Origin of the sequence: Micromonospora sp. NPDC005291, from assembly GCF_040607415.1 — a bacterium.
GTDB lineage: Bacteria > Actinomycetota > Actinomycetes > Mycobacteriales > Micromonosporaceae > Micromonospora.
Genome location: NZ_JBEXGR010000030.1, coordinates 1 through 57,671, shown reverse-complemented (window position 1 = coordinate 57,671; position 57,671 = coordinate 1). Strand labels below are relative to the sequence as shown.

General features: G+C 70.6%; 46 protein-coding genes (1 of these 46 running past the window's edge). 33 read left to right on the top strand and 13 right to left on the bottom strand.

From position 1 onward, the window contains the following. Positions 1-388, top strand: partial view of a diiron oxygenase gene (locus tag ABZT18_RS28975; protein WP_354991958.1) — the final stretch only. It extends 509 nt beyond the left edge of the window; the window shows 388 of its 897 coding nt (coding positions 510-897); its start codon lies off the left edge, out of view; its stop codon occupies positions 386-388. Positions 389-435: 47 nt separating this feature from the next. Here ABZT18_RS28975 and ABZT18_RS28970 read toward each other — a convergent pair whose 3' ends face one another. Continuing rightward, on the bottom strand, positions 436-1,020 hold the full coding sequence (locus ABZT18_RS28970; protein WP_354991957.1) for a winged helix-turn-helix domain-containing protein: 585 nt from the start codon (positions 1,018-1,020) through the stop codon (positions 436-438). A gap of 284 nt (positions 1,021-1,304) precedes the next feature. Between ABZT18_RS28970 and ABZT18_RS28965 the strand changes: the two genes are divergently transcribed. Further along, complete coding sequence (locus ABZT18_RS28965; RefSeq protein WP_354991956.1) at positions 1,305-5,678, top strand: S8 family serine peptidase; 4,374 nt, start codon at positions 1,305-1,307, stop codon at positions 5,676-5,678. 71 nt (positions 5,679-5,749) lie between these two features. On the opposite strand, the gene ABZT18_RS28960 is transcribed toward ABZT18_RS28965, so the two are convergent. Next, complete coding sequence (locus ABZT18_RS28960; protein ID WP_354991955.1) at positions 5,750-6,256, bottom strand: winged helix-turn-helix domain-containing protein; 507 nt, start codon at positions 6,254-6,256, stop codon at positions 5,750-5,752. Positions 6,257-6,525: 269 nt separating this feature from the next. On the opposite strand from ABZT18_RS28960, the gene ABZT18_RS28955 reads away from it, so the two are divergent. From ABZT18_RS28955 to ABZT18_RS28940, 4 genes are read left to right on the top strand one after another with little or no spacing between them, the layout of a single operon-like run. Then, entirely contained in the window at positions 6,526-7,476 is a 951-nt protein-coding gene (locus tag ABZT18_RS28955; RefSeq protein ID WP_354991954.1) for a phosphatase PAP2 family protein, read from the top strand. 16 nt (positions 7,477-7,492) lie between these two features. After that, positions 7,493-8,188, top strand: coding sequence for a response regulator transcription factor (locus ABZT18_RS28950; RefSeq protein ID WP_354991953.1), 696 nt, complete (start codon positions 7,493-7,495; stop codon positions 8,186-8,188). Beyond that, positions 8,185-9,642: a HAMP domain-containing sensor histidine kinase gene (locus ABZT18_RS28945; protein WP_354991952.1), complete on the top strand. Its 1,458-nt coding sequence runs from the start codon at positions 8,185-8,187 to the stop codon at positions 9,640-9,642. Before ABZT18_RS28950 ends, ABZT18_RS28945 begins: the two co-directional genes overlap by 4 nt. After that, positions 9,639-10,145 (top strand): hypothetical protein, encoded by a 507-nt coding sequence (locus ABZT18_RS28940; protein ID WP_354991951.1) that lies wholly within the window; start codon positions 9,639-9,641, stop codon positions 10,143-10,145. The genes ABZT18_RS28945 and ABZT18_RS28940 overlap by 4 nt, the downstream gene beginning before the upstream one ends. A gap of 64 nt (positions 10,146-10,209) precedes the next feature. On the opposite strand, the gene ABZT18_RS28935 is transcribed toward ABZT18_RS28940, so the two are convergent. Genes ABZT18_RS28935 through ABZT18_RS28925 form a run of 3 tightly spaced genes read right to left on the bottom strand, consistent with a single transcriptional unit; the run spans position 10,210 to position 13,393 of the window. Next, a complete protein-coding gene (locus ABZT18_RS28935) occupies positions 10,210-11,232 on the bottom strand; it encodes a D-alanine--D-alanine ligase family protein (protein ID WP_354991950.1) in 1,023 nt (340 codons plus the stop codon). Further along, complete coding sequence (gene alr / locus ABZT18_RS28930; RefSeq protein WP_354991949.1) at positions 11,229-12,371, bottom strand: alanine racemase; 1,143 nt, start codon at positions 12,369-12,371, stop codon at positions 11,229-11,231. The genes ABZT18_RS28935 and alr overlap by 4 nt, the downstream gene beginning before the upstream one ends. Continuing rightward, the gene (locus tag ABZT18_RS28925) at positions 12,368-13,393 is read right to left on the bottom strand and encodes an acyltransferase (RefSeq protein ID WP_354991948.1); all 1,026 of its coding nucleotides are present in this window, start codon (positions 13,391-13,393) and stop codon (positions 12,368-12,370) included. The genes alr and ABZT18_RS28925 overlap by 4 nt, the downstream gene beginning before the upstream one ends. Before the next feature lie 273 nt (positions 13,394-13,666). Between ABZT18_RS28925 and ABZT18_RS28920 the strand changes: the two genes are divergently transcribed. Beyond that, entirely contained in the window at positions 13,667-14,542 is an 876-nt protein-coding gene (locus ABZT18_RS28920) for an LLM class F420-dependent oxidoreductase (protein ID WP_354991947.1), read from the top strand. Between the two features lie 68 nt (positions 14,543-14,610). On the opposite strand, the gene ABZT18_RS28915 is transcribed toward ABZT18_RS28920, so the two are convergent. Beyond that, positions 14,611-16,872, bottom strand: a complete 2,262-nt coding sequence (locus tag ABZT18_RS28915; protein WP_354991946.1) for a catalase — start codon at positions 16,870-16,872, stop codon at positions 14,611-14,613. A gap of 184 nt (positions 16,873-17,056) precedes the next feature. Between ABZT18_RS28915 and ABZT18_RS28910 the strand changes: the two genes are divergently transcribed. The 12 genes from ABZT18_RS28910 (at position 17,057) to ABZT18_RS28855 (ending at position 30,917) form a co-directional block, all read left to right on the top strand. Next, positions 17,057-17,956, top strand: coding sequence for an alpha/beta hydrolase (locus ABZT18_RS28910; protein WP_354991945.1), 900 nt, complete (start codon positions 17,057-17,059; stop codon positions 17,954-17,956). Positions 17,957-18,093: 137 nt separating this feature from the next. Continuing rightward, positions 18,094-18,876 carry an ATP-binding cassette domain-containing protein gene (locus ABZT18_RS28905; protein ID WP_354991944.1) on the top strand — a complete coding sequence of 261 codons (783 nt, stop codon included), beginning with the start codon at positions 18,094-18,096 and terminating at the stop codon, positions 18,874-18,876. Beyond that, the gene (locus ABZT18_RS28900) at positions 18,873-19,595 is read left to right on the top strand and encodes an ABC transporter ATP-binding protein (RefSeq protein WP_354991943.1); all 723 of its coding nucleotides are present in this window, start codon (positions 18,873-18,875) and stop codon (positions 19,593-19,595) included. Before ABZT18_RS28905 ends, ABZT18_RS28900 begins: the two co-directional genes overlap by 4 nt. Positions 19,596-19,624: 29 nt before the next feature. Beyond that, positions 19,625-20,503, top strand: a complete 879-nt coding sequence (locus ABZT18_RS28895) for a branched-chain amino acid ABC transporter permease (protein WP_354991942.1) — start codon at positions 19,625-19,627, stop codon at positions 20,501-20,503. Then, complete coding sequence (locus tag ABZT18_RS28890; RefSeq protein WP_355252938.1) at positions 20,500-21,612, top strand: branched-chain amino acid ABC transporter permease; 1,113 nt, start codon at positions 20,500-20,502, stop codon at positions 21,610-21,612. The genes ABZT18_RS28895 and ABZT18_RS28890 overlap by 4 nt, the downstream gene beginning before the upstream one ends. Positions 21,613-21,697: 85 nt before the next feature. Beyond that, positions 21,698-22,984, top strand: coding sequence for an ABC transporter substrate-binding protein (locus tag ABZT18_RS28885; protein ID WP_354991940.1), 1,287 nt, complete (start codon positions 21,698-21,700; stop codon positions 22,982-22,984). A gap of 178 nt (positions 22,985-23,162) precedes the next feature. Further along, on the top strand, positions 23,163-23,906 hold the full coding sequence (locus ABZT18_RS28880) for an SDR family oxidoreductase (protein ID WP_354991939.1): 744 nt from the start codon (positions 23,163-23,165) through the stop codon (positions 23,904-23,906). Positions 23,907-24,000: 94 nt separating this feature from the next. Next, positions 24,001-24,612, top strand: a complete 612-nt coding sequence (locus ABZT18_RS28875) for a TetR/AcrR family transcriptional regulator (protein WP_354991938.1) — start codon at positions 24,001-24,003, stop codon at positions 24,610-24,612. Positions 24,613-24,693: 81 nt separating this feature from the next. After that, complete coding sequence (locus ABZT18_RS28870) at positions 24,694-27,462, top strand: AAA family ATPase (protein WP_354991937.1); 2,769 nt, start codon at positions 24,694-24,696, stop codon at positions 27,460-27,462. A 46-nt stretch (positions 27,463-27,508) separates the two neighbouring features. Next, positions 27,509-28,657: an acyl-CoA dehydrogenase family protein gene (locus tag ABZT18_RS28865; protein ID WP_354991936.1), complete on the top strand. Its 1,149-nt coding sequence runs from the start codon at positions 27,509-27,511 to the stop codon at positions 28,655-28,657. Between the two features lie 17 nt (positions 28,658-28,674). Continuing rightward, on the top strand, positions 28,675-29,139 hold the full coding sequence (locus ABZT18_RS28860) for a MaoC family dehydratase (RefSeq protein WP_354991935.1): 465 nt from the start codon (positions 28,675-28,677) through the stop codon (positions 29,137-29,139). A 380-nt stretch (positions 29,140-29,519) separates the two neighbouring features. Beyond that, positions 29,520-30,917 (top strand): endo-1,4-beta-xylanase, encoded by a 1,398-nt coding sequence (locus tag ABZT18_RS28855; protein ID WP_354991934.1) that lies wholly within the window; start codon positions 29,520-29,522, stop codon positions 30,915-30,917. Between the two features lie 116 nt (positions 30,918-31,033). On the opposite strand, the gene ABZT18_RS28850 is transcribed toward ABZT18_RS28855, so the two are convergent. Beyond that, positions 31,034-32,158, bottom strand: coding sequence for an NAD(P)/FAD-dependent oxidoreductase (locus ABZT18_RS28850; RefSeq protein WP_355252935.1), 1,125 nt, complete (start codon positions 32,156-32,158; stop codon positions 31,034-31,036). Positions 32,159-32,258: 100 nt separating this feature from the next. Between ABZT18_RS28850 and ABZT18_RS28845 the strand changes: the two genes are divergently transcribed. After that, entirely contained in the window at positions 32,259-32,912 is a 654-nt protein-coding gene (locus ABZT18_RS28845; RefSeq protein WP_354992500.1) for a TetR/AcrR family transcriptional regulator, read from the top strand. 87 nt (positions 32,913-32,999) lie between these two features. Here the strand turns inward: ABZT18_RS28845 and ABZT18_RS28840 are convergent, their stop codons facing one another. Beyond that, positions 33,000-34,169 (bottom strand): cellulose binding domain-containing protein, encoded by a 1,170-nt coding sequence (locus ABZT18_RS28840; RefSeq protein WP_354991932.1) that lies wholly within the window; start codon positions 34,167-34,169, stop codon positions 33,000-33,002. A gap of 61 nt (positions 34,170-34,230) precedes the next feature. Between ABZT18_RS28840 and ABZT18_RS28835 the strand changes: the two genes are divergently transcribed. Next, positions 34,231-34,383, top strand: a complete 153-nt coding sequence (locus tag ABZT18_RS28835) for a hypothetical protein (protein WP_354991931.1) — start codon at positions 34,231-34,233, stop codon at positions 34,381-34,383. 108 nt (positions 34,384-34,491) lie between these two features. Here ABZT18_RS28835 and ABZT18_RS28830 read toward each other — a convergent pair whose 3' ends face one another. Both ABZT18_RS28830 and ABZT18_RS28825 read right to left on the bottom strand, forming a co-directional pair. Then, a complete protein-coding gene (locus tag ABZT18_RS28830) occupies positions 34,492-35,499 on the bottom strand; it encodes an acetylxylan esterase (protein ID WP_354991930.1) in 1,008 nt (335 codons plus the stop codon). Positions 35,500-35,520: 21 nt separating this feature from the next. After that, on the bottom strand, positions 35,521-36,558 hold the full coding sequence (locus tag ABZT18_RS28825) for a LacI family DNA-binding transcriptional regulator (protein ID WP_354991929.1): 1,038 nt from the start codon (positions 36,556-36,558) through the stop codon (positions 35,521-35,523). A 248-nt stretch (positions 36,559-36,806) separates the two neighbouring features. Here ABZT18_RS28825 and ABZT18_RS28820 point away from each other — a divergent pair, with 248 nt between their 5' ends. The 10 genes from ABZT18_RS28820 (at position 36,807) to ABZT18_RS28775 (ending at position 50,749) form a co-directional block, all read left to right on the top strand. Continuing rightward, positions 36,807-39,191 carry a glycoside hydrolase family 3 N-terminal domain-containing protein gene (locus ABZT18_RS28820; protein ID WP_355252932.1) on the top strand — a complete coding sequence of 795 codons (2,385 nt, stop codon included), beginning with the start codon at positions 36,807-36,809 and terminating at the stop codon, positions 39,189-39,191. A gap of 121 nt (positions 39,192-39,312) precedes the next feature. Next, entirely contained in the window at positions 39,313-40,194 is an 882-nt protein-coding gene (locus ABZT18_RS28815; RefSeq protein WP_355252929.1) for an ABC transporter permease subunit, read from the top strand. After that, complete coding sequence (locus ABZT18_RS28810) at positions 40,191-41,102, top strand: carbohydrate ABC transporter permease (RefSeq protein WP_355252926.1); 912 nt, start codon at positions 40,191-40,193, stop codon at positions 41,100-41,102. The genes ABZT18_RS28815 and ABZT18_RS28810 overlap by 4 nt, the downstream gene beginning before the upstream one ends. Before the next feature lie 43 nt (positions 41,103-41,145). Then, positions 41,146-42,783, top strand: coding sequence for an extracellular solute-binding protein (locus ABZT18_RS28805; RefSeq protein WP_354991925.1), 1,638 nt, complete (start codon positions 41,146-41,148; stop codon positions 42,781-42,783). A gap of 117 nt (positions 42,784-42,900) precedes the next feature. Next, positions 42,901-44,442 (top strand): xylan 1,4-beta-xylosidase, encoded by a 1,542-nt coding sequence (locus ABZT18_RS28800; RefSeq protein ID WP_354991924.1) that lies wholly within the window; start codon positions 42,901-42,903, stop codon positions 44,440-44,442. After that, a complete protein-coding gene (locus tag ABZT18_RS28795; protein WP_355252923.1) occupies positions 44,439-45,125 on the top strand; it encodes a DUF624 domain-containing protein in 687 nt (228 codons plus the stop codon). The genes ABZT18_RS28800 and ABZT18_RS28795 overlap by 4 nt, the downstream gene beginning before the upstream one ends. Further along, positions 45,122-47,290 (top strand): alpha-glucuronidase, encoded by a 2,169-nt coding sequence (locus ABZT18_RS28790; RefSeq protein WP_355252920.1) that lies wholly within the window; start codon positions 45,122-45,124, stop codon positions 47,288-47,290. Before ABZT18_RS28795 ends, ABZT18_RS28790 begins: the two co-directional genes overlap by 4 nt. A 328-nt stretch (positions 47,291-47,618) precedes the next feature. Beyond that, a complete protein-coding gene (locus ABZT18_RS28785) occupies positions 47,619-48,977 on the top strand; it encodes a PHB depolymerase family esterase (protein ID WP_354991921.1) in 1,359 nt (452 codons plus the stop codon). Between the two features lie 39 nt (positions 48,978-49,016). Next, the gene (locus tag ABZT18_RS28780) at positions 49,017-50,426 is read left to right on the top strand and encodes an endo-1,4-beta-xylanase (protein WP_354991920.1); all 1,410 of its coding nucleotides are present in this window, start codon (positions 49,017-49,019) and stop codon (positions 50,424-50,426) included. Between the two features lie 152 nt (positions 50,427-50,578). Beyond that, positions 50,579-50,749, top strand: a complete 171-nt coding sequence (locus ABZT18_RS28775; RefSeq protein WP_354991919.1) for a hypothetical protein — start codon at positions 50,579-50,581, stop codon at positions 50,747-50,749. 5 nt (positions 50,750-50,754) lie between these two features. Here the strand turns inward: ABZT18_RS28775 and sthA are convergent, their stop codons facing one another. The 3 genes from sthA to ABZT18_RS28760 form a co-directional block, all read right to left on the bottom strand. Next, entirely contained in the window at positions 50,755-52,158 is a 1,404-nt protein-coding gene (sthA, locus tag ABZT18_RS28770) for a Si-specific NAD(P)(+) transhydrogenase (RefSeq protein WP_354991918.1), read from the bottom strand. A gap of 188 nt (positions 52,159-52,346) precedes the next feature. Then, on the bottom strand, positions 52,347-52,985 hold the full coding sequence (locus tag ABZT18_RS28765) for a response regulator transcription factor (RefSeq protein WP_354991917.1): 639 nt from the start codon (positions 52,983-52,985) through the stop codon (positions 52,347-52,349). Then, positions 52,982-54,184 carry a histidine kinase gene (locus tag ABZT18_RS28760; RefSeq protein ID WP_354991916.1) on the bottom strand — a complete coding sequence of 401 codons (1,203 nt, stop codon included), beginning with the start codon at positions 54,182-54,184 and terminating at the stop codon, positions 52,982-52,984. Before ABZT18_RS28760 ends, ABZT18_RS28765 begins: the two co-directional genes overlap by 4 nt. A gap of 146 nt (positions 54,185-54,330) precedes the next feature. Between ABZT18_RS28760 and ABZT18_RS28755 the strand changes: the two genes are divergently transcribed. Together ABZT18_RS28755 and ABZT18_RS28750 are read left to right on the top strand one after the other, a co-directional pair. Continuing rightward, positions 54,331-55,089: an ABC transporter ATP-binding protein gene (locus tag ABZT18_RS28755; RefSeq protein ID WP_354991915.1), complete on the top strand. Its 759-nt coding sequence runs from the start codon at positions 54,331-54,333 to the stop codon at positions 55,087-55,089. After that, the coding region (locus ABZT18_RS28750; RefSeq protein ID WP_355252917.1) for an ABC transporter permease at positions 55,086-57,671 on the top strand (2,586 nt) is incomplete at its 3' end. The genes ABZT18_RS28755 and ABZT18_RS28750, both read left to right, overlap by 4 nt.

The following is a 57,671-nucleotide window of genomic DNA, read 5'->3' as shown; positions in this document are numbered from 1 at the left end:
GTTCCAGCGGGAGATCATGGCAGACGAGTCGCTCCAGCCGCTCATTCGGATGGTCTCCCGCATCCACGTGGTGGAGGAGGCGCGACACGTCCGGTTCGCCCGCGAGGAGTTGGCCGCCGCGGTCGCGGCCACCGGCCCGGTCACCATGGCGTACGCCCGACTGTTGGTCGGTCGTTCCGCCTACACGATCGCCAACCGCCTGGTCCATCCCAACGTGTACGCGGCGGTGGGTATCCCGCCGGCGGTTGGCCGGGCCGCTGCCCGCGCCAACCCGCACTGGCGTGCCACCCTGCGCTGGTCGGCGACGCGGGTGCACGCCAACCTGGCGGGCGTTGGCCTGGTGTCCGGGCCGGGGCGGCTGCTGTGGGCCCGGGCCGGATTGATCTGATCTGTCATCCCCGGCCGAGTCCGGGAACTGCCCACATCGGTCAGCGGTCAGGCCCGGCCGATGCGGGGCTCCTGGCGGTCGGTCAGCCGCAACCCGACACCCCGCACCGCTTCGATCGAGGCACCGGTGCCGAGGTCCTGCAGCTTGCGCCGCAGCCGCTTCACCAGCGACTGCACGTCCGCCTTGCGTTCCCGCCCCTCGTCACCCCAGACCGACCGGTGCAACTCGGCGTAGCTCCAGACCCGGACCGGCGCGGTGGTCAGGCAGGTCAGCAGGTCGTGTTCCAATCGGGTGAGGTCGATCTCGCGGGCCCCGCAGCGGGCGGTGGACCGGGCCGAGTCGATGACCAGTGCGTCGGTCGCGGGGGCGGGTGCTGGCTCGGACGGCGCCCCGGCCAGCTGCTGCGGGGCGGCGATCAGCCGGCGCAGCTCGTCGAGGTCGGCCACCAGCAGCAGCGGTGCGATGCCGTCGAGGCGCTCCGCGAGTCGGATGCGCTCGGTCGGCGACGGAGTCACCGCGATCAGCAGCGGGAAAGGTTCGTCGGCCGGATCAGCCCCATCCGCCGTCGCTTCGTCGTCCTCGGCCACAGCACCGCCCGGGATCGATGGGCATCCCTGCCCAGCTATCGTCATGGTCCTGACAATGTTTGGCAAGCGCGCCGCTAGCAGGGCAACTCTTAGCGACAAGTTGCTCACGGCAAGTTCTTGATCGTCCGTTCTTCTCGATCATAGTGTCCACTCGGGCAACCGGCGTGACCCGCGCGGTGCATGGGGAGGCATGGAGGGTTCATTCGCCCGGTTCCATCGAGGCGAACCTTCCGCACCTTCACCATGGCTCGTTTTCACCCTGGGTCGTTCTGAGGGAGGCAGCACCAATGTTCAGACGTCCACAATGGCGGCGCACAGCCAGATCACTGGTGAGTGCCGGTGCGGCGACGATCCTCGCCGCGACATGTTTGGCCACCATCGGCTCAGGCGCGCAGGCCGCGCCGGGCGGCGGGATGGGGGCGGGCGCCCCCACGGGGGACAAGATCCGCCCGGAGCTCGCCAAGCAGTTCCAGGCCAAGAGTGAAGGGGACTTCTGGATCCGGTTCAAGGACCGGGCGGACTTCAGCAAGGCCAGTGCCATCAAGGACTGGTCGAAGCGCGGCACGGCGGTTGCGGACGCTCTGCGCACGACCGCCGCGGCGAGCCAGGGCAAGATCCGGGCCGACCTCGACAGCTCGGGCGCGAAGTACCAGACCTTCTGGGCCACCAATGCGATCAAGGTGAGCAGCGGCTCCCTGGCGATGGCGCAGAAGTTCGCCGGCCACGCCGAGGTCGAGGGCCTCTACGCCCCGGTTGCCTACAAGGTGCCCGAGACCACCAAGGGCACCGACGAGAAGACCGTGAACGCCCTCGAGTGGGGCATCGCCAACATCAACGCCGACGACGTCTGGTCCCAGTACGGCGTCAAGGGCGAGGGCATCACCATCGCGAACATCGACACCGGGGTCCAGTTCGACCACCCGGCGCTGGTGAACTCCTACCGGGGCAACAACGGCGACGGGACGTTCGACCACAACTACAACTGGTTCAACGCCGCCGGTACCTGCGCGGCCGCGCCCTGTGACGACGATGGCCACGGTACGCACACGATGGGCACCATGGCCGGCTCCGACGGCGCGAACCAGATCGGTGTCGCCCCCGGGGTCAAGTGGATCGCGGCGAACGGTTGCTGCCCCAGCGACGCCGCTCTGATCGAGTCCGGTCAGTGGATGCTCGAGCCGTTGGACCTCAACGGCCAGAACGCGGACGCGAGCAAGCGACCGAACGTCATCAACAACTCGTGGGGCACCCGGGACCCGTCCAACGAGCCCTTCATGGAGGACGTGACGCTGGCCTGGGCCGCGTCCGGGATCTTCGGCGTCTGGTCCAACGGCAACAGCGGACCGGCATGCCAGACCAGTGGCTCGCCGGGCAGCCTCGTCAGCAACTACTCGACCGGCGCGTACGACATCAACAACAACGTCGCCGGCTTCTCCGCCCGGGGCGCCGGGCAGAACGGCGAGATCAAGCCCAACATCTCAGCGCCGGGCGTGAACGTCCGGTCGAGCATTCCGGGCAGCACCTACGCCAGCATCAGCGGCACCTCGATGGCCGCACCGCACCTCGCGGGTGCGATCGCGCTGCTGTACTCGGCGGCTCCGTCGCTGGTCGGTGACGTCAACGCGACCCGTGCGCTGCTCAACGGCGCCGCGATCGACAAGACCGACGGCCAGTGTGGGGGCACCACGGCCGACAACAACGTCTACGGCGAAGGCCTGCTGGACGCCCTCGCGTTGCTCAACGCCGCCCCGACCGGCGACATCGGCACCCTGGCCGGCACCGTCACCGACGCGGCCACCGGTGCCCCGATCGCCGGCGCGACCCTCACGCTCTCCGGCCCGACCGCGCGTGAGCTGACCACCGGTGCCGAGGGCAAGTACTCGACCCAACTCCCCACCGGTGACTACCAGGTCGCCGTGGCGGCGTTCGGTTACGGCAGCACCACGAAGCCGGCGACGGTCGCCAAGGGTGCGACCACGACGCTCAACGTCGTGCTGGCGCCGGTGCCGAGTGTCAACGTCACCGGAGCGGTCACCGACGGCTCCGGCCACGGCTGGCCGTTGTACGCGAAGGTGACCGTGACGGGCCTGTCCGGTGTCTACGACTACACCACGCCGTCGAACGGCCGCTACAGCATCAAGCTGCCGGCCGGGCAGACGTACACCCTGAAGTACGAGTCGCAGTACCCGGGCTACCAGACCGTCACCAAGGAGGTCGTGGTCGGCTCGGGCAATGCCACCGCCAACGTCGCCGTGCCGGTGGACACCACCACCTGCACCGCCGCGCCCGGGTACACGTTCGGCTCCGACGGTGAGTACGAGACCTTCGACGGCACGACCACGCCGGCCGGCTGGACTGTCGTGGACAACGCGGGCAGCGGGCAGGTCTGGAAGTTCACCGACGACGGCAGCCGGGGCAACCTGACCGGTGCCAGCGGCAACTTCGCGATGATCGACAGTGACGACTACGGAGCGGGCGGCAGCCAGGACACCTCCCTGGTCAGCCCGGTGGTCAACCTGACCAGCGTCACGACCCCGGTCATCCGGTTCAACCAGGACTTCAACCAGCTGGCCGACGACACCGCCGACGTCGATCTGAGCATCGACGGTGGCACCACCTGGACCAACGTGCTCCGGCAGGAGACGGACGTCCGGGGCCCGAAGGTCACCGAGATCCCGATCCCGCAGGCGGCCGGTAAGGCGCAGGTGCAGGTCCGGTTCCGCTACTACGACGCCTCGTACGAGTGGTGGTGGGAGGTCGACAGCGTCCTGATCGGCAGCCAGGTCACCTGCGTGCCGGTCGACGGCGGTCTGGTCGTCGGTAACGTCCGCGACAAGAACGACAACAGCTACGTCAACGGCGCGACCGTCACCAGCAAGGACCGGCCCGCCGAGAAGGCCGTCACCGTGGCGACGCCGGACGACCCGGGGCTCGCCGACGGCTTCTACTGGATCTACTCGACGCTGACCGGCACGCACCCGTTCACCGCGACCGCCGGCAACTACGTCAGCCAGACCAAGCAGGTCGACGTCGAAGCCGACTGGGCCACCGCCGCGAACTTCCAGCTCGCGGCCGGCCGAGTGTCGGTGACGCCGGCGGCGCTCAGTGCGACGCTCCAGATGCCCAACGGCAAGACCAGCAAGACCTTCACGGTGACCAACACCGGCGGCGCGCCGGTCGAGGTCAAGTTCAGTGAGCGTGACAACGGGTTCGAACTCCTCCGGGCGGACGGGTCCAAGGTCACCAGGCAGCAGATGCTCGGGGCCAGCGGCGCGCCGGAGCAGCGACTCACCGTCGCGACGTCGTTCGCCGCCAAGGCGTCCGGCAAGGAGGCCAAGGGGGTCGCCGCCGCGGTCGGCCCGCAGGCCGCGCCGTGGACCGACATCACCAACTACCCGTCGGCCATCATGGACAACCGGGTGGTGAACCTGGACGGCAAGGTGTACTCGCTCGGCGGTGGCGACGGTAACGCCTCCACCACCAAGAACTACGCCTACGACCCGACCGCGCAGACGTGGGCGGCGATCGCCGACCTTCCCGAAGCCCGCAACGCCCTGACGGCGGGCGTCGTGGACGGAAAGATCATCGTGACCGGTGGCTGGGGTGACGCCGGTCCGGACTCGGCCACCTGGTCGTACGACCCGGCGGCCAACACCTGGACGGAGCTGGCCAACAACCCGGCGCCGCGAGCTGCGGCCGGTCAGGCGGTCGTCGACGGCAAGCTGTACGCCATCGGTGGCTGCACGACGGCCAACTGCACGCCGATGTCGAACAGTGTCGTCCGGTACGACCCGGCCACCGACACCTGGGAGACCCTGGCCAACTACCCGAAGTCGGTGGCCTTCGCCTCCTGCGGTGGGATCGACGGCACGGTCTACTGCACCGGTGGCAATGACGGGACCGCCGCGCAGAAGGCCAGCTACGCCTTCGACCCGGGTGCCAACACCTGGACCGCGATCGCCGACGCACCGGCCGACAACTGGGCCAGCTCGTTCGCTGTCGCGAGCGGCAAGCTCCTCGTCGTCGGTGGTTCGCAGGGTGGAGCCATCAGCAACGCCGGCTTCGCCTACGACCCGGCCACCAGCTCGTGGTCGAACCTGCCGAACGCCAACACCGCGCGCTATCGCGGTGGCGCGGCGTGCGGCTTCTACAAGATCGGTGGCTCGTCCGGCAGCTTCGACGCGGCTCCGGACAGCGAGGTGCTCCCGGGCTTCGAAGGATGCGCCGAGGCGGGCGCTGACGTCAGCTGGATGACCATCGACAAGTCGGCGGCCACCCTGGCGCCGGGTGCGAAGGTCACCGTCACCGTCGGAATGACGGCGAACGTCGACCAGCCGGGCACCTACTCCGGCTCGGTCGGGATCACGGAGAACACGCCGTACTCGGTGGCGCCGGTAGCGGTGACCATGACCGCGAACCCCCCGAAGACCTGGGGCAAGCTCATGGGAACGGTCACCGGCACCAGCTGCCAGGGTGCGACCTCGCCGCTCACCGGCGCGGTCGTCCAGGTCGACTCGTGGGCGGCGTCGTGGACCTTCGCCACCGACGCCGAGGGCAAGTACGCCTACTGGGTGGACCGCCGCAACAACCCGCTCACGATGATCGTCGCCAAGGACGGCTGGAAGCCGCAGACCCGTCAGACGAGGATCGACACCGCCACTCCCACCGTGGAGAACTTCGGGTTGGCGCCCATCCGGTGCTGACGCCTGAGCGGTAGTGAAAAAGTCCGGCCCGCCTGGTCTGAGACCAGGCGGGCCGGACCATGTCCGGCGGATCAGACGGGGGCGAGCCGGAAGCCGACCCCGCGTACCGAGTGGATCGTCGCCGCGGCGTTCAGACTGGCGAGCTTGCCGCGCACCCGACGGACCACCGAGTGCATGTCGGAGCCGCGGCCGAGGTGCCGGTTGCCCCAGACCTCAAGGTGCAGTCGCTCGTAGGTCCAGACCTGCCCGGGTGCGTGCACCAGGCAGAGCAGGACGTCGTGTTCCAACCGGGTCAGGTCGATCTCCTGGTCGCGCCACCGCAGCACCCGGCGGTCGGAGTCGACGGCCAGGTCGGGTGGCGGCGGCTGGGGGCCCGGCGCCACCTCGGCGCGCATGGCCGTGGTCTGGGGAGCCGCGACGGGAGGCGTCTCGACCACCCCGAGAAACTCTCGTGCCTGGTCGACGTTCGAGACGATCAGGAACGCGTCGCTCCCGCCGAGCAGCCGGGCCAGATGCCGGCGTTCTGCCGGCGAGGACGCGATGCCGATGACCAGGCTGACGACTGGAACTCCCTGCATTCCCCAACCCCTTCCGGTTCCCCACATCACTCCGGATGGATTTTCGCTCCGTCGATGAGAAACATCGATCGGTGTCCTGACCCTAGTGGTGGCTGATCTCGGCAGCGTAAAACATAGTTGCATGTAAGCATGTGAATCCCACCTGCTCCGTCGAGGCTCACCCCGCCCCTCGCCGACGATCCGCTTTTCGGACGCAGCGGGGGGAGTTGTGACAGAACCAAGACAATCCGTGTACGTCGTACGGACCTGTCGGGGCGAGCATGGTCGCCATGTCCATCGGATGCCCGCAGCCGGCGCGACCACTGCCACATGCCCGCGCCGGGGTGCCTCTGGGTCTTCGGCTGCTGGCGGCGGCTCTGTGCTGTCTGCTCGCCCTGACTCTCACCGCCACCGTCTTCGTGCGGACGTACCCCGGTCAGTGGCTCGACGGTGTGCTCCTGCCGCGCGCAGAGCGGGGCGGAGGGTACGAGCAGCAGACCGTCCTGGTGGGTCCGGCCAAGGCCGTGCTGGCCACCTTTGGCAACCCGATGCTCCTCGCCGCCCTGCTCGGCGTGGTGCTGCTGGTGGGCGTGCTCCGCCGACGGCTGGTTGCGGGAGTCGTCGGCGTGGGCATGGTCCTCAGCGCGGTGGTGGCGGCCGGCGCGGTGAAGTCGGCGCTGCCCCGCGCGGATCTCCAGATCGAGAGTTCGACCACCCACAACAGTTTCCCGAGCGGTCACGTCGCGGCGGCGACAGCCCTGCTGTTGGCGTTCATGCTGGTCCTGCCCGGGTGGGCCCGGCGTTGGCTGGCGATGCCGGGCGCGGCAGGTGTCTCGGTGGTCGCCGCGGCCACGATGATCGCGGGCTGGCACCGGTTCAGCGACGCGCTCGGCGGCGTACTGCTGGGTGTGGCGTTGTTCTGCCTGGCCGCGACCGCGCTGGCGGGTTGGCGTGGCGACCACGACACGGTCGGCGGGTTCGACGGCGGCAGCCTGTGGCGCAGGCTGGCCGAGGCGACCGTCGGGCTGGTCGTGCTGGGCTGGGCGTTTGTGGTTATCGTGCCCGGTCTGGCCGCGTCGGTGCAGCGTGGCGCGCTCGTCGCCATCGTGGCGGCGGCGGGGATGACGATGTTCCTCGTGGGTTCGGTGGTGTTCCTGGTGCGTTCGGCGGACTTCGCCGTGCCGATGGCCGCGCGACCCCGTGAGCAGCAGCCATCGACCGAACCCCAAAAGATCTCATGATGGGATACTGGACGACATGTCCCAGGTGCTGCTGATCGAAGACCACCAGACGGTCCGCGACGGGCTGCAGTTGGCACTCACCCGACAGGGGCACACGGTGCACGCCGTGGAGACCGGTGAGCAGGGGTTGGAGCGGCTGCGCACGACCTCGTCCGACGTCGTGGTCCTCGACCTCATGCTGCCCGGGATGGACGGGTTCGAGGTGTGTCGACGGATCCGGCAGCTCGGCGACCTGCCGATCATCATGCTCACCGCCCGCAACGACGACATGGACGTGGTGGCGGGCCTGGAGGCCGGCGCCGACGACTACGTGGTCAAGCCCGTACAGGCCCGGGTGCTTGAGGCGCGCATCCGTGCGGTGCTCCGACGGACCGCTGGCGAGTCCCGGCGTAACGGCGGCGAGCGGGCCGGCCTGGAACAGCACGGCGCACTGACCATCGACCGGGCCGCGCTGGTGGTCAGCAAGGACGGGACGCCGGTCAGCCTCGCCCCGACGGAGCTGCGCCTGCTGCTTGAGCTCTCGCACACACCGGGCCAGGTGCTGAGCCGCCAGCAACTGCTGGAGGCCGTGTGGGAGCACGGGTATCTCGGCGACTCGCGACTCGTGGACGCGTGCGTCCAACGGGTGCGCGCCAAGATCGAGGCCGACTCGTCGGCGCCGGTCTTCATCCAGACCGTGCGTGGTTTCGGGTACCGGTTCGGGCCGCTGTGACCCTGTGGCGCTGGGCCGGCGCCCGGGTCTCGGGCCTGCGGGTCCGGCTGCTCCTGGCGTTCGCGGTGCTGGGTGTGACCACCACGGCGGTCGTGGCCAGCGGCAGCTACTTCCAGGCCCGGACCGTCATCCTCCAGCAGGCGCAGGACGCCGCGGTGGCGTCGCTGACCGATCAGCTCACGAAGGTCTACCCGATAGCGCAGCTCCCGCCGACCCAGGACGAGCTCGACCTGTTGGCCCAGCGCCTCTCCGACCGGGAAACAGACGCGGTGGTCGTGTACCGGGACATGTGGTCGCAGCCCTTCCTGGTACCCGACCTGCTCACCTCCGAGCTGCGCCGCGAGGTCGCTGACGGACGCATCGCCTGGCAACGTGTCTCGCTCGACGGAGAACCCATGCTGCTCATCGGCACTCAGCTGGAGCTCGACCGGCCCGACGGCACGTCCCGAGCGTCCGGGCTGGAGGTCTACTCGGTGCGCAGTCTGGCGGCAGAGCAGCAGAGCATCGACCGGCTCGCCACCTGGGCATGGCTGACCGGCGGGCTGTCCCTGATCCTCGCCGTCCTGCTGGCCCTGCTGGCCGCCCGTGGTGTGCTGCGACCAGTCCGCGAGCTGGGCCGGGCCGCACGCCGCCTCGGCGAGGGTGACCTGAGCACCCGGCTGACGGTCCGGGGCGCCGACGAGCTGGCCGATGTGGCGCGGACCTTCAACGACACCGCCGGGACGCTGGAGCGGCAGGTCGGTGAGCTGCGGCGGATGGAATCCGACGCCCGCCGCTTCGTGGCCGACGTCTCGCACGAACTCCGTACGCCGTTGGCCGCGATGACGGCGGTCACCGACGTGCTGGACGAGGAGGCGGACCACCTGCCCGGGGACGCGGGCCGGGCCGCCCGGCTGGTCAGCCAGGAGACGCAGAACCTCACCCAGTTGGTCAACGACCTCATCGAGGTCAGCAGGTTCGACTCCGGCACAGCGCGGCTCGCGCTCGATGCGGTGGACGTGGCCGCGGCGGTGACCGCGACCCTGCGGATCCGGGGCTGGACCGACCGGGTACGGACGGAGCTACCGCCCGGAATCCTGGCCCGACTCGATCCCCGTCGACTGGACGTCATCGTCGCCAACCTGGTCGGCAACGCCTTCCGGCACGGCGCCGAGCCGGTGTCCGTGCGCCTGAGCGCCGAGCCGGACTGGGTCACCATCGAGGTCAGCGACCAGGGGCCGGGACTGGATCCGGAGGTGCTGCCGCACGTCTTCGACCGCTTCTACAAGGCGGACACCGCGCGGACCCGCTCCGAGGGCAGCGGCCTCGGCCTCGCCATCTCCTGGGAGAACGCGCGCCTGCACCGCCACGGCGCGCGACGGGGAAGTCTCGTCGCCGGCAACGGCCCCAACGGCGGCGCGGTGTTCACGCTCCGCCTGCCCCGCGACACGGCGGACGCCGGAGGTGCCCGGTGACCGGCCGGCGGACGGGCCGCGCGCTGCTCGCCAGCGGACTGCTTCTCACGCTGCTCATAACGGGCTGCGGGGTACGGCCCAGCGGCGTCATCACCGGTCGCCCCGCGGTCAGCGGCCCCTCGTCGCGGGGCGTCGTCGTGCTCTACCTGCTCGCACAGGGCGAACTCATGCTGACTCTCCGCCCGGCAAAGGTGGATCCCTCGCCCGCCGAGGCTCTCGCCCTGCTCTCGGCCGGTCCGGACGAGAACGAGCGCGGCAACGGTTTCACCAGCGAGGTGCCGGCCGGGTTCGTACCGGTCAAGGTGGCGCCAGGGGTCGATCGAGCCGGACTCACGGTGACGACGAGCGGTGCGGCGCAGCCGTTGTCGGCGAACGCGGTTGACCAGATCGTCTGCACCGTGGCCGACGCCGCGGCACGCGCCGATCTCGTGGGGAGTTTCGTACCGGTCACCATCGTCGGGCCCGACGGTGCCCGGCAGCCCCGGCGCTGCCCGCTCCAGTGACCCGGCCACGGCCGACTCCGCTCGGCTGATCGGAGCGACGGGCGAACCCGACCGGGGCCGACCGTCAGACCAGGTCGACCACTCGTGCCTGCCGGGGCAGCCCGCTGTGGCGGATCCGGTCCTGGTCGGCCAGCGCGCCGGAGATCAGGATGTCGATCAGGGTGGCGAACCCGAGGCCGGCCTTCTGCCAGATCTGGGGGAACTGCGACGCGGCGGTGAAACCGGGGAACGTGTTGACCTCGTTCACGATGGGCTCGGGCGACCCCTCGGCGGGCAGGAAGAAGTCGACCCGGAGCAGCCCGCGGCAGTCGAGGGCGTGGAAGGCGCGGATCGCGCGGTCCTGAAGCACCTCGGTGGTAGCCGGGTCGAGCGGGGCGGGGATCTGGAAGACCGCCCCACCGTCGTACTTCGCGTCGTAGTCGAAGAAACCCACACCGGTCACCCGGATCTCCAGCGGCGGGCCGGCCTGCACCCGGCCGTCCGGGTGCTGGAGGACGGCCACGTCGATCTCGCGTCCCCGCGCCCCCTGCTCGACCAGCACCTTCGGGTCGACCGCGCGGGCCTGCTCCAGCGCGACGGGAAGCTCCGCCCAGTCGTTCACCTTGACGACGCCCAGGCTGGAGCCGGCCCGAGCCGGCTTGACGAAGACCGGCAGGGCCAGCCGTCGCCGGTCGGCGGCTGACAGGTCCTCTTCCGGACGCAGAGTCACCCCCGGGCTGACCCGCAGGCCCTCCGCGGCCAGGAGCCGCTTGGTGACGCCCTTGTCCATGCCGGCCGCGCTGGCGAAGACACCGTTGCCGACGTACGGCACCCCGAGCCACTCCAGCAGCGACGCCACGGTGCCGTCCTCGCCGTACGGGCCGTGCAGGGCCGGGAACACGACATCCTGGGCGCGCAGTACGCGCAGTGCCTGGGGGAGTGGCGTCGACCGACCGTCGACGTGCCACCCGCCGTCGCGATCGATGAGCACCTCGGTGACCTGGTACCGCTCACGGTCCAGGTTGGCGAGGATGCTCGCCGCCGAGCGGCAGGAGACGTCGTGCTCGCCGCTCTGCCCGCCGTACAGCACTGCCATTCGGGTAGTCATGAAATGTGTGCCCTTTCGTGGAGGTGGACGCGGGCCACCCGGGCCCCGATGCCGGTCAAGATCTCGTGCGGGTTGGTGTCGGCCCAGCGGGCCCACTCGACGACCGTCGGTGGGGTCTCGTCGCCCTCGGTGCGGCCGAACACCACCACCGGGTCGCCGATCATCACGGGAAGGTCCCCGGCGTCGACCACGCACTGGTCCATGGCGATACGCCCGACGATCGGGCACCGTCGGCCGCCGAGCCACACCGCGGCGCGGCCTGCGGCGGCCCGGGGCAGCCCGTCGGCGTAGCCGAGCGGCAGCAGCGCCAGCGTGGTCGGCGCACCGGTCACGTGCTCGCGCCCGTAGGAGACGCCCGTGCCGGCCGGTACCCGCTTCACGTTGACCACGCTCGTGCGCAGGGTCATCGCGGCGTGCAGCCCGAACTCGCCCGGGCCGGTCGCGCCGAACGGATCCACGCCGTACAGCGCGATCCCGATCCGGCAGAGGTCGAAGCGGGTCCGAGGTGCGGACAGCGCGCCCGCCGAGTTGGCGAGGTGGACCAGGTCGGGGTCGAGGCCGGCCAACCGGGCGACCCGCAGCGACTCCTCGAAGATCGCCACCTGCCGGTCCAGTTCGGGGGCGCCCGGCAGGTCCGCGTCGATGAGGTGGGACCACACGCCGCGCACCCGGATCCCGCCCTCCCGTTCGTACTTGCGGGCCCAACCGACCAACTCGGGCCAGTCGTCCCCGGTGGCCCCGTTGCGCGACAACCCGGTGTCCGCCTTGAGCTGCACCATCGCCGGTACGCCGAGCAGGTGGGCCGCGTCGGCGACGGCGTGCAGGTGCGTCGTCGTCGACACGCCGACGTCGACGCCGGCGATGATCAACGTACCGAAGTCGTCATTCGGGCCGTGCAGCCAGCTCAACGTGGGCGCGGTCACGCCCGCGTCGCGGAGGGCCAGCGCCTCGGCCGCCGAGGTCACCCCCAGCCAGGCGGCGCCTGCGCGCAGCGCGGCGCGGGCGACCCGCACCGCGCCGTGGCCGAACCCGTCCGCCTTCACCACGGCCATCAGATCGGTGCCGGTGACCGCCGCGATCGTCCGCACGTTGCCGGCGATCGCCGCGAGGTCGACCATCGCCTCGGCCAGGGTGCTCATCTGGCCGCCTCCACCCGGCGGGAGCCGGGGAGTGCGAACAGCCACCGTGCGCGCACCGCCAACAGCGCGCGGTGGATGGCCAGGCTCAGGGCGGTCACCAGCCCGGTCACCACAATCGGGTAACCGAGGACGATCAGGCCCTGAGCGGGCTGGTCCAGCCCGGAAACCGGTACGAGCAACAGCCGGTGCAGCAGGGCCAGGACCGGCATGTGGATGACGTAGATCGGCAGCGTGACGCGGCCGAGCCTGGACAGCGGATCGCTGACGGCCGGCCACCGGGCCAGCCGGGCGGCAGCGGTGATGCCGAAGGCGACCGCCACGACCGAGACCACCATCCATACGCCGAACAACTGCTGTGCGCCGGCCACCGCCATCGCGGCGAGGGCGAGGACGTAGGCGCCCGAGACCAGCACGAGGCGGCGCCGGCTGGCGGTGGCCGCCCATTGTTGGATCTGGGGCCGCAGGTACAGGCCGGCGAGGAAGAAGACGAGGTTCTGGTAGAGGCCAGCGCGGTTGCCCGGAGTGTCGAGCAGGCCGGCGGCGGCGACGGCGGACAGCACCGCGGCGGGTACGAGGACCAGCGCCCGGGGCACCCGACGGGTCGCCTTGGCGATCGTGAAGTACAGCGCCAGGGCGTACAGGTACCAGAGGTTGGACGGCGTGATGGTGAGCTGCTCCAGGAGGCCGAGGGCCGAGGTGGCGCGGTCGGTCGGCAACTCCGGAGCGGCGGCGAGGATCGCGGTGTGGATCAGCAGCCAGACGACGTACAGGTAGAGGAACCTGGCGATCCGGCTGCGGGCGACGACCCGCCAGGGCCGCTGGGCGGCGTTCGCCGCGAAGACGCCCGAGATGGTGAAGAACAGCGGCATTCGCAGTGGGAGGAACTGCTCACCGAGCGTTCCCCACAGGCCGGACACCGGTACGCCCAGGTGCCAGTCGATCTGCTGGTAGTCCTTCACGATGACGTGCCACAGGACGACGAGGACGATGCAGACACCTTTCGCGGCGTCGGCCCACTCCACCCGGTGTGACCGCGCCGAGGCCGGGGCGGTCCCGGTTCGATACCTGTGCCGAAACCGGATGCGCGTCGTACCGGCCTCGTTGTCGAGGGGCCGCGACTCGATGGGAGACAGCTGTTGGATCACTCACCAGAAGCTGCCAGCCGGATATCCGCGCGTGATCCACGAATTGTCATGAACCGGTAATGGATGCCGCCGGGCCCGACTCGCAGGCAGCACTGAGCGGGCACGCCGTTGACACCGAGGAACACTAGGCTGGTTGTGGAGGTGCCGAACATGAAGCTCGGGCTGCACTACTGGAACTACTCGACCCCGGCCGACCCGGCCGCAATCGCACCGACCCTGGCGGAGGCGGCCACCACTGCCGAGCAGGCCGGCGTCGCTTCCTTCACGGTGATGGACCATTTCTTCCAGATGGATGCGATGGCCCCGGCCGAGGAGCCCATGCTGGAGGCGTACACCACGCTGGGCTACGTCGCGGCGAAGACTCAGCGGATGACGTTGGGCGTGCTGGTCACCGGCGTGATGTACCGCTACCCGGGGTTGCTCGCCAAGACCGTGACGACCCTCGACGTGCTCTCCGGGGGCCGGGCCCGCCTCGGCATCGGCGCTTCCTGGTACGAGCGGGAGCAGCGTGGCCTCGGTGTGCCGGTGGTGCCGGTGGCCGAGCGGTTCGAGCGGCTGGAGGAGACGCTGCGCATCTGCCTGCAGATGTGGGGCGACGACAACGGGCCGTTCGAGGGGCGGCACTACCAGCTCACCGAGACAATCAACTCGCCGCAGGCGTTGAGCCGTCCACGCCCGCCCATCATGATCGGCGGCGGCGGCGAGAAGAAGACCCTGCTGCTGGTCGCCCGGTACGCCGACGCCTGCAACCTCTTCGGCACCGCCGATGGCGCGAAGGAGGTGGCGCGCAAGCTGGACGTGTTGCGCGGGCACTGCGACGCCGAGGGCCGCGACTACGACACCATCGAGAAGACGGTGGTGGCCGCCCGAGGGCCCCTGGAGGATCGCGACGGGTTCCTCGCCGAGGTGGCCGACTACGCCGCGCTCGGTGTGACCGAGGTGCAGGTCATGCCGGATCGGCATCCGGTGGAGTTCGCCCAGCGGCTCGGCGACGAGGTGCTGCCCCGGCTGGCCGATATCGGCTGAGCATGACAAGTGCCGAGGGCTGCCCTCCCGGCGAAGCGGAGAGCAGCCCTCGGCAATGATCGGCGGTGTCAGGCCACCGAGGCCGGGAACCGTTCCCACACCCGGTGCGCGGCCATCAGCTGCTGCACCGCCGTCAGAGCCTCGGCACCGGAGCCCGCCGTCACGATGCCGGGAGTACCGGCCACCCCGGCCTGCTCCAGCACGGTGACGCCGGCACCCCAGGCGCCGACGGCCTTGGCGTGGCGCCAGCACTCCTCGACGAGGAGCAGCACGCGGGGATCCACGGCTGCCGGGCCCGGCCTACCCGCCTTGTCGTCGCGGGCGGGCATGGCATCCGGCGCGGGTGCCGGCGCTCCGGCCAGCAGCACCGCGTCGAACTCGACCGACCGGCCGGTGGCGAAGGTGCGCTGCACCGGCAGGTCCGCCACCATGCCGCCGTGCGGGGCGATCAGCAGCGGCACCATGCCGGCCTCGAACACGGCCCGGCGGACCTCGTCGACGCCGTCCAGGTCACCGTCGGGGTCGACGACGATCCCGATCGTGCGACCGTCGCTCGGCCACTCCCGGCCGACCTGCGACAACGCCGGGCTTGGCGTTACCTCGGTGAACGGCACGGTGGGCTGCGGGGCGGGCAGGCCCAGACCGGTGGCGACCTCCGCGCACAGCACCGGGTCGATGTTGGCGAGGCACTGCAGCTGGCGCTCCTTGATCGCCTGGTGGTAGCACTTGCCGAGCTCGAAGGTGTACGCCCGGATGATGTGCTCCTTCTCGACCGGCGACATGCTCAGCCAGAACAGGCGTACCTGGCTGTAGTGGTCGTCGAACGAGACCGGGTTCGCGCGCACCTTGGGCGCCTGTGCCACCGTCACCGGCACGTCGAGGAACGCGTGCTCCTTGTCACCGGCGGGGAAGGGGTTGCCGCCGTCGAGCGAGTTCGGTCGGTACGGCGCGACGCCCGCGTGTACGGCGTGCTGGTGGAAGCCGTCGCGCAGCATGTCGTTCACCGCGGCGTGCGGGCGGTTGATCGGGATCTGCGAGAAGTTGGGCCCGCCCAACCGGGTGAGCTGCGTGTCGACGTACGAGAAGAGCCGGCCCTGCAACAGCGGGTCGTTCGTGACGTCGATGCCCGGCGGGAGGTGACCGAGGTGGAAGGCGACCTGCTCGGTCTCGGCGAAGAAGTTCGTCGGCGTCCGGTTGAGGATCAGCTTCCCGATGGCCTGCACCGGTGCCAGCTCCTCGGGCACGATCTTCGTCGGGTCCAGCAGGTCGATCTCGGCGAAGGTCTCCTCGGGGGTGTCGGGGAAGACCTGGATGCCGAGCTCCCACTCGGGGTACGCGCCGGCCTCAATGGCGTCGTAGAGGTCCCGGCGGTGGAAGTCCGGGTCCATGCCGCTCAGCATCTGGGCTTCCTCCCAGGTGAGGGAGTGCACGCCCAGCTTCGGCTTCCAGTGGAACTTGGCCAGCGCCGTCTCCCCGGCCTCGTTGACGAGGCGGAAGGTGTGGACGCCGAAGCCCTCCATGGTCCGGTACGACCGCGGAATGCCCCGGTCGGACATGTTCCAGAGGGCGTGGTGCTGCGCCTCGGTGTGCAGCGAGACGAAGTCCCAGAAGGTGTCGTGAGCGCTCTGCGCCTGCGGGATCTCGCGGTCCGGGTGCGGCTTGGCGGCGTGGATGATGTCGGGGAACTTGATCGCGTCCTGGATGAAGAAGACCGGCATGTTGTTGCCGACCAGGTCGAAGGTGCCCTCGTCGGTGTAGAACTTCGTCGCGAAGCCGCGGGTGTCGCGAACCGTGTCGGCCGAACCGCGCGAACCGAGCACGGTGGAGAACCGCACGAAGACCTCGGTCTCCCGACCCTTCTTGAGGAAGCCGGCCCTCGTGACCGCCTCAGCGGTGCCGTACGCGGTGAACACACCGTGCGCACCGGCGCCACGGGCGTGCACGACGCGCTCCGGAATGCGTTCGTGATCGAAATGCGTGATCTTCTCGCGCAGATGGTGGTCCTGGAGCAGCACCGGGCCTCGCGGACCGGCCTTGAGCGAGTGGTCGGTGTCGCGCAGCCGCGCCCCCTGCGCGGTCGTGAGGTAGGCGCCCTGCTGACCGTTCGCGATCGTCGGCGCGCCGGTTTCCGCGCCGGTCGGCGTACGGGTCTGCGGTGCCCCCTGTTCCGGCTTCGGCGGCAGCGGGTCGTGCGGCGTCGTCGGTTCCTCGACGGTCGGTGGCGCGCTTCCCGGTGCGCCGGGGACCTCCGGGGTCAGGGCATCGGCGATCTTTCCTGAGGCTGTCTTCACGGCGTTCTTGACCGCCTCGGCGGGCTTGCTTGAATCCACTGGACGAACCTCTCCATGGTGCGTGTGCGGGCGGGCGCTTGCCCTGCTACCCCTGGTCAGGGGGTCGAAACCCAACCGATCCCGGCATCCGTCGCCGGGACTGGTGATTTCACCGATGCGTGGATCGGCGGAGAGGCTAAAACTGACGCACGTCGATATCCCTCGACTTTAGGGAGTGCCCGACGTGTCGTCACCAACCACCACCCGTCCCCGTTCCATCGCTGCCCGAGCAGCCCGGTTCGCGCTGGCTGCCACCCTGGTCGCCGGCGGCGTCCTGACCGGCTCGACCGGCGCCGCACAGGCCGCGGGTCCGTACGAGCGCGGCCCCGCCCCGACCACCGCGATCCTGGAGGCCAGTCGCGGTCCGTTCGCCACGTCCTCACAGAACGTGTCGTCGCTCAGCGTCACCGGCTTCGGCGGCGGCGTCATCTACTACCCGACCAGCACCAGCGAGGGCACCTTCGGCGCCATCGCCATCTCGCCCGGCTACACCGCCGCCTGGTCCAGCATCAGCTGGCTCGGGCCGAGGCTCGCCTCGCATGGGTTCGTGGTGATCGGCATCGAGACCAACAGTCGGCTGGACCAGCCGGACAGTCGGGGCCGGCAGTTGCTCGCCGCGCTGGACTACCTCACCCAGCGCAGCTCGGTGCGCACCCGGATCGACAGCAGCCGCCTCGCGGTGGCGGGCCACTCCATGGGTGGCGGGGGCAGCCTGGAGGCGGCCTCGTCGCGGCCGTCGTTGCAGGCCGCGGTGCCGCTCGCGCCCTGGAACACGGACAAGAGCTGGTCCGAGCTGCGGGTGCCCACACTGATCATCGGTGGCGAGAGCGACACCGTCGCGCCGGTCTCGTCGCACTCGGTGCCGTTCTACAACAGCATCCCGGCCTCCGCCGAGAAGGCGTACCTGGAGCTGAACGGTGCTAGCCACTTCTTCCCGCAGACGACGAACACGCCGACCGCGCGGCAGATGGTCGCCTGGCTGAAGCGGTTCGTCGACGACGACACCCGCTACGAGCAGTTCCTCTGCCCGGGCCCGAGCGGCTCGCAGATCCAGGAGTACCGCAACACCTGCCCCAGCGCCTGACCGTGGTCCCGGGGCGGTCGCCAGTGGCGGCCGCCCCGTCCGCCTGCGGGAGACGAGGCATTGAAGGTCTTGACGCGGTACCCGAGAAACGTACACTGCGAGTGTAAATAACACCCGCCACGACAGAGGGATGGGTGATGGAGCGCGGCCTCGAACTGCACCACATCGGCGTCCGTTTCGGCGGCCTCACCGCCCTCGACGACGTCTCACTGCAGGTGCCACCCAACCGGGTGGTGGGCGTGATCGGGCCCAACGGCGCCGGCAAGACCACACTGTTCAACGTGATCTGCGGCTTCGTCGCGCCGGAAACGGGTTCGCTCACCCTCGACGGCCAACCGCTGCGACCACGGCCGCACCGGCTGACCCGGCTCGGCATCGCCCGAACCCTGCAGGGCACCGGGCTCTTCGCCGGGCTGACCGTGCTGGAGAACGTGATGACCGGCGCCTCGCACTCCGCCCGTGCGGGCTTCCTCCCGGCGCTGCTCGGGCTGCCAGCCAGCGACCGCGACGAGCGCCGGCTTCGCCGGCACGCCCTGGACATCCTGGACGATCTGGGGATCGCCGGGCACGCCGAGGCCGCGCCGACCACGCTGCCGTTCGCCGTACGCCAACGGGTCGCCCTGGCCCGCGCGCTCGCCGCCCGACCCCGGCTGCTCCTGCTCGACGAACCCGCCGGTGGCCTCGGCGGCGACGACATCGCCGAGCTGGCCGAGCTGGTCCGGCAACTGCCCCGGCGGGACGCCGACCCCTGTGCGGTGCTCCTGGTCGAGCACCACATGGACCTGGTGATGGCCGTCTGCGACGAGCTCGTGGTGCTCGACTTCGGCCGGGTCATCGCCGCCGGCACGCCGGACGAGATCCGCGACAACCCGGCGGTCACCGACGCCTACCTCGGCACCGCGGTCGAGGAGGCCGCGTGAGCGGGGCGGACCTGCTCGTCGTGCGCGGGTTGGTGGCTGGTTACGGCGCCGCGCCCGTGCTGCAGGCCATCGACCTCACCGTCCCGGCGGGCACGATCGCCGCGGTCGTCGGTGCCAACGGCGCCGGCAAGACCACCCTGCTGCGTGCGCTCTCCGGCATGATCCGCCCGACGGCGGGCCAGGTGCTCCTCGGCGGGGAGGACCTCCGCGGTACGCCCGTGGAGAAGCTCGTCCGGCGCGGCATGGCGCACGTGCCGGAGGGGCGGGGCGTGATCAGCGAGCTGACGGTCGACGAGAACCTGCGGCTCGGCGGGTTGTGGCGGCGCGACCGGGCCGACGCCGGTCGTGCCCTCGACGAGGTCTACCAGCTCTTCGAGCCGCTCGCCCGGCGTCGCCGGCACCTCGGGCACCAGCTCTCCGGCGGTGAGCGGCAGATGCTCGCGCTCGGCCGGGCCCTGGTCGGCCGACCTCGCCTGCTGCTGCTCGACGAGCCGTCGCTCGGCCTGGCGCCGCGGGTCGTCGCCCGGACCATGGCCCTCATTCGCCAACTGCGCGACCGTACCGGCCTGACCGTGTTGCTGGTCGAGCAGAACGTCCGCAGCGCACTCGCCGTCGCCGACCAGGGCGTCGTGATGTCCCTCGGCCGGGTGGTGATCGCCGCCCCGGCGACGAAGCTGCGTGACGACGACGACCTGCGCCACGCGTACCTCGGTTTCTGACCACACCTCGTCCCCCGGAGGGAGGACTGTTGGACCGCTTCGTCTTCCTCACCATCGACGGCCTGTCCCGGGGCGCGGTGTACGCCGCGTTCGCGCTGGCCCTGGTGCTCATCTGGCGGGCGGCGCGGGTCGTCAACTTCGCCCAGGGGGCGATGGCCGTCGCCGCCGCGTACGTCGCGTTCACCGTGTCTGCCGCGACCGGCTCGTACTGGCTGGGCTTCGTGGTCGCGATCGTCGCCGGCCTGCTGCTCGGTGCGCTGGTGGACCGTGTCGTGATGCGGCACGTCGACCACGCCTCACCGCTCAACCCCGTGATCGTCGCGCTCGGGTTGGTGCTGTTGATCCAGGCCGTGCTGGGCATGGTGTACGGCAACGAGTTCCGCCCCGCCGAGGCGCCGTTCAGTCGGTCCGCCCTCACCGTGGGCGGGGTCGCCGTGCTGTCGCCGTACGACCTGTTCGTCTTCGCCACGATCGGGGTGGTGGTCAGTGGTCTGGCCTGGCTGTTCGCTCGTACCGCGGTCGGGCTGCGGATGCGCGCGGCGGCCTTCGCCCCCGAGGTCTCGCGGCTGCTCGGGGTCAACGTCGGAGGCATGTTGACTCTCGGTTGGGCGCTGGCCTCCGGTGTGGGTGCGTTGGCCGCCATGCTGGTCATTCCGACCGAGCTGGGCCTGCACCCGCACGCGATGGACCTGGTGTTCGTCTCGGCGTTCACCGCGGCGGTGGTCGGCGGGTTGGACAGTCCACCGGGGGCGGTGGTCGGCGGCCTGGTGGTGGGTTTGCTGCTCTCCTACGTGAGCGGATATGCCGGCAGTGACCTCACGCCGCTCGCGGTGCTGGTCCTGCTGCTGGCGGTGCTGCTGGTCCGGCCCGGTGGGCTGTTCGCCCCGGTCGCGGCGAGGCGGGTGTGAGCGCCACGAGGGCGGCCCTGCCGCCGAAGAGCCGGCAGGCCGACGCCGCTGACCGACCGTTCGACCGTCGACGCGGCTCCACCCTGCTGCGCCACCTCGCGGTGGTGCTCGCCGTCGGCCTGCTGCTGGTGGCGGTCAGCTACGCCGTTGAGCCGTTCCGCAACTTCCAGCTCGCCACCGTGGCCGCCTATCTCTGCGCGACCGCTGGGCTGACGGTCCTCACCGGGCTCAACGGTCAACTGTCGCTCGGGCACGGCGCGTTGATGGCCACCGGGGCGTACACCGTGGCTCTGTGCCAGAACGCGTTCGCCGACCGGGGGATGACCGGCGGCTGGCTGTTGCCGCTCTCGCTGGGCGCCGCGATCCTTAGCACGGTCGCGGTCGGCGCGGTGGTCGGTGTGGCCGCGGCCCGGCTCCGCGGCCCCTACCTGGCCGGGGTCACCCTCGCGGTGGCCGTCGTCGTGCCGGCGCTGGCCGTCACCTTCGACGGCGTCTTCAACGGCGAGCAGGGGCTGTCGGTGCCGGTGGAGCCACCGCCGATAGCGCTCGGCCCGTACTTCCCCTACGAGCGGTGGCAGCTCTGGCTGACCGGCGCGGCGACCCTGCTCGCCCTGCTGCTGTTGGCCAACCTGATCCGCAGCCGTTACGGGCGCACGTTCCGGGCGGTCCGTGACGACGAGGTAGCCGCCCGCCTCGCCGGCATCCACATCGCCCGCACCCAGGTCCTCGCATTCGTGGTCAGTGCCGCCACCGCCGGGCTCGGCGGCGCGTTGCTGGCGGTCCTCGCGCAGAGCGTCTCGCCCGGGGCGTTCTCGCTGACCCTGTCGCTCTTCCTGCTGATGGCCGTGGTGATCGGCGGCCTCGGTCGTCTCACCGGGGCGCTGTGGGGGGCCGTCCTGCTGGTCGCCCTGCCCGACCTCACCCATTCCGCGACCGAGCTGCTCACCCTCTCGCCCGCGGTGGCACAGCGGCTGGAAGGCAACCTCCCGCTGGCGATCTTCGGAGCCACGCTGATCGTCGTGATGATCGCCGCGCCCGGCGGCGTGCAGGGTCTGCTGTCGCGCCTCGGTCGGGCCCTGCTGGCCCGGTGGCCGGCGCGGCGTTCCTGAGCTGTCCTCGGCCCGGCCTCGGCCGGGCGCTCCACCACCACACCGTTCCCCCAAGAAACCGGACCGAGAAAGGTCGGTGTCACCCATGCACCGTATGACACAACGTGGTCTCGCGATCGCCAGCACCATCGCCCTGTTGGTCGCCGCCGCTGGTTGCAGCGGTGACGACGGCTCCGGCACCGGTGGAGCATCGGTGCCGGGCGTCACCGCCACCGAGATCGTCGTCGGCACACACATGCCGCTCACCGGGCCGGCCTCGGCCGGCTACTCCAAGATCGCTCCGGCGACGAAGGCGTACTTCGACTACGTCAACGCCAACGGCGGTGTGCATGGTCGGAAGATCACTTACAAGATCATGGACGACGGCTACAACCCGGCGAACACCCAGCAGGTGGTCCGTCAGCTCGTCCTGCAGGACAAGGTCTTCGCCATCCTCAACGGCCTCGGGACGCCGACGCACACCGGTGTGCTCGACTTCCTCAAGAGCAACCGGGTGCCAGACCTCTTCGTCGCCTCCGGCAGCCGCAGCTGGGACCAGCCGGACAAGTATCCGGGCACGTTCGGGTTCAACCCGGACTACACGGTGGAGGGCAAGATCCTCGCCACCTACGCCAAGACCAACCTGGCCGGTCAGAAGGTCTGCTTCCTCGGCCAGGACGACGACTTCGGCCGCGACAGCCTGGCCGGCGTGGAGAAGGTGCTCGGCGCCGGGGGCGTGGCGGTGAAGCAGACGTACGTCACCAGCAACACCAACGTGGCGCCGCAGATCGGCGCGTTCAAGGCGGCCGGATGCAAGGTCGTCGTGCTGGCCACCGTGCCCGGCTTCACCGCGCTCTCCATCGGCACCGCCGCGCGGCTGGGCTTCAAGCCGCAGTGGCTGGTGTCCAACGTCGGCGCCGATCAGCCGACCCTGGCCAAGCAGCTCGGAGCCGCCGCTCCGCTGCTGGAGGGCGTGGTCGGCACCAACTACCTGCCGATGCAGAACGACACCGCCAACCCGTGGATCCAGCTCTTCACGAAGATCAACAAGTCGCACAACGGGGACGCGCCGTTCGACGGCAACACCGTCTACGGCATGTCGGTCGGCTACCTGTTCGTGCAGGTGCTGCTCGCCGCCGGCAAGGACGTCACGCGGGAGAAGGTGCTCCAGGCCGTGCAGAAGGGCGGCTTCCAGGGCCCCGGGCTGGCACCACTGCGCTTCTCGGCCACTGACCACTCCGGGTACGGCGGGCAGCGCCTGAGCCGGGTGAGCGGGGGAGTGCAGACCTACTTCGGGCCGACGTACGAGACCGACGAGGCCGACGGGCCGGTCACCGAGTACACCGCCGCCCCGGTCGCGCCGCCGGCGAACGGGGTGCCGACCGTCTCCTGAGAACCCGTACACCCGACGTCCGACCGGGCGTGGTCGCGTCTGACCACGCCCGGTCGGACGGCTGCGCCCGCTCGTAGGGCGCCGCGCGGTCAGGGGTCGAAGCGTTCATCGGAGACGTTGACCGACACCGATCACTGCTCCTACTATCTGCACTGTGGATGCATATTCGGGACGGCTCGTGGATCGTGTCGCCATCGTCACCGGCGCCAGTCGGGGGATCGGCCTGGCCATCGCCCAACGCCTCGTCGCTGAGGGCGCTCGGGTGGGTCTGACCGGCCGGCGTCCCGAGTCGCTGGCCGAGGCGGTCGCCGCCCTGGGCGGGCCGGCGTGCGCCGTCGCCGTGCCGGGCCGGGTCGACGACCCGGAGCATCGAGCCGTTGCGGTGCGACAGGTCAGCGCCGCGTTCGGGCCGGTGGACCTCCTGGTCAACAACACCGGCATCAACCCGGTACACGGACCGCTGGTCGAGCTGGACCTGGCCGCGGCCCGCAAGATCCTCGACGTCAACCTGGTCGCCACACTCGGCTGGGTGCAGGAGGTCTGCGCCGCCGGCATGACCGAGCGGGGCGGCTGCGTCGTCAACGTCTCGTCGATCGCCGGGCTCGGCCCGTCGCCCGGCATCGCCTTCTACGGGGTGAGCAAGGCCGCGCTCAACCACCTCACCGCCAGCCTCGCGGTGGAGCTGGGGCCGACGATCCGGGTCAACGCCGTCGCCCCCGGCGTGGTGAAGACCCGCTTCGCCGCCGCCCTCTACGAGGGGCGGGAGGATGAGGTCGCCGCGCGGTATCCGCTCGGGCGTCTCGGTCTGCCGCCGGACGTGGCGGGCGTGGTCGCCTTCCTGGCCTCCGACGACGCCACCTGGATGACCGGGCAGACCATCGTCTGCGACGGCGGCGTCTCGCTGACCGGCCGGGCCGGATGACGGCGTCGGCGGTCGGTCCGGGTCCGCTGATCACCGCCTGTCTAGACTCGGCGGTGCGTCGGGAAGCGTCGTGGCGGTGAGGAGGCGGGGGCGGATGGACGGGGTCGAGGTCGTGAGCCGGGTCGACGGGCGCACCGCCCGGGCCGAGCGCACCCGCGTGGCCATCGTCGAGGCGCACCTCGCGCTCATCTCCGAGGGTGACCTCCGCCCGACCGGAGAACGCATCGCCGAGCGGGCCGGCATCTCGCTGCGGACGCTCTGGACCAACTTCAAGGACATGGAGACGCTCTTCGAGGCCAGCGGCGCGGAGGTGCTCCGCCAGCAGGACGCCGCCTACCGGCCGATCCCAGCCGGGCTGCCGCTGGTGAAGCGGGTCGACGCGTACTGCCGGCAACGGGCCCGGCTGCTCCAGCTCATCACGCCGTCGGCGCGGGCCGCCCAGATGCGGGAGCCGGTCTCCGACCAGCTGCACCGCAATCGCCTCAAGCACATCGACCGGGTCCGCGACGAGGTCGAGGAGCTCTTCGCCGTCGAGCTGGCCCAGGCCGGTCGGGGTCGGGAGCAGCTGCTCAACGCCCTGGTGGCGGCCAGCATGTGGCCGGCCTGGTCGATGCTGCGCTACGGCCTCGGGCTGGGCGTGGACCAGGCCCGCGCGGTGATGACCCGGACGGTCGGCGCCCTGCTGGCCGAGGTCGCGGCCGACTGATTCCCGCCCGGCCCGATATCGCCTCCTCTTTCCATCCGGTTTCCGATAGGTGACACTGGATGCATGGTTACTGCATCAAGAGTGCAATTAACCGTGCTGCGCGGCCGGGACGACGAGTGCCGGGCGATCCGCACCCTGCTCGACGGCGCGACCGCCGGCGGCGGCGCCCTGCTGCTACACGGCGAACCGGGTTCGGGCCGGACGGCGCTGGTCGACTACGCCCACCGGCACGCCGAGAGTCGCACCGTGCTCGCCGGGACCGGGCTCGCCGAGGAGGCCGTCCTCCCGTACGCCGGCCTGCAACGCCTGCTCGACCCGGTGCTCGACCGGGACGCCGCCCTGCCGGACGAGCAGCGCCAACTGCTGCGGCGCGCGTTGGCCGGGGAGCGCTGCCCGGCCGACCGTCAACTGACGCTGTCGATGGCGGTGCTCGGGTTGCTCGCCGCAACCGCCCGGGACCGTCCGCTGCTCGCCACCATGGACGACGTCGACCGAGGTGACCCGCAGACCGCGCAGGTGCTGGCCTTCGTGGCCCGCCGTCTGCGGCATCTGCCGGTCGCCGTCCTGCTCACCGCGGACGTCACCGTCGCGGTCGACGGGATACCGGCGCACCGACTCCGGCCGCTCGACGCGCGGGACAGCGTCGCCGTCCTCACCGACCGGCTGCCCGAGTGCCCCGCCGCGCCGGTCGCGGCCACACTCGCGGTGGTCGGCGGCGGCAACCCGCAGGCCCTGGTAGATCTCGCCGAAGTGCTCAGCCCGGGGCAGTGGCGGGGTGAGGAGCCGCTGCCCGCCGCGCCACCGGCCGACGGTGCGCTGGGCCGTGCGTACCGGGCCCGGCTGGACCGGTTGCCACCGGACACCCGGCGGATGCTGCTGCTCGCGGCGCTCGACGAGGACGGTGAGCCGGGCACGCTGATCCGGGCGGCGGGAGTCGCCGGCAGCGAGGTCGAGGCGCTGGCCCCGGCGGAGGTCGCCGGCCTGGTCCGGGTGGAGCCGCTGGGCGTCACGTTCCCCCAACCGTTGGTTCGCGCGATGATCGCGTCGAGCGCGACGCTGGCCGAGCGGCGCGCGGCCCACCGGTTGCTCGCCGGGGTGCTGGGCTCGGACGGGCAGCGGTTGCGCCGGGCGATGCACCTCGCCGCCGCGGCGGCGGATGCCGACCCGGCCCTCGCCGCCGAGCTGGAGGAGGCAGCGGTCGACGGAGCCGGGGGTTGGGCCACCGCGTCGGCGGCGCTGCGGTGGGCCGCCGAGCTGAGCGACCAGCCAATCCAGGCTGCCGCCCGCCTGCAGACCGCCGCCCACTACGCCTGGGCCGGGGGGCAACCGGACCAGGCCCGGTTGCTGCTCGACCGCCTCCGTGCCGTGTCCACGGATCCGGTCGTCGAGGGCCGCGCCGATCTGCTGCGCGGTGAGTTGGAGCTGCGGTGCGGCGTCGCGTCGGGTGCGTCGGCCACGTTGCTGACCGCCGCTGGATCGGTGGCCGGTGCCGACCGCGCCCTGGCGTTGGCCGGGCTGGTGCGGGCCGGCGAGGCCGTCTGCTTCGCCGGTGACCAGTACCGGTACGCCGAGGTCGGCCGCCGGGCGTTGGCGTTGCGACGCCCGAGCGACCGGCCGGCCATGGAGCTGATGAGTTGTCTGGTCGCCGGGGTGGCGGCGACCCTGCGGGGCGACCACGAGCGGGCCGGGCCCGCGCTGCGCCGCGCCGTCGTGCTGGGCGGCCGGCTGACCGGGTCGGCGCTGACACCCACCGCGCTCACCTGCGCGGCGGCGGCCGGCCTGCTGGTGGCCGTGGACGGCGCGGCGCACCGGCTCGCCGAGCGTGCCGTCGGTTTGGCGCGGGAGCGGGGCGAGCTGTCCATGCTGCCCCGGGCACTGGAGTTGCGCGCAATCGCCGAGTACTGGCTGGGCCGGCACGAGGCGGCGGCGGAGACGTCCCGCGACGGGCTGCGGGTCGCCCGCGCCACCGGTCAGGTCAACTGCGCCAACGTCCACCTGGGCATGCTCGCCGTGCTCGCCGCGATGCGGGCCGATCGGGCCACCAGCCTGCGGCGGATCCGCGAGATCGGCGACGCACCGACGCCGGGCAGCCGTCCACACGCGCTCGCCGGGTGGGCCCTGGCGGTGCTCGACCTGGTCGACGGCCGGCACGCCGAGGCCGCGGACCGGCTCGCGTCGCTGGCCCGGCTCGGCACCGGTCGGGGTCAGGTCCTCGTGCAGGTGATGGCCACCCCGTACCTGGTGGAGGCGGCGGCGCACCTGGCGCACCGACCGGCGGCGACGGCCGCGCTCGCCGTGTTCGACAGGTGGGCCAGCAGCACCGTGAGCCCACTGCGCCGGGCCCTGTCCGCCCGGTGCCACGCGTTGCTCGCTCCCCGGGGCAGCGCCGAGGCCGAGCGGGAGTTCCAGACGGCGCTGCGGCTGCACCCGACGGAGGCCGGCGCGTTCGAGCGGGCCCGTACGGAGCTGCTCTTCGGCCAGGAGCTGCGCCGCAGCCGACGCCCCCGCGACGCGCGGGCGCACCTGCATCAGGCCCGCGAGATGTTCACCCTGCTCGGGGTGGCGTGCTGGGCTGAGCAGGCCACCACCGAGCTGCGCGCGGCCGGGGAGTCGATCGGCTCGCCGGACCTGCCGGCGGCGCGGCTGCTGACGGGCCAGCAACTGCGGATCGCCGAGTTGGTCGCGGAGGGCGCCACCAACCGGGAGATCGCCGCCCGGATGTTCCTCTCCACCCGTACGGTCGATCACCACCTGCGCAACGTGTTCCACCGGCTCGGCATCCGCTCGCGCACCGAGTTGGCCCGCGCGTTCGCCGCCGAACGGCAGGTCGGGCTGGCCTCCGAGTGGTGACCGTCCGGTCTGGACGGCTTAAACTATCACCGCTAGTTTAAGCGTCATGGAGCTCACCCTCTCCGCCGAGCAGGCCGCGGTCCGCCAACTGGCCGCCGAGTTCGCCGACCGGGAGCTGCTGCCGCACGCAGCCGCCTGGGATCGGCGCGAGTCAGTCGACCCCGCCATCGTCGCCATGCTCGGCGACCTCGGCTTTCTGGGGCTGACCATCGCTGAGGCCGACGGCGGTTCCGGGGGCGACCACCTCGCGTACTGCCTGGTCCTGGAGCAGCTCGGCCGGGGCGACTCGGCCGTGCGCGGCATCGTCTCGGTGTCACTCGGCCTGGTCGCCAAGTCGATCGCCGCCCACGGGTCGGCCGCACAGCGGGCCGAGTGGCTGCCCCGGCTCTGCGCCGGCGCCGCACTCGGCTGCTTCGCGCTGACCGAGCCGGACAGCGGCTCGGACGCGGCAGCGCTGCGGACCCGCGCGGTCCGCGACGGCGCCGACTGGCTGCTCACCGGCACGAAGACGTTCATCACCAACGGCACCACCGCCGACGTCGCGCTGGTCTTCGCCCGCACCGGCGGCCCCGGGCACCGAGGCATCACCGCGTTCCTGGTTCCCGGCGACAGCCCGGGGCTGACCCGGCGGGAGATCCACGGCAAGCTGGGCCTGCGCGGTCAGGCCACCGGCGAGCTGCGCTTCGACGAGGTACGCGTGCCCGATACCGCCCGCCTCGGCGACGAGGGCGCCGGCTTCCGCCTGGCCCTGGCCACCCTCGCCAAGGGCCGGATGTCGGTCGCCGCCGGCTCGGTCGGCATCGCTCAGGGCTGCCTCGACGCCGCAGTCGGCTACGCCGGGCAGCGGACCCAGTTCGGCAAGCCGATCGCCGCCCACCAGCTCGTTCAACAACTGCTCGCCGCCATCGCGGTGGACACCGCCGCCGCCCGGTTGCTGGTGTGGCAGGTCGCCGACCTGATCGACCGCGGCCAGCCGTTCGCCACCGAGGCGTCGATGGCCAAGCTCTTCGCCAGCGAGGCCGCCGTCCGTGCGGCCAACAACGCGGTCCAGGTGTTCGGGGGGTACGGCTACATCGACGAATATCCGGTCGGCAAGTACCTGCGTGATGCCCGGGTCGCCACGCTCTACGAGGGCACCAGCCAGATCCAGCAACTCCTCATCGGACGCGCGCTCACCGGCGTCAATGCCTTCTAGCTTCAAGGAGATCTGGCATGAGAGTCTTCACCTCGTTCGACGAGTTGGCCGCTGCCGTCGGCGAGACCCTCGGGCCCGGTCCGTGGCAGCGCATCGAGCAGAGCCGCGTCGACCTCTTCGCCGACGCCACCGACGACCACCAGTGGATCCATCTCGACCCGGCCCGGGCCGCCGCAGGGCCGTTCGGCGGGACGATCGCCCACGGGTACCTGACCCTGTCGCTGCTGCCGGCGCTGGCCGGCCGGCTCTACCGGGTCGACGGGGTGGCGATGGGGGTCAACTACGGGCTGAACCGGGTGCGTTTCCCGGCCCCGGTCCGGGTCGGTGCCGCCGTCCGGGCCACTGCCACCATCGCCGAGGTGTCGCCGGTGAGCGGTGGCGTGCAGCTGGTCGCGGTGGTCACCGTGGAGAGCGACAGCGGTGGCAAGCCCGTCTGTGTAGCCGAGACCGTGAGTCGACTCTACCGAGCCACCGGTCGATGATCGCGTAGTTCGTGTGCGCACCGGTGGACGTTGTGCCGGCGGCTAGACGTTGCGGAAGGAGTTCCGGAACTTGCGGCGGCCCGACTCTCCTGAAACTCCGCCGCCGGTGCGTCACCGCTTCGCTGTCGCACGATATGAGGCACTGCCTGGGCAGCTCTGTCTTGCCGGGTTCGCCGGCCTGGTCCACGTCTCGTTAAACTTCCGGAAATTGTTGCTCGTCGATGAGCGGCGCTGACATACTCCACATCCATCGGAGTCGATGATCGTGGGTATGCGCCTCATCCCGGGCGCCTTTCCGTGCGCGGTTTCGACCCGGTGCCCCACCACCGCTGGGGCGGTGCGTCAGATGCCCCGCCCCGGGCCTCACGGAAGGAAAAGACATGATCGAGAGGTGCCACGGGGAGACCCTCCGACGAACGGGCCCCCGAGCGCGTACGGCGATCGTCCTCGCCGCTGCGGGTCTGCTCGCCGCAACGAGCGCCGCGTTCCTGCCCGGCGCGGCGAGCGCCGGAACGACCCTGGGCGCGTCCGCCGCTGAGAAGGGTCGGTATTTCGGTACGGCGGTGGCCGCAAGCAGGCTTTCCGATAGCGCGTACACCACGATTTTGAACCGTGAGTTCAACATGGTGACGCCTGAGAACGAGATGAAGATTGACGCCACCGAGCCGCAGCAGGGTCAGTTCAGCTACGGTGCGGCGGAGCAGATCGTGAACCACGCGCGCAGTCGGGGGATGAACGTGCGCGGTCACACCCTGGCCTGGCATTCGCAGCAGCCGGGGTGGATGCAGAACATGAGTGGTAGTGCGTTGCGGCAGGCGATGCTCAATCACGTGACGCAGGTGGCCACGCATTTCCGGGGTCAGGTGGTGGCGTGGGATGTGGTGAACGAGGCGTTCGCCGATGGCAGTTCGGGTGGCCGTCGTGACTCGAACCTCCAGCGGACGGGTAACGATTGGATCGAGGCGGCGTTCCGGGCCGCGCGTGCCGCGGATCCGGGTGCGAAGCTCTGTTACAACGACTACAACACGGACAACTGGACGCATGCGAAGACGCAGGGTGTCTACAACATGGTGCGGGACTTCAAGTCTCGTGGTGTGCCGATCGACTGTGTGGGTTTTCAGTCGCACTTCAACAACGACTCGCCGTATGTGAGTAACTACCGGACCACGTTGTCGAGTTTCGCCGCGCTCGGTGTGGATGTGCAGGTCACCGAGTTGGACATTCAGGGTGCGTCGGCGGCCACGTACCGCAGTGTGGTGGAGGACTGTTTGGCGGTTGCCCGGTGCAACGGGATCACGGTGTGGGGTATCCGGGACAGTGACTCGTGGCGGGCGTCGCAGACCCCGTTGCTGTTCACCAGCGGTGGCGCGAAGAAGCCGGCGTACGACGCCGTCCTCGCCGCACTCAACAGCGGCACCCCGGTTCCGACGACCCCTCCGCCCACGACCCCCGCGCCGACGACCCCTCCGCCCACGACCCCTCCGCCCACGACTCCGCCGCCCAGCGGCGGTTGCACCGCGACCCTGCAGGACAGCACGCGGTGGGGCGACCGCTTCAACAGTCAGGTGACCGTCAGTGGGGCCAGCAACTGGACCGTCGTGGTGGCAGTCACCCCGCCACAGAAGGTGTCGAACACCTGGAACGGCAGCCCGAGCTGGGACACCAGCGGAAACGTCATGACCATGCGGTCGAACGGCAGCGGCAACGTCTTCGGCTTCACCACCATGGCCAACGGCAACTGGAGTCGCCCGCAGGTGCGATCCTGCACCGTCTCCTGAGCACCACCACCACCGCACACTGATGGGGCGGCGACCGATCCCGTCGTCGTCCCATCATCTTTCCGGGCCGGGGCAGAGGGCAGGGTTCGCGCGCTGCGGCCTCGATCGGCTGCCTCTCAGGTTGCGGGTGCCGGTTCGGCGGGCCGGGGGGTAAAGAAGCGGACCATGTCTTCCGCCGCGGTGGGGGAGAGCATCATCGACTGGACTCGCGCGGACATCTCGGCGATCGCCTGGATCCTGGTGAACATCGCCTCCTCGTACGTCCGGATCGCCGAGTGCGGGTCGGCGGGGTTGGCGGCGAGTTGGCCGGCCAGTTCGGCGGCGTCGAGCATGGCCTGGTTGGCACCCTCGCCGACCGGCGGCATGAGGTGCGCGGCGTCACCGATGAGAGTGATGCCCGGTCGGCTGGACCAGCGCGTACCGATGGGCATCGCTTCGATCCTGCGTGGCGTCACCGTGTCGTCGCTGGCCTCGATGAGCGCGGTGAGGCGGGGGGCCCAGCCGCCGAACATGTCGAGCAGGACACGCTTGTCGCGGTACGTATCGACATGGCGGTCCTCTGCGCGCAGCGAGATCCCGACGCGGATGCTGCCATCGCCCATGCGTTGCGCTGACAGGATCTGATTCACGCCGACGCACCACAGGTTTCCGGGGCCGACCAACTCGGCGAGATCCGGATGGCGCCGGTCGACGTCGCTGATGTTCAGCTCAACGAGGGTGGCCACATAGGACATCTCCACGTCGGTCAGCAGCGGCCGGACGAGCGAGCGCGCGCCGTCCGCGCCGATGAGGATGTCGCAGTCGATGTGGTGGCCGCCGTCGAACGTCAGTTTCCAGCCTCCGTCAGGTCGTGGCGTCGCCGCGACAAGCCGGTGCCGCCACGTAACCGCCTCGCTGGGAAGCGAATCGAGCAGAAGATCGCGCAGTACCCTCCGGTCGATCTCGGGACGGCCGGAGAATGAGCCGGGTTGCGGCTTGTGGTGCACCAGGGTTCGTCCGGCCGGGTCGAGGATGCGATGTTCCTCGCCCTCGGGCCGCGCCTCAGACCGGAACCGGCCGGCGAGGCCCGCCTCGGCCAGGGCCTGTTGCCCGGACTCCGGGTGCAGGTCGAGAGTGCCGCCCTGCGATCGCGCGGATCGGCTTGCCTCGCGCTCGTACACCACCGCGTCGATGCCGTGTCGATGAAGGATTCGTGCCAGCGTCAGGCCGCCAAGGCCGCCACCGGCGATCGCGATTCGCATCTTCGTCTCCTTAGCGTACACTGTATTGGTGGATACACCGTACGGTAGCGCACCGAAGCCCGTCTGGGAACGGCCCGAACCTCAGTCGCGGGCGGCGCCGGTGCCGTTGAGCCGCGAGAAGATCGCCGCTGCGGCGATCCGGCTTGCCGACGCACACGGCCTCGACGGCCTGTCGCTTCGCAAGATCGCCAAAGAGCTCGGTGTCGGTCCGATGCGGCTCTACGACTATGTGACCAACAGATCCGAACTGCTCGATCTGATGGTCGACGTCGTCTACGCCCGGATCGCCGAGGTCAGCCAGCACTCCGAGTGGCGCGCCACGGTGCTGGCCGTTGCCCACGCGACCCGTGCCGCCGCCCTTGACCATGAGTGGTTTTCCGACCTGCTCGGCGGAAGGCCACACTTGGGACCTCACGCGCTCGCCGTGGGCGAAGCGACCGCGGCGGCGCTGAGCCAGGCCCCCGGTGTGCGAGGCATCGACGATCTCCAGCGGGCTGTGGGTGCCCTCAACGCCGTCATCATCGGAGCGGTCCGCAGAGAGGTCACCGAGCGACGCACCGCCCGTTCCGCCGGCACCGATGAGGCCGCCTGGCAGGCCAGCCTCGGCCCCTACCTCACCCGCATGTTGAAAACCGGCAGGTACCCCACCGTCGCCCGGCTCGTCATCGACGGCGCCCACCTCGATGCCGAGGAGACCTTCAACCACAACCTGGCCACCGTGTTGGACGGCATCACCAGCGATCCTCACACGTGAGCAACTGCTCCGAGGCCAGCGGCGATCTGAGGGTGGTGCAAGGGGGGCGGTGCCGGGCCTGTGCTGCCCGGCACCGCGACGGGAGTGTCAGGCGACCGCGCAGGCGGTGCCGTTGAGGGTGAATGCGGACGGCCGGCCGGTGTTGCCGGTGTGGGTCGCCTGGAAGCCGATGTCGACCGAGGTGTTCGCCGCGATCGTCGCGTTGTAGGAGACGTTGCGGGCCGTCACCGCTCCGCTCGACGGGGAGTAGGTGGCGTTCCAGCCACTGGTGATGGTCTGCCCACCCGGCAGCGTGTATGCCAGGGCCCAACCGTTGACCGGTGTGCTGCTCGTGTTGGTCACCGAGACGGAAGCGGTGAGACCGCTGTTCCAGGCGTTGACCGTGTACGCGACGCGGCAGCCGCCGGACGCTGGCGGAGTGGTCGGCGGGGTCGTCGTCGGTGGGGTGGTCGTCGGTGGCGTGGTGGTGGGTGGCGTGGTGGTCGGAGGCGTGTCGCCCCCGATGCTGCCGGGCACCGTCCGGAGCGCGTCGTACCAGGCCACGGCCATCTTCCGGTACCCCGTCGCGTTGGGGTGGACGCCGTCGGCCAGGTCGCTGAGCGTCAGGGCGCGGTACATGTCGACCAGGTGGACGCGTTTGCCGGCCGAGGCCCTCGTCTGCACGAGACCGGGGATCGCCGCGTTGAATCCCCGGACCTGGCTGTCGGCGCCGGACTTCGGGATGATGGTCGCGACGAACACCTCCGCGTTCGGGGCGGTGGTGGTGATCCGGTCGATCAGGGTGGCCAGCCGGGCCGGCGCGCCGGACGTGTCGCCGTACATGTCGTTGGTGCCGATGTGCAGCAGCACGGTCCGAGGGTTCGTGGCCCGCAACCAGTTGACGACGTTGGCGTCGATCTGGGCGATCGTCCAACCGGAATGGCCCTGGTGGTCGTGGTCGCCGAGGCTGGCTGGGCCGTTGAACTGGGAACCGACGAAGTCGATGCGGTAACCGCCGGTCGTGAACCGCTGCCAGAGCTCGATTCGGTAACCGCCGGGGACGTTGAACCCGTCGGTGATCGAGTCACCGAGGGGCATCACGCGTACGCCGCCGTTGGACTCCGCGCTCGCGGGAGCGGTCGCGATCGGTACGGCGGCGACCACGGCGGCGACGGCGGCCAGGGCCGCCCACCACAGACGAGCCCGTCGGGGCCTCGACGTCGCTGCGATGGCGGTAGGTGAGGGAGGGGCGGGATGGCCGAGCGTCGAACTGCGCATGGGACTTCCTCTGGTGGTGGAGTGCGCGACAGTAGCGGCTACCGGCGAGATGGATGCCGCCATGACGCGGTACGCGGAGGTGGGCTGCGCGGAACGACCAGGAACCCGGACGTCTTCACTGGTGGTCGTGGCGCTGTATCTGGCACCGGCCATCGAAGGTTGGGCGCGACAGGCCGGTGAGTCGTGGCGGAAGTGTGCCCTGCACCTCGCCTGACGCACCATAGCGTGTTATCGCTAACATCGGCAATGGATCGGTGTTCGACTATGTGACTGCCGCAAGCGGCCAGGCCTGACCGGCGTCGTCTCCCGACCGCCCTCGTGGTCAGTTCCTGGATCCGCGAGCCGGGTGGAGCATCGTGTCGAGCCAGCGCAACTGACGCCGGACATGGATGGCCTCGCCGCCCTCGTGGCCGTTGAACGGATAGACGTGCATCTCCCGCTCGGGCGGGACGAGCCGCCCGGCCGCGGCGCCGTAGTGGTTGTAGGCGGCGAAGCCGGTGCTCGGTGGGCAGACGTTGTCACGTAGGCCAATCCCGAAATGCGCCGGTGCCGTCGCACGCCGCGCGAAGCTCACCCCGTCTACGTAGGACAGTGTGCGCCGCACCGCGTCCTCCGCCTCCCGGTGTACGGCCAGGTAACGGGCGATCTCGCCGTACGGTGCCGCGTCACTGAGCTCGACGGCCCGTCGCATGTCGCAGAGGAACGGGGCGGTCGTCAGCACCGCGCTGAGGTCGTCGACGAGGCCGGCCACCGCCAGGGCGAGGCCGCCGCCCTGGCTGTTACCGACCACGGTGACCCGGCCCCCGTCGACCCCCGGCAGGGCGCGGACCGCCTCGACCGCCCGGACCGCGTCGGTGATCAGACGGCGGTAGTGGTAGTCGCGCGGGTCGAGGATCCCCCAGGTGGCCGGCGAGGGCCCGCCGGGTGCGCCGTGCGGGTCGGCGGTGTCCCCGGCGCCGTGCAGCCCGGCCTGGCCCCGGTTGTCCATCAGCAGATGCGCGTACCCGGCCACCGGCCAGGTCAGCCGCTCATGTGGCAGACCGCGACCACGGCCGTAGCCGGCGTACTCGACGACGGTGGGCAGCGGCTCCGGAACACCCGCCGGGCGGGTGTACCAGGCCCGGACGGGGTCGCCGCCGAAGCCTGCGAACGTGACGTCCCAGGAATCGAGCAGCCGCAGGTCGGTGGGCTCCGGACGAACGTCGACGAGTGCCGGCCGGCCGGAGGCCTCGGCGAGGGTGTCGCGCCAGAACTCGTCGAAGTCGTCGGGTTCGACGACCTCGGGCGCGTACCGCTGGAGCTCGTCGAGGGTGGAGGCAAAGTGGGGCACTGGTCCTCGCAGGGGCCGGGGTCAGCGCGGGTGGGCGGGGGGTGCGGTGCTCTCCCGGACGACCAGCTCGGTCACCAGGTCGATCCGGCTGGTCGCCGGAACATTGCCCCTGGTCAGGTCGAGCAACATCTGGGTGGCGATGCCGGCCATGTCGCGCAACGGCTGGTTGATCGTGCTGAGGGGTGGGTCCGTCCAGGCGGAGAGCGGCAGGTTGTCGTACCCGATGACCGAAAGGTCCTCCGGCACTCGCAGGCCGCACTGGCGGGCGGCCCGGAGCACCCCCATGGCCTGGATGTCGGAACCGGCGAAGATCGCCGTGGGCCGGTCCGGCCGACGTAGCAGTTGCAGGCCGTGGGCGTGCCCGGCACCCGCGGAGAAACTGCCGTAACGGATCAGCTCGCGGTCGACCGAGAGGCCGGCCTCCTCGTGGGCCGACTGGAACCCGGCGGCCCGGGCGCGGCTGCAGAGCATGTCCGGTGGCCCGGAGATCACGGCGATCCGCCGGTGCCCCAGATCCAGGAGGTGCCGGGCGGCGAGCAGGCCGCCGTTCCAGTTGTTCGACCCGACGGTCGGCACGGAGGCCGAGGTCGCGCTGTCGGTGTCGACAACGACGAACGGAATGCCCTGACGCCGCAGGTGCTGTTGCTGGGCCTCGGCCAGGTGGGAGAGGACGAACACCACGCCCAACGGGCGGTCGGCGAGCAACTTGTCCAGCCATCGTGGCGGTGGGCGGTGCGCGCCGTCGAGCTGAGCGACGGACAGCCCGACGCCGGCGGCGGTGGTCACCGCCTCGACGCCGCGCAGGATCTCCATGGCCCAGCCGGTGTCGAACTCGTGGAACACGAGATCGATCCGTCCTCCGCCGGTCGCGGGTCGCCGGGTGCGGCGCTGGTACTGGTGGCGGTCGAGGCTCGCCTCGACCCGGGCCCTGGTGCCGGGGGCGACGTCGCCACGCCCATTGAGGACCTTGGAAACCGTCGCGACCGAGACCCCGACGTCGTTGGCGATGGTCGCGATGGTGGTGGAGGCGGGTGGGTCGAGCGGGCGGAGCTCCGTCATCGCAGCCTCACACAGCATCCGAAAGTTTCGGAAGACCTTAACACGGTCGGTCGGCCACACCACCCGGTGCGACAGCGGGTCTACTCGGTCGCGCGTCCAGATTCGACTCTTGACACGCATCGATGAGGCACTTTAGGTTGCCGAAAAGGTTACGCGGGATTCCGGAAAGTTTCGGATCGTGAAGACGTCCGCCACGGAGCCGGTTCCACGAGGGCACGGGGATGTGGCCGGAGCTAAGGGGTCTTGGCATGAGCAGTCAGTTGCCCGTGGACAACGGCGTCGCGCCGTGGCGCGATCCGCAGTTGTCGCCGACCGAGCGGGCCGAGGCGCTCCTGCCGCTGATGTCGCTGGAGGAGAAGGTCGCCCAGCTCGTCGGTGTCTGGGTTGGTGCCGAGACCTCCGGCGAGGGCGTCGCACCGCACCAGAGCGACATGATCGACAACGTCGCCCCGTGGAGCAGCCTCATCCAGCACGGGCTGGGTCAGCTCACGCGCCCGTTCGGCACCGCACCGGTCGACCCGGTGCTCGGCGCGCGGTCGCTGGCCGCCTCCCAGGCGCAGATCGTGGCCGCCAGCCGGTTCGGCATCCCGGCGCAGGTGCACGAGGAGTGCCTCACCGGGTTCGCGGCGTGGCGGGCCACCGTCTACCCGACCCCGCTGAGCTGGGGCGCGTCGTTCGACCCCGAGCTCGTCGAGGCGATGGCCGACCGGATCGGGCGCTCGATGCGCGCCGCCGGCGTGCACCAGGGGCTCGCCCCGGTCCTGGATGTCACCCGCGACTACCGCTGGGGTCGCACCGAGGAGACGATCGGCGAGGACCCCTACCTGGTGGGGACGACCGGTGCCGCGTACGTGCGGGGCCTGGAGCGGGCCGGCGTGGTGGCCACTCTGAAGCACTTCGCCGGTTACTCCGCCTCCCGCGGCGGACGCAACCTCGCGCCGGTGTCGATGGGTCGTCGGGAGTTGGCCGACGTCATCCTGCCGCCGTTCGAGATGGCCCTGCGCCACGGTGGCGCCCGCTCGGTGATGAACTCCTACGCGGAGATCGACGGCCTGCCCGTCGCCGCCGATGAGTGGCTGTTGACCGGGCTGCTGCGCGACGAGTGGGGTTTCACCGGCACCGTGGTGGCCGACTACTTCTCCGTGCGATTCCTGCAGACCCTGCACGGTGTCGCGGATGGTGCCGGCGACGCCGCCCGGGTCGCTCTGCGGGCCGGGATCGACGTCGAGCTGCCCACCGTGGACACCTTCGGCGCGCCGCTGCTGGAGGCGGTTCGCCGCGGCGAGGTCGACGAGGCGCTGATCGACTGCGCGCTGCGTCGGGTGCTGATCCAGAAGGTCGAGCTCGGCCTGCTCGACGAGGGCTGGCAGGCACTGCCCGACGAGGTGGCGGCCCTGCGCCTCGACGACGAGATCAGCCAGGGCGTCGCCGTACGCCTGGCCCGGGAATCCGTCGTCCTGCTGCGCAACACCGGCGTCCTGCCGCTGCCCGTCGGCGGGCGGGTCGCCCTGGTCGGCCCGGTCGCCGACGACCCGATGGCCATGCTCGGCTGCTACTCCTTCCCCAACCATGTGGGCGTCCACCACAGCGAGTTCGGGCTCGGCCTGGACATCCCCTCGCTGCGCGACGAACTGGCCCGGCGCGTCCCCCTGCTCAGCTACGTGGCCGGCTGCGGCATCACCGGCGACGACACCTCGGGAATCCCGGCCGCGGTCGCCGCAGCCGCCGAAGCCGACGTGTGTGTGCTCGCCGTCGGCGACCGGGCGGGGATGTTCGGCCGGGGCACCTCCGGCGAGGGCTGCGACGCCGCCGACCTGCGGTTGCCCGGTGTGCAGGCCGACCTCGTCCGGGCCGTCCTCGCCACCGGCACTCCGGTCGTCCTGGTGCTGATGACCGGTCGCCCCTACGCGCTCGGCCCGGAGTTCGACGCCGCGGCAGCCGTGGTGCAGGCGTTCTTCCTCGGCCAACTCGGTGGGCAGGCGCTCGCCGAGGTGCTCACCGGCGCGGTGAACCCGTCCGGGCGGTTGCCGGTCAGCGTCCCCCGCGACGCCGGCGGGATGCCGAGCACCTACCTGTCGCCACCGCTCGGTCACCGCAACAAGGTCTCCTCAATCGACCCGACTCCGGCGTACCCGTTCGGCCACGGGCTGAGCTACACCACCTTCGAGTGGTCCGACGCCATCGTGCTCAGGGCGGCGGACGACACGCACGGCGAGCCTGCCGAGCCGGCGGCCTGGCCGGTCGACGGCGAGGTGCGGGTGCGCATCACCGTCGCCAACACCGGTGACCGGGCCGGCACCGAGGTGGTGCAGCTCTACCTGCACGACCCGGTCGCGCAGACCACCCGCCCGGTGGTCCGGCTGGTCGGCTACACCCGGCTGCCGTTGGAACCGGGCGACGTGGCGCACGTGACGTTCGACGTGCCGGCCGACGTCGCGTCGTTCACCGGGCTGTCCGGCCAGCGCATCGTCGAGCCCGGCGAGGTCGAGCTGCGGTTCGGCCGCTCGTGCGGCGACGCGGCGGCGACTCTGTCGCTGCGACTGACCGGCGTCGAGCGCCAGGTCGGCCACCAGCGGGAACTGCTCACGTCGGTGCGGATCGAGCCCCTCGTGGCCGTTCCACACTCCGCGTAGGAGGCCGAGGATGACATCCGAGATGGTACGGCCACCGCCGCCAGCGCCACCCCGTGCTCCGGCGGCGGACCCCAGCCCAGCGCCGCGAGCACCCCGCCGCAGCCGAAGCTGGCGTCACGCGATGCGCCGGGACTGGCAGCTCTACTCGCTGGCCGTCCTGCCGCTGCTGTTTTTCCTGATCTTCCGGTACCTGCCGATGATCGGGAACATCATCGCGTTCCGGCGGTTCAAGCCGGGCGGCAGCATCTTCGGCGAGTACTGGGTCGGGCTGCGGTACTTCCGGATGTTCCTCACGGACCTCACGTTCTGGGAGGTGTTCACCAACACCCTGGTGCTCGGGACGTTGACCCTGCTGTTCTGCTTCCCGTTGCCGATCGTGCTGGCGCTGCTGCTCAACGAGGTGCGCGCCCGCCGGTTCAAGCGGTTCGTCCAGTCCGTGTCCTACCTGCCGCACTTCCTGTCGATCGTGATCGTGGCGGCGATGGTCATGCAGTTGACCTCGATCGACGGCACCGCCAACCAACTGGTTCGGCTGTTCGGCGGCGACGCGGTGGCGTTCCTGCAACAACCCGAGTGGTTCCGCACCATCTACGTCTCGTCCGAGGTCTGGCAGACCGTCGGCTGGGGCACGATCCTCTACCTCGCCGCCCTCACCACGATCGACGAGGACCTGTACGAGGCCGCCCGGATCGACGGCGCCGGCCGGCTGCGGCAGACCTGGCACGTGACGTTGCCCGGAATCCGGCCGACGATGGTGACGCTGCTGATCCTCAACATCGGCAGCTTCATGGCGGTCGGGTTCGAGAAGATTCTGCTGCTCTACAACCCGCTGACATACCCAACCGCGGACGTCATCTCCACCTACCTCTTCCGGATGGGCTTCCAGTCCAGCAACTTCAGCTACGCCGCCGCCATCGGCCTCTTCGAGGCGGTGATCGGGCTGGTCCTGGTCCTGTCGGCGAACCTCATCTCTCGTCGCACGGTGGGGACGAGCCTGTGGTGACCCCCGGTACCGGGAGCGAGGCTCCGAAGACGCGTGGGCCGGTGGACAGTCGGGGCTACCGGATCTTCCGGATCGTCAACACGGTCGTCCTGATCGGCGTCGTGATCGTGACGTTGTACCCGTTCCTCAACATCGTGGCCCGCTCGCTCAGCGAGGAGGCGTACATCCTCGCCGGGAAGGTGACCCTCGTCCCGCGCGGGTTCGACGTGACCGCGTACAAGCTGGTGATGTCCGACTCGATGTTCTGGACGAACTACCGCAACACGGTGGTGTACACGGTGGTCGCCACGCTCATCTCGATCGTGCTGACCACCTGTTACGCGTACGTGCTGTCGAAGCCGCAGCTCAAGGGGCGCGGCATCCTCGTCGGCGTCGCGCTGTTCACCATGTTCTTCTCCGGTGGCCTGATCCCCAACTACGTGCTGGTCACCAGCCTGGGGATGAAGAACACCATCTGGGCCATCGTGATCCCCAACGCCATCAGCGTGTTCAACCTGCTGGTCATGAAGGCGTTCTTCGAGAGCCTGCCGACCGAGTTGGAGGAGGCCGCGGCGGTCGACGGGCTCAACACGTACGGCGTCCTGCTGCGGATCGTGCTGCCGCTCTCGAAGGCGATCATCGCCACGATGGTGCTCTTCTACGCGGTCTCGTTCTGGAACTCGTGGTTCACCGCGTTCCTCTACATCGACCAGCAGGATCTGCTGCCGGTCACCGTGTACCTGCGCAACCTCATCGCGGGCGCCACCGACGCGCAGCAGTCCGGCGCCGCCGACGCCGACGTCGTACAGGCCGCGGCGACGCTTCAGGCCGTGACGATCGTGCTCACCACCCTGCCGATCCTGGCGGTCTACCCCTTCGTCCAGCGGTACTTCGTCTCCGGCGTGATGCTCGGCGCCGTCAAGGGATGAGCGCCGGCCACCTCCCCCCAACCCACCACCGAAAGGACGAGCCATGCTCCACAAGACGTGGCGCCGCGTGGCGATAGCCACCGCGGGTCTGCTCGCGATCACCCTCACCGCCGCCTGTTCCGAGGACCCTGGCGAGTCGACGGACCTCTCGGAGAACAAGGCCGGCGCGATGGCCACCTACGGCGTCGGCGACCAGTTCAAGGCCACCGAGGCGCTCTCCTTCTCCACCCTCTACAACAACCACACCTTCTACCCGCTCAAGGAAGACTGGCTGTTCTGGTCGGAGCTGACCAAGCGGACCAACGTCAAGATCGAGCCGGTCGCCGTTCCGTTGAGCGACTACGAGCAGAAGCGCAGCCTGCTGATCGGCGCCGGCGACGCCCCGCTGATCATCCCGAAGACGTACCACCCGCAGGAGAACGCGTTCGTCTCCTCCGGTGCGATCCTCCCGGTCAGCGACTACCTCGATCTGATGCCCAACTTCAAGGACAAGATCGCCAAGTGGAACCTCAAGCCGGAGATCGACAATCTGCGGCAGTCTGACGGGAAGTTCTACCTGCTGCCCGGGGCCCACGAGAAGCCCACCCAGGACTACACGGTGCTGGTGCGCACCGACATCATGCAGGAGCTGAACCTTGCGGTCCCGAAGACCTGGGACGAGCTGTACACCGTGCTCAAGGCGATGAAGGCGAAGTACCCGAACGTCTACCCGTACTCCGACCTCTTCAGCAAGCCCAACCCGACCGGCGCCCTGCTGAACATCCTCGGCTCCGCCCATGGCACCCAGGCGGGCTGGGACTACCAGCACGCCACCTGGGACCCGGCGGCGAAGAAGTTCACCTATACCGGCGCGTCCGAGCAGTACAAGCAGATGGTCACGTACCTGCACAAGCTCGTCGCCGAGGGTCTGCTCGACCCGGAGAGCTTCACCCAGACCGACGACCAGGCGCGCCAGAAGCTCGCCAACGGCAAGTCCTTCGTGGTCACCGGCAACGCGCAGACCCTGGTCAACAACCACCGGCCCGACCTGGCCAAGACCCTGCCGAACGCGAAGATGGCCAAGATCCCGCTGCCGATCGGCCCGGCCGGTGAGATCAATCCATTCCCCCGGCTGGAGAACGGCATCATGATCTCCTCGAAGGCCCGGGAGAGCAAGAACTTCGTGGCCATGATGCAGTTCATCGACTGGCTGTGGTATTCGGATGCCGGCCAGGAGTTCGCTCGGTGGGGCGTCGAGGGCACCACCTTCACCAAGGACGCGTCCGGCAAGCGCTCGGTCACCGCCGAAGTCGACGTCCTCGGCCTCAACCCCAAGGCCCCCAAGCACCTGCAGAAGGACTTCGGCTTCTACAACGGCGTCTTCGCCTACGGCGGCACCCCCGACCTGGTCCGTGGGTTCTTCTCCCCGGAGGAGCTGGAGTTCCAGAAGGTGATGGACGCCCGCACACCGAGGCTGGTGCCCCCGCCCGCCCCGCTCACCGACGAGGAGCGCGAGCAGGTGTCGCTCTGGGAAACCCCGCTGAAGGACTTCGTCACCCAGAACACGCTCAAGTTCGCCCTGGGCCAGCGCCCCCTCAGCGAGTGGGACGCGTACGTGAGCGAGCTGAAGGCCAAGAACTCCGAGCAGTACATCGACATGGTCAACAAGGCGTACGAACGGTTCCAGAAGAACAACGGCTGATCAGCGGGAGTCCGGTCGGGCGGCTGATCGCGGCCCGACCGGACGTCCCGACTACCACCGGCCGGTGCGGCGCGCACGACCCGCCCGCCGTCGGGCAGGACGACCCAGAGGACAGCAATGCGCATCACCGTTCCCGACCAGCCCACCGGCCGCCTCACCGACGCCTGGCGCCACTGTGTCGGCACCGGCCGTTTCGAGTTGGCCCTGCGCCGGGACTACCAGGACTCACTGGCGCTCATCCAGCGCGACATCGGCTTCCGGCACATCCGTGGGCACGGCCTGCTCAGCGACGGCGTCGGCGTGCACCGCCCCTACGAGCACGCGGGTGAGCGCCGGGTGCACCACTCGTTCACCTACGTCGACCAGGTCGTCGACGCGTACCTTGAGCTGGGCATCCGACCGTTCGTCGAGCTGGGGTTCATGCCGTCGGGCCTCGCCTCCGGTGACCAGACGGTGTTCTGGTGGCGAGGCAACGTCACGCCGCCCCGATCCTTCACCGAGTGGGCGGACCTGGTCCGCGCCACGGTCGCGCACCTGGTGGACCGCTACGGGCTCGACGAGGTGCGCGGCTGGCCGATCGAGGTGTGGAACGAGCCGAACCTGGTGCCCTTCTGGCAGGGCGCCGACCGCGACGCGTACCACCGCCTGTACGAGGTGAGCGCGCTCGCCGTCAAGGAGGTCGACGCGTCGTTGCAGGTCGGCGGCCCGGCGATCTCCCCGGGGGCGGACGACTGGCTGATGCCCTTCGCCGAGTTCGTCACCGACCGCCAGGTGCCAGTCGACTTCGTCAGCCGGCACGCGTACACCTCGGGGCCCGCCCAGCACGTGCCGTTCGGCACCCACCAGACCCTCGCACCGGCGACGGAGCTGCTCACCCAGTTCGCCGCGCCGCGCCGGCACCTGGCCGGCACCCCGCTGGCGGACCTGCCGGTGCACATCACCGAGTTCAACTCGTCCTACCGCACGGACAACCCGATCCACGACACCGCGTTCCACGCCGCGTACCTGGCACCCGTGCTGGCCGCCGGCGGCGACCTGGTCGACTCCTTCTCGTACTGGACCTTCAGCGACATGTTCGAGGAGGAGGGGGTGCCCGCCGCGCTGTTCCACGGCGGGTTCGGCCTGCTCACCCACCGCCAGATCAAGAAACCCACCTACCACCTGTACGCCTTCATGGCCCGCCTCGGCGACGAGGTACTGGCGCGCGGCGACGACCACCTGGTCACCCGCCACCCCGACGGGCGCGTCGCCGTGCTGGCGTGGGCGCCGGTGGACGAAACCGGCCTGTCACCGGTGCCCGACCGGCACCCGTTGGCCCTGTCGATCCCGCTCGGCCCGCCCGGTACGACGTCGGCGTTCCTGCTCCGCTCGTCGGTCAGCGAGGAGGCGGGCAACGCGTGGGCGGCCTGGGCCGAGATGGGACGTCCCCGTTCACCCCGGGCCCGACAGCTCGACGCGCTGCGGGAGGCCGCCGAGCCGGCCCGGACCCACCGCGCCCTGCCGGTCACCGCCGGCCGGGTCGAGGTGGACCTCACCCTCAGCCGGCACGAGGTCACCCTCCTCGAACTGAGCGCGGTGGTGGACGAAACCCCGCCGTGGTGGAACGCCGACCGCCTGCTCGGCCTTCCGGTCGGCACCGACCGGAAGGAGCAACCGTGAGCGCCACCCATGCCTGGCGACAATTCGGCGACGGGCCACTGTCGCGGATCACCTCCCGCGTCTACATCCTGCTCGCGGTCGAGCTGCTGCTCCTGCTCACCACCCTGCCCGGCCTGCTCCCGCTGCTGCTGCTGGGCCGCGACCCCAGCAACCTGCCGCTGGTCGCGCTGTTCCTGGTACCGCTCGGCCCCGCGATCTCCGCCGCCCTGTACGCCCTGCGCCGCCAACGCCCCGACCTGACCGACCTGCGGCCCGCCGCCCTGTTCTGGCGCGGGTACCGGGCCAACCTGTCCGGCGTGCTGCGCGTCTGGGTGCCGACGCTGCTGTGGCTGACCGTGCTCGCCGTGAACCTCGCCTACCGGGGCGCGATCGGACTTTCGGGTTGGTGGTCGGTGCCGCTGGTCCTGATCGGAGTGGGGGTGACGCTCTGCGCGGCCAACGCTCTGGTGATCACCTCGCTGTTCGACTTCCGCACCCGGGACGTGCTCCGGCTGGCCGTGCACTTCCTCGTGCGTACCCCCGGTGTCACCGTCGGCAACGCCCTGCTGCTGGCCGCGGCGACCGGGATCACCGCGGTCTTCTCCGAGGCGGTGCTGGCGATGCTCGGTTCGATCGCGGTCCTGGCGTTCCTCCGCATCAGCGACCCGATGGTCGACCTGATTCGGAAGGAGTTCACCGCGTGAGCCTGCCCGTCACCGCCAGGGTGCCCTTCGAGGGTGACGACGATCCGGAACAGTGGCCCGAGGACGTCATCGAGGAGCCGGTGGGCACCGATGAGCCGCGCGTACACGCGGCCTGGCTGCCACCGGAGGCGTTCTGGGCGCTCGGCGCTCGGCGCGTTCTCGTACACGGTCACGGGTTGCTCGTCGACACCGTCGTCGACGAGGTCACGCGTGCCTGCGTGCGCTACGGCGGGCGGGTGTGGCATTCCCCCTCCTGGGACGTGGACGTCGACCTGGTGCTCGCCCTGCGTGGTGCGGCGCAACTGCCGAGCCCGACCGTGGAGGCGGCACGGGCGGCAGGGGAGGCGGCGCTGACGGAGGTCGGCGACGGTGAAACGCTCGGCGACGAGGGGTTCCTGCTGGCCCGGGCGGACGAGGTGACGGTGGTGCTGGCCGACGCGCCCGCCGGTCTGCTGTACGGCCTGTTCCACCTGGTCCGGCTCGGTGCGGCGGCCTTCGACCCGGCGCGCCCGCCGGAACGGCAGCGGCCAGCGCTGCGCCGGCGGATGCTGAACCACTGGGACAACGTGGCCGTGCACCCGGTGATGGGCCAGGTCGAACGGGGGTACGCGGGCGGCTCGATCTTCTGGCACGATGGCCGGCCGCGTGGCGACCTGGCCCGGGTCCGGGAGTACGGGCGGCTACTGGCCGCGAGCGGCGTCAACGCGATCTCGGTGAACAACGTCAACGTGGCGCGGACGGAGGCGCTGCTGCTCACCGACCGGCTCGGGGACGTGGCCGAGATCGCGGACGTGCTGCGCCCGTACGGCATCCGGGTGCACCTGTCGGTCACCTTCGCCGCGCCGGTGGTCCTCGGTGGCCTGCCGACCGCGGACCCGGTGGACGGGGCGGTGCGGGCCTGGTGGGCCACGACCACCCGGAACGTGTACGAGCGCATCCCGGACTTCGGCGGCTACGTGGTGAAGGCCGACTCGGAGGGGCAGCCCGGCCCGTTCACCTACGGGCGTGACCACGCCGACGGGGCGAACGTGCTGGCGGACGCACTCGCCCCACACGGGGGAGTGGTGCACTGGCGGGCGTTCGTCTACAACCATCACCAGGACTGGCGGAACCGCTCCACCGACCGGGCGCGAGCCGCGTACGACCACTTCGCCCCGCTCGACGGGCGGTTCCGATCCAACGTGGTCGTGCAGGTGAAGTTCGGCCCGGTGGACTTCCAGGTGCGTGAGCCGGTCTCCCCGGTGATCGCCGCGATGCCGGCGACTCGGCTGGCGGTGGAGTTACAGGTCACCCAGGAGTACACCGGCCAGCAGCGACACGTCTGCCACCTCGGCCCATGGTGGGGTGAGGTGCTGCGGTTCGCGCCCTGGGGGCCGGGCGGGCGGACGATCGCGGACGTGGCCGCGGGGGAGTCGGGCGAGGGCGGTGGCCTGGTCGCGGTGGCCAACGTGGGTGACGACCTCTTCTGGACCGGGCACCCGTTGGCGCAGGCCAACCTGTACACGTTCGGGCGGCTCGCCTGGGATCCCCGGCTGGATCCGCGGGCGGTCCTCGACGAGTGGATCGGGCTGACCTTCCCGCCGTCGGCGACCGTGGCCCCGGAGCTGGTGGGTCGGACGCTGCACGACATCATGGACGACTCCTGGCGCACCTACGAGCGGTACACCGCCCCGCTGGGTGTCGGCTTCATGGTTCACCCCGGCGACCACTACGGCCCCGGCATCGACGGTTACGAGTACACGCGGTGGGGCACCTACCACTTCGCCGACCGCGACGGGGTGGGCGTGGACCGCAGCCGGGCGTCGGGCACCGGGTTCGCCGGCCAGTACCCCGCGTACTGGGCGGAGGCGTACGAGTCGACCGAGACCTGCCCCGACGAACTGCTGCTCTTCTTCCACCATGTGCCGTACGGGCACGTGCTGCGGAACGGGTCGACCGTCATTCAGCACATCTACGACACCCACTTCGCGGGCGTCGAGGAGGTGACGGCGATGCGGCAGCGCTGGCAGACGCTGAACGGGATGATTGATCCGGCCGTGTACGAACGGGTGGCCGAACGCCTCGACGAGCAGGTGCGGTGTGCCACCGAATGGCGGGACCAGATCAACACGTACTTCTTCCGCAAGTCCGGGGTGCCGGACGCGCGGGGGCGGCGTATCTACTGAATCGGCAAGCCCGAGGACGGTGCCCCTCGACAGTGACGTCCGTGGGCGGTCTCAGCGGGTGGCGCGCGAGGGATGTGGAAGTCCGGCACGTTTCGAGAACGTCCCGATAATAACGCCCGGCCCTTCACCGGCGACGATGCCAGTCGATGCCCATTGGCGTGCAGGTGGCCGCCGAATCCGTTGCAGCGAAAGGTTTCCGGAAGTCTTGACAATCGAGTTCGCTCGATTGAAGCTGGCATGGTCACGCGAGCCGCGGTCAGGGTCGGGCGAAGGGCAGTCCTCGACTTAAGTCCCCTTCCACGCGCCTTTTTCCCGAGGGATCGCGACAATGAGACTGAAGGCAAGAATGCTTGGCGCCGTCATGGCGGCCGTGACGTTGGCCGCCGCCGCGTTGACGTTCGCCACGCCCGCGTCGGCGGCAACGCTCACGCAGGTGACCAACTTCGGCACCAACCCCACCAATCTGCAGATGCACCTGTACGTTCCGGACCGGGTGGCGTCCCGACCGGCGGTCCTGCTCGCCCTGCACTACTGCACCGGAACGGGTCCGGCGTTCCACTCCGGCACCCAGTACGCGTCCCTCGCGGACCGGTACGGGTTCATCGTGATCTACCCGTCGGCAACCCGCAGCAGCAAGTGCTGGGACGTGGCCTCGCCGCAGGCGCTGCGCCGCGGCGGGGGCAGCGACCCGGTCGGGCTCATGGCGATGGTCGACTACGTGCGGCAGCGGTACGCCACCGACCCCGACCGGGTTTTCGTCACCGGCACCTCGTCCGGGGCGATGATGACCAACGTCATGCTGGGCGACTACCCGGACGTGTTCGCGGCGGGGGCGTCCTTCGCCGGGGTGCCCTTCAGTTGCTTCGCCACCGGCGGCAGCTCGGAGTGGAACAGCGAGTGCGCGAACGGCCAGCTCATCAAGACCGCTCAGCAGTGGGGGGACCTGGTCCGCGCGGCGTACCCCGGCTACACCGGCCGACGACCCCGGATGCAGATCTGGCACGGCACCAACGATGAGACGCTGCGCTACCCGAACTTCGGTGAGCAGGTCAAGCAGTGGACCAACGTGCACGGGCTGAGCCAGACCCCGACGTACACCGACTCCCCACAGTCCGGTTACACCCGTACCCGGTACGGCAGCAACGGCCCGATGGCGCCGGTCGAGGCGATCAGCATGCAGGGTGTCTCGCACAACCTGCCGGTCGACGCCGCACAGGTGATCCGCTTCTTCGGCCTGGACGGCACCACGCCGCCTCCGACGACTCCGCCGCCGACAACCCCACCGCCCACGACTCCGCCCCCGACAACGCCGCCTCCGACGACTCCGCCGCCGACCACGCCGCCCCCGACGACTCCGCCGCCCAGCGCGGGCGCCTGTCGGATCGGGTACACGGTCAACGCCTGGAACACCGGCCTCACCGCGAGCGTGACCATCACCAACACCGGCACCGCCGCCGTGAACGGGTGGGCGCTGACCTTCACGCTGCCCAGCGGCCAGAGCATCACCAACGGCTGGAACGCCCAGTACGCCCCGACGAGCGGTGCGGTCACCGCCCGCAATGTCTCCTACAACGCCACCATCGCCCCGAACACGTCGGTCGACATCGGATTCCAGGCCACCCATGGCGGCGGCACCGGGAAACCCTTGTCGTTCGCACTGAACGGTGCGGCCTGCTCGATTTCCTGATCTCCCTTCCCACCCCACCACCACAGAAGGAGTCGCACGATGAGAAACGCGAGATGGAAGGCGGCATCGAGAGCCGCTGTCGCGCTGGCCGGCGCGGGTGCCCTCGCCGCCGGCATGGCGCTGTTCTCGATGGGACCCGCCTCCGCCGGCACCACGCTCGGCGCGTCCGCTGCCGAGAAGGGTCGGTATTTCGGTACGGCGGTCGCGGCGGGCAGGTTGTCGGACAGCGCGTACACCACGATCCTGAACCGTGAGTTCAACATGGTGACGCCTGAGAACGAGATGAAGATTGACGCCACCGAGCCGCAGCAGGGCCAGTTCAGCTACGGCGCGGCGGAGCAGATCGTGAACCACGCGCGCAGTCGGGGGATGAACGTGCGCGGTCACACCCTGGCCTGGCACTCCCAGCAGCCGGGGTGGATGCAGAACATGAGTGGTAGTGCGTTGCGGCAGGCGATGCTCAATCACGTGACGCAGGTGGCGACCCATTTCCGGGGTCAGGTCGTGGCGTGGGATGTGGTGAACGAGGCGTTCGCCGATGGCAGCTCCGGTGCCCGTCGTGACTCGAACCTACAGCGGACGGGTAACGATTGGATCGAGGCGGCGTTCCGGGCCGCGCGTGCCGCGGATCCGGGCGCGAAGCTCTGTTACAACGACTACAACACGGACAACTGGACGCATGCGAAGACGCAGGGTGTCTACAACATGGTGCGGGACTTCAAGTCTCGTGGTGTGCCGATTGACTGTGTGGGTTTTCAGTCGCACTTCAACAACGACTCGCCGTATGTGAGTAACTACCGGACCACGTTGTCGAGTTTCGCCGCACTCGGTGTGGATGTGCAGGTCACCGAGTTGGACATTCAGGGTGCGTCGGCGGCCACGTACCGCAGTGTGGTGGAGGACTGTTTGGCGGTTGCCCGGTGCAACGGGATCACGGTGTGGGGTATCCGGGACAGTGACTCGTGGCGGGCCTCGCAGACCCCGTTGCTGTTCACCAGCGGCGGCGCGAAGAAGCCGGCGTACGACGCCGTCCTCGCCGCACTCAACAGCGGCACCCCGGTTCCGACGACCCCTCCGCCCACGACCCCGCCGCCCACGACCCCTCCGCCGACGACCCCGCCGCCCACGACTCCTCCGCCCACGACCCCGCCGCCCAGCGGCGGCTGCACCGCGACGGTGACGGTGAACCAGTGGACCGGCGGCTTCGTGGCGAACGTACGGGTGACGGCCGGCTCGTCGGCTCTCAACGGCTGGACGGTGACGATCGCGTTGCCGTCGGGCGCGACGGTCACCAACGCCTGGAGCGCCAACCGCAGCGGTAACACCGGCACGACGAACTGGACGAACGTGGCCTACAACGGCCAGGTCGGCGCCGGACAGTCCACCGAGTACGGCTTCCAGGCCAACGGCACCGCCGGCAGCCTGAGCCCCACCTGCTCGGCAGGCTGACCCAAAGGCCGGTGCGGAGGCGCAACCCACCCCCGCACCGGCCCACCCCACCCACCCCACCCCTGCTGCGTCGATCATGGAGTTGTGGTGCCCCGCAATAGCCGTGAAAGCGGTCATGCTGCCCACCACGAGTCCATGATCGACGCGGGCGTGTGACTCCGGACGGCGGCTCGGTCGGGTGTGATGTCCTGGCTGACTCGGGTGCGCTGCTCGGCTACGAGGAGGTGCTGACCACGACCCCGGGCAGGTTGAACGTGACGGTTCCCGCAGTGATCACCTACCGCTCGTACCTGGTTGCCGAGTTTGCCGCGACGCCCCGGTGAACGGCTCAGCCGTCGATGCGGGTGATGTTGCGAATCTTGTTGGAGGCGTCCAGGGCGGCCACCTTGTACGCCTCGGCCAGCGTCGGGTAGTTGAACACCGCGTCGACCAGGTAATCGATCGTGCCGCCGCAGCCGATCACCGCCTGCCCGATATGGACGATCTCGGTGGCGGCGGTGCCGAACACGTGCACCCCGAGCAGCCGACCGTCGTCGGGGGAGACGAGCAGTTTCAGCATGCCGTACGAGTCGCCAACGATCTGGCCGCGGGCCAGCTCCCGGTAGCGGGCGATGCCCACCTCGAACGGGGTGGAGGTGTCGGTGAGCTGCGCCTCGGTCTGCCCGACGAAGCTGATCTCCGGGATCGTGTAGATGCCGATCGGTTGCAGGCCGTGCATCTCCCGGATCGGCTCGCCGCAGGCGTGCTGCGCGGCCAGCCGGCCCTGCTCCATCGAGGTGGACGCGAGCGCGGGAAAGCCGATCACGTCGCCGACCGCGTAGATGTTGTCCACCGTGGTCCGGTAGTTGGCGTCGACCTTGATCCGGCCCCGTCGGTCCGCCTCCAGCCCCGCCGCGTCGAGGGCCAGGTCATCGGTCTGGCCCTGCCGGCCGGCCGAGTACATGACGGTGTCCGCGACGATCTTCTTGCCGCTCTTCAGGATGCACAGTGCCGCCGTCTGGTGCTTCTCCACCGCGGCGACCTCCTCGCCGAAGCGGAACGCCACGGACAGGTCGCGCAGGTGGTACTTGAGCGACTCGACGACCTCCTCGTCGCAGAAGTCGAGCATCCGGTCGCGGCGTTCCACCACGGTCACCTTGGTGCCGAGTGCCGCGAACATGGACGCGTACTCCATGCCGATCACGCCGGCGCCGACCACCACCATGCTGCGGGGTACGGCCTGGAGGTTGATGACGCCGTCGGAGTCCACGATCGTCCGGTCGTCGAAGTCGACGCTGTCCGGACGGGCCGGGCGGGTGCCCGCGGCGATGATGATTTTGTCGAAGGTCACCCTGGACTCGCGACCGGAGCCGCCGTCGACCCAGATCGAGTGCGCGTCCGCGAAGCGCCCGGTCCCGGTAATCATCGCGACCCGGTTGCGGGCGAGCTGGTTGCGGATGACGTCGGTCTGCCGGGCGATCACGTGCTGGGTGCGGGCGGCCAGGTCGCTGACCGTGATCTCGTCCTTGACCCGGTAGCTGCTGCCGTAGAGGTCCCGCTGGCTCAGCCCGGTCAGATAGAGAACGGCCTCGCGCAGCGTCTTGGAGGGGACGGTGCCGGTGTTGATGCACACCCCACCGATCATGTCGCGGCGGTCCACGATGCCGACCCGCCTGCCGAGCTTGGCGGCGGCGATCGCGGCCTTCTGACCACTGGGTCCGGAGCCCAGCACCAACAGGTCGTAGTCATACACAACCGCTAGCGTCGCAAGATGTCGCCACGGGCGCCAGACCCCGGCAGTGAGCGTTACTCGTCCGCCACCAGGCAGGTGCCGCTGCGCACCGCAGGTAGCGGTACTGCCGTCGACCACCTCCGGCCGGTCAGTGGGGAAGGCCGACCAGAGTGTCCAATGAGGCCGCATCGGGCGTGTGCCGGATGGTCCTAACCGACGAGGCGGCGTTTCCAGGCCCACGCGGCGATCTCGACCCGGTTTCGGGCCCTGAGCTTCATCTGCACGCTGGCCAGGTGGGTCTTGACCGTGCCGACGGCGATGAAGAGCTGGGCGGCGATCTCGGCGTTGGTCAGACCCCGGGCGACGAGCTTCACGACGTCGAGTTCCCGCGGTGACAGCCCGGCGTCGTCCCGGGCCGGAGCGAGCGGGCTGAGGTGCTCCAACAGCCGTACCGTGATGGACGGGCTGATCAACGCGTCGCCGGACACGGCCGCGCGGACCGCCTCCACGAGCAGCGCGGGGCCGGAGTCCTTGAGCAGGAAGCCGCAGGCGCCGTTGGACAGCGCGGTGTGCACGTACTCGTCGAGGTCGAAGGTCGTCACCACGACGACCCGGATCGGGTCGGCGACGCCCGGCCCGGCGAGCAGCCGCAGCGCTTCGAGGCCGTCGAGGCGGGGCATCCGGATGTCCAGCAGCACCACGTCCGGGCGTAGTCGCCGGGCCAGCTCGACCGCGACGACTCCGTCGGCGGCCTCGCCGACCACCTCCATGTCGGGTTGCGCCCCGATGATCATGCCGAAGCCGGTTCGGACCATCGCCTGGTCGTCGGCGATCAGTACCCGGATCATCGGACCACAGCCGGGTGCAGCGGCAGCGCCGCGTCGAGCACCCAGCCGCCGGCGACGCCGGGCCCGGCGGTGATCGTGCCGCCGAGCGCGCGTACCCGCTCGGTGAGGCCGATCAGGCCGAAGCCGTGCCCCCGGGCCGGCGCGGTGCGCGGCGTCGCGCCGTCGTCGGCCACCCGTACCAGCAGCCAGTCCGGGGTACGGCGCACGGACACGTTCACGGACCGGGCGTCCGGTGCGTGCTGGCGGGTGTTGGTCAGCCCCTCCATCACCACCCGGTACGCCGAGGTCGAGACCTCCACCGGCAGCCCGCCCAGGTCGCCGTCGACGTGCAGCCGGGCCGGCGCGTGCGTCGCGCCGTTGTGGCCTTCCAGCAACGGCGCCAGATCGGCCACGCCGGCCAGCGGGGCCAGCGGTGCGTCCGGCGGTGCGTCCGGATTGCGCAGGACACCGACCATCCGCCGCATCGACGCCATCGTCTCGGCGCCCGCGCGCTCGATCTGCTCCAGAGCGACGATCACCCGCTGCGGGTCCTGCTCGGCGACGAACCGGGCACCCTGCGCCTGCACCACGATGCCGGTCACGTGGTGGGCGATGAAATCGTGCAGATCCCGGGCGAACTCGGCGCGTTGCTCGGCCCGGACCAGCGCGATCGTCCGGTCCCGCCCGGAGGCGACCACACGCAGGTAGATCCCGACCCCGGCGGCGCCGACCGCGGCGAGTGCCTGGAGCAACCCGAAGATCACGTAGACGTTCTCGGTGCCGGCACGCAGCGGCAGCGCGGCGGCGGCGAGCGCGGCGACCACCGCCGCCCACGGCGCGAGCCGGGGCGAGCCCCGTCGGGCCACCACGAACACCACCGCCAGCAGCCCGGCGGACTCGGCGAGCCCCCAGCTGCCGCCGATCGGACCGGTGCCACCCACGGTCTGCAGGACAACACCGACGGTCACGGTAAGTGAGGCCGTGCCGACCAGGAGTGCCGCCAACGGCAATCGCCGGGAACCCTGCCGGTGCACCGGCAGCCAGACCAGCGCGGTCGCCAGGGCCAGCCCTACCCGAATCAGGGCGAGCAGGGCCCAGGCCTGGCCGACCCCCCCGACCAGGCCGAAGGACAGGTCGAAGAGACCGAGCAGGGCCATGGCCGCCAGGCCGGCGAGCTGGCCCAGGCGTACCCACCATCTCGAGAATCGCGGCGTGTTCATCGTGACCCAGCGTAGCCAGCCGGGTGGAGATGACAGATCAGCCGAAAGACAGACCCCGCGCCGGCGATACCTGGCCCCGGGCCGATGCGCCCACCGGCCGGCGGCAGCGACGCTTCCCCAGTCACAACGCAGCCCCTGGAGGAACGATGACAACCCACGCCCCGCCGGAGACCAGCCACGCCGCGGTCGCCGCGGTCGACCTGGTGAAGGTGTACGGCAGCGGCGACACCGCGGTCCGTGCCCTGGACGGGGTCTCGGTCGGCTTCGGCCGGGCCGAGTTCACCGCGATCATGGGATCCTCCGGATCAGGCAAGTCGACCCTGATGCACTGCCTCGCCGGCCTCGACACGGCCACCTCCGGCCGCGTCCTGCTCGGCGGGACGGAGCTGACGGGCCAGTCGGACCGGACGCTGACCCGGGTACGCCGGGAGCGGATCGGGTTCGTCTTCCAGTCCTTCAACCTGCTGCCGCAGCTCACCGCCGCGCAGAACATCACCCTGCCGCTGGATCTCGCCGGCCGGCAGCCCGACGCTGACCTCCTCGCGCACCTGGTCGACGTGTTGGGGCTCGGCCAGCGCCTGGGCCACCGGCCCAGCGAGCTCTCCGGCGGCCAGCAGCAGCGGGTGGCGCTGGCCCGGGCTCTGGTGGCGCGGCCCGAGGTGGTCTTCGCCGACGAGCCGACCGGCAACCTCGACTCGCGCTCCGGCGCGGAGGTGCTCACCATCCTGCGTGACTCGGTACGCGACCTCGGCCAGACCGTCGTCATGGTCACCCACGACCCGATCGCCGCCGCGTACGCCGACCGGGTGGTGTTGCTCGCCGACGGCCGGGTCGCCGGCGAGATCGACAAGCCAGACCAGGTGTCGGTCACCGACGCGCTGCGTGATCTGGCGGCCCGCGCATGAGGGCGACAGTGCTGCGTACCCAGACGAGCGCGGCGGCCCGGCGGCCCGGCCGGCTGATCCTGACGGGCCTGGCGATCCTGGTCGCGTCCTTCGTCGTCTTCGGCACCGTGCTGGTGCAGCGGGTCACCGAACGGACCGTTCGGGACAACCTCAGCAGCACCCCGGCCGCCACCGACCTGGTGATCGGCACGCAGGACCAGCCCCCACCCACCGTGACGGAGTTGGCGCACGTCCGCGCCGTGCCCGGTGTGGCCGAGGCGGTGGGCCGGATGGCGATCGGGGTGTCCCTCGGCGAGGGGTACCTCAACCTGCAGGCCGATCCCGGTAGCGGTCCGCTGGCCACGGTCCGGGTGATCGAGGGCAGCTACCCGGACCAGCCCGGCGAAATCGCGATCACCCCGCGTACCGCCGAGCGGCTCGGGCTCTCGGTCGGCACCACGACCAACGGCACGGGTGGTGAACTCACCACGCCCGCCCGGCTCACCGTGACGGGCGTGGTCGAGCCCGGCGCCGACGCCGGCTACGACGCGTACGCCCCGGACGGGGTCGTGACCTCCTGGGCGCACCTGAGCGCCGTGGAGCGCGTCGACGTGCGGGTGGCCCCCGGCGAGTCGACCGAGGCCATCCGCCAGCGGGTGACCGCAGCGGTCTCGGCCGGCCAGCCGATCCGCTCCGGCGCCGAGGTGCGCCAGGCGGAGGCCAACGCGGTGGCCGAGGAGGTCGGGCAACTCTTCATCCTGGTCGGCATGTTCGTCTCGATCGCGGTCGCCGCGGCGGCGCTGGTGGTCACCTCGACCTTCCGCATCGTCTTCGCCCAGCGGATGCGACAGCTCGCACTGCTGCGCGCGGTCGGCGCGAGTCGGGGCACCCTGGTCGGGGCGTTGACCGCCGAGGGAGCCCTGACCGGGCTGGTCGCCGGCGTCGTCGGGGTCGCCAGTGCCCTCGCCCTCGGATACGCGCTGCCGGCGATCCTGCGCTCCACCGGCCACGCGGTCTCGTCGCCGGGCCTGCCACTGGCGGCGGCGGTCGCGGTGGTGATCGGCGCCGTCGTGATCACCGTGCTGGCCGTCCTGGCGCCGGCACTCTCGGCCGCCCGGGTCTCCCCGCTGGAGGCACTGCGCACGGCGAGCACCACCGCCGGCCGGCGCGGCATCGGGATCCTGCGCCTGGTGTTCGGGCTGCTCCTGGTCGCCGGCGCAGTCCTGACCGCCGTCGCGACGGTCAGCCAACTGCCGGAGCCGGAACAGCTGATGTACGACCCGACCGGGCCACTGCTCCTGCTGGTCGGGTCCGGCGCACTGGCGTTCTTCGCGCTGGTGGCCCTCGGGCCGCTGCTGGTGCGTCCGGTGCTGGCCGTGGTGGGTTGGCCGCTGCGCCAGCTCGGGCCGCTCGGGCGGATGTCGGTCGGCGTGATCGGCGGGGCACCGCGCCGGGCGGCGGCGGTCTCCGTCGTGGTCGCGCTCGGCGTGACCCTGATCTCCGGGGTGGTCGTCGGCGGCGCGTCGATTCAGGTCCTCGTCGACCGCGAGATGGCGCTCTCGGCACCGACCGACTTCGAGGTCACCAGCAACGGTGGAACGCTGCCGACGGCTGTCGTGACCCGGGCCGAGGCTGCGCGCGGCGCGCTGGCCCGCGTGGTGCCGTACCGGCGGATCGACGACGTCACGCTGATGCGCGGTGTCGACAGGCTCGGCGACGTCGAGTCCGGTTACGCAACCAATGACCTGGACCTGAAGACCTTGCCGACCACCGGTGACCTGGACGTTGCGCAGGGCACCTTGGCTGATCGTGGCCCCGGCCGGATCGTGCTCAACAGCTGGGTTGCCCGGGACACCGGTCTGCGGGCCGGCGACACCGTCACGCTCGCCCGCGCCGCGCGCCGGGTCGACGTGCGGGTGGCCGCGGTCCTGCCCGGCGACGGACCGCTGCACGCGGGCATCCTCACCGACCCCGCCGACCTGGACCGGCTCGGTGTGCCGGCGGCGTACACCGGTCTGCTGGCCGACGCGGCCGGCTCCGGCGAGGACGGTCGCACCGCCGGCGTGCAGGCACTGCGGCAGGCGATCGGGGGCAGCGACGGGGTGGGCCTCGCCGTGCTCGCCGACGAACGGGACCGCAACGACGAGGTGGTACGCACCCTGGTCTGGATCGCGGCCGGTCTGGTCAGCCTGACTGTGCTGATCGCGGTCGTCGGCGTGGGGTCCACGACCGCGCTCTCGGTGGTGGAGCGGGTACGCGAATCCGGGCTGCTCCGTGCGATCGGCCTGTCCCGGACCGGCCTGCGCACCATGCTGACCGCCGAGTCCGGCCTCTACGGGGTGATCGGTGCGACCCTCGGCCTGCTGCTCGGCGTCCCGTACGCCTGGTTGGCGGTCCAGACGCTGGGGATCAACGCACCGCTGACCGTGCCGGTGCTGCCACTCGTCGGGCTCTTCGTGACGCTGGTCGTGCTGACCGCGTTGGCCGGGGTCCTGCCGGCCCGGCGGGCGTCACGGGTCAGCCCGGTGGTGGCCCGGGTCGACGAGTTGGCGCAGGCGTTCCGGGGCGCTGAGTCGCGCGTGCTGGCCGCACTCCGGGCAGAC

Coding starts and splice junctions, on each gene's coding strand:
- ABZT18_RS28970 (WP_354991957.1), bottom strand. CDS start 1,020: ATGACGATAGCTGGGCAGGGATGCCCATCGATCCCGGGCGGTGCTGTG.
- ABZT18_RS28960 (WP_354991955.1), bottom strand. CDS start 6,256: ATGCAGGGAGTTCCAGTCGTCAGCCTGGTCATCGGCATCGCGTCCTCG.
- ABZT18_RS28955 (WP_354991954.1), top strand. CDS start 6,526: ATGTCCATCGGATGCCCGCAGCCGGCGCGACCACTGCCACATGCCCGC.
- ABZT18_RS28950 (WP_354991953.1), top strand. CDS start 7,493: ATGTCCCAGGTGCTGCTGATCGAAGACCACCAGACGGTCCGCGACGGG.
- ABZT18_RS28935 (WP_354991950.1), bottom strand. CDS start 11,232: ATGACTACCCGAATGGCAGTGCTGTACGGCGGGCAGAGCGGCGAGCAC.
- alr (WP_354991949.1), bottom strand. CDS start 12,371: ATGAGCACCCTGGCCGAGGCGATGGTCGACCTCGCGGCGATCGCCGGC.
- ABZT18_RS28920 (WP_354991947.1), top strand. CDS start 13,667: ATGAAGCTCGGGCTGCACTACTGGAACTACTCGACCCCGGCCGACCCG.
- ABZT18_RS28905 (WP_354991944.1), top strand. CDS start 18,094: ATGGAGCGCGGCCTCGAACTGCACCACATCGGCGTCCGTTTCGGCGGC.
- ABZT18_RS28885 (WP_354991940.1), top strand. CDS start 21,698: ATGCACCGTATGACACAACGTGGTCTCGCGATCGCCAGCACCATCGCC.
- ABZT18_RS28875 (WP_354991938.1), top strand. CDS start 24,001: ATGGACGGGGTCGAGGTCGTGAGCCGGGTCGACGGGCGCACCGCCCGG.
- ABZT18_RS28865 (WP_354991936.1), top strand. CDS start 27,509: ATGGAGCTCACCCTCTCCGCCGAGCAGGCCGCGGTCCGCCAACTGGCC.
- ABZT18_RS28860 (WP_354991935.1), top strand. CDS start 28,675: ATGAGAGTCTTCACCTCGTTCGACGAGTTGGCCGCTGCCGTCGGCGAG.
- ABZT18_RS28855 (WP_354991934.1), top strand. CDS start 29,520: ATGATCGAGAGGTGCCACGGGGAGACCCTCCGACGAACGGGCCCCCGA.
- ABZT18_RS28850 (WP_355252935.1), bottom strand. CDS start 32,158: ATGCGAATCGCGATCGCCGGTGGCGGCCTTGGCGGCCTGACGCTGGCA.
- ABZT18_RS28840 (WP_354991932.1), bottom strand. CDS start 34,169: ATGCGCAGTTCGACGCTCGGCCATCCCGCCCCTCCCTCACCTACCGCC.
- ABZT18_RS28835 (WP_354991931.1), top strand. CDS start 34,231: ATGACGCGGTACGCGGAGGTGGGCTGCGCGGAACGACCAGGAACCCGG.
- ABZT18_RS28825 (WP_354991929.1), bottom strand. CDS start 36,558: ATGACGGAGCTCCGCCCGCTCGACCCACCCGCCTCCACCACCATCGCG.
- ABZT18_RS28820 (WP_355252932.1), top strand. CDS start 36,807: ATGAGCAGTCAGTTGCCCGTGGACAACGGCGTCGCGCCGTGGCGCGAT.
- ABZT18_RS28815 (WP_355252929.1), top strand. CDS start 39,313: ATGCGCCGGGACTGGCAGCTCTACTCGCTGGCCGTCCTGCCGCTGCTG.
- ABZT18_RS28805 (WP_354991925.1), top strand. CDS start 41,146: ATGCTCCACAAGACGTGGCGCCGCGTGGCGATAGCCACCGCGGGTCTG.
- ABZT18_RS28800 (WP_354991924.1), top strand. CDS start 42,901: ATGCGCATCACCGTTCCCGACCAGCCCACCGGCCGCCTCACCGACGCC.
- ABZT18_RS28785 (WP_354991921.1), top strand. CDS start 47,619: ATGAGACTGAAGGCAAGAATGCTTGGCGCCGTCATGGCGGCCGTGACG.
- ABZT18_RS28780 (WP_354991920.1), top strand. CDS start 49,017: ATGAGAAACGCGAGATGGAAGGCGGCATCGAGAGCCGCTGTCGCGCTG.
- ABZT18_RS28765 (WP_354991917.1), bottom strand. CDS start 52,985: ATGATCCGGGTACTGATCGCCGACGACCAGGCGATGGTCCGAACCGGC.
- ABZT18_RS28760 (WP_354991916.1), bottom strand. CDS start 54,184: ATGAACACGCCGCGATTCTCGAGATGGTGGGTACGCCTGGGCCAGCTC.
- ABZT18_RS28755 (WP_354991915.1), top strand. CDS start 54,331: ATGACAACCCACGCCCCGCCGGAGACCAGCCACGCCGCGGTCGCCGCG.